The sequence below is a fragment of the Pseudomonas sp. LTR0 genome (genome assembly GCF_036630035.1).
Classification (GTDB): domain Bacteria; phylum Pseudomonadota; class Gammaproteobacteria; order Pseudomonadales; family Pseudomonadaceae; genus Aquipseudomonas; species Aquipseudomonas putida_Y.
This window is the reverse complement of record NZ_CP123734.1, coordinates 4,503,344-4,560,107: the sequence shown is the minus strand read 5'-3', so window position 1 is coordinate 4,560,107 and position 56,764 is coordinate 4,503,344. Positions and strand designations below refer to the sequence as shown.

Here is a 56,764-nt window from a genome sequence, read left to right as displayed (position 1 = left end):
GGTTGTCGATCGCCCGGTTGGCCATGGCCTCACGGGTCTCGGCAGTGGCCGAGCCAATGTGCGGCAAGGTCAGCGCGTTGGGCAGCTTGAACAGCGGCGAATCGCTCAGTGGTTCTTTCTCGTACACGTCCAGGCCTGCGCCGCGAATGGTGCCGTCCTGTAGCGCCTCGATCAGCGCTGCTTCATCCACCACCGGCCCACGGGCAATGTTGATCAGGAACGCACTCGGCTTCATCAGCTTCAGCTCTCGGCTGCTGATCAGTTTGCGGGTGGCTTCGGACAATGGCACCACGATGACCACGAAGTCGGCTTCGGCCAGCAACTGATCCAGGCTGCGGAACTGCGCGCCCAGCTCCTGCTCCAGCGCGGTCTTGCGGCTGTTGCCGCTGTACAGGATCGGCATGTTGAAGCCGAAGCGGCCACGGCGTGCCACTGCTGCACCAATGTTGCCCATGCCGACAATACCCAGGGTCTTGCCATGCACATCACTGCCGAAGTGGGCCGGGCCTACGGTGGCCTGCCAGTTGCCGGCCTTGGTCCAGGCATCCAGCTCGGCGGTGCGGCGGGCGCAGCCCATGATCAGCGAGAAGCCCAGGTCGGCGGTGCTTTCGGTCAGCACGTCAGGCGTGTTGGTCAGTGCGATGCCGCGCTCGTTGAAGTAGTCGAGGTCGTAGTTGTCATAGCCGACCGACACGCTGGACACCACCTCCAGCCTGGCCGCACCCTCAAGCTGGACGCGGCCGAGCTTGCGGCCAACGCCAATCAGGCCATGGGCTTCGGGCAGGGCTTCGTTGAACTGGGCGCTGATGTCGCCGAGCTTGGGGTTGGGCAGGATCACGTTGAAGTCTTGCTGCAGGCGTTCGGCCATGGCCGGGGTGATTCGGCTGAAGGCCAGGACGGTCTTTTTCATCGGGCAACTTCTCTGCAAGGCGGGGTTGGGCTGTGCTGGCCCCTTCGCGGGCAAGCCCGCACCTGCAGGGGGCGCGGTGCCTTGCAGGAGCGGGCTTGCCCGCGAAAGGGGCGGAACAGGCGAAATCAATGGTTAGCAACCTACCATTGTCCGCCCCCGCAATGCAGCAGCTTTTTAGTTGGCGATCAGCACCTGATGGGTTTTCAGGTCTGCCTCATGCGCGGCAAGAATCTCTGGCAGCGAGTTGCGCAGGTACTCTACCCAGGTCTTGATCTTGGCATCCAGATACTGCCGCGATGGATAGATGGCATACAGGTTCAGCTCCTGCAGGCGATATTCGGGCAGCACCCTTACCAGGCTACCGTCCCGCAGGCCCTCGATAGCCGAATAGATCGGCAGCACGCCTACGCCCATGCCACTGCGGATCGCAGTCTTCATGGCATCGGCGGTGTTCACCATGAACGGCGAACTGGTGATGTTGACCATCTCTTGGCCTTCCGGGCCATCGAACAGCCATTTCTCCAGCGGTATGACCGGGCTGACCATGCGCAGGCAGGCGTGCTTGAGTAGGTCGGCAGGCTTGTGCGCCACGCCATGCTGGGCGATGTAGGCGGGCGAGGCACAGACAATGCTGTAGGTGATGCCCAGGCGCTGCGAAACGAACCCTGAGTCGGGCAGTTCGGTGGCCAGCACGATGGAGACGTCGTAACCCTCGTCGAGCAGGTCGGGCACGCGGTTGGCCATGGTCAGGTCGAAGGTCACGTCCGGGTGCGTTTCGCGGTAGCGGGCGATGGCATCGACCACAAAGTGCTGGCCGACCCCGGTCATCGAATGCACCTTCAACTGCCCGGCCGGGCGCGCATGGGCGTCGCTGGCTTCGGCCTCGGCTTCTTCGACGTAGGTAAGAATCTGTTCGCAACGCATCAGGTAGCGCTTGCCGGCTTCGGTCAGCGCAATGCGGCGGGTGGTACGGTTGAGCAGCCTTGTTTGCAGATGGGCTTCCAGGTTGGAGACCGCCCGCGACACGTTCGCGGTGGTCGTATCCAGTTGCGCCGCAGCGGCAGTGAAGCTGCCTAATTGGGCTACGCAACTGAAAGCACGCATGTTTTGCAGGGTGTCCATGGGTCACTCTCGAGGTAGAGGACAAAATTGTGTCACGAAGTAACCTAGAAAAGAGAAAAAGTTGCCTTCGACCAAAGGCGGATTATCGCCGTTTTGGTAACAAAGATTCGCAGGAATCTGCGCTTATCGCCAGTGCTGCCGCCCCCTAGAATTGCTCGGCCTCTTCACTTCTTCCTCGGGAAATCGCAGCTGTGCCGCGTCGCATCATCAGAACGCTCAAGGCGTTCAGTGCCTGTGCCCTTGCCCTCACCTTGAGTGGCTGTATCGGAACCTGGGGCATCGCCCCGCAAAGCAAGACGCTGCAAGCCAATACCTTGACCACCGACGCGGCCATTCGCGAAGCCGCGACCGACGCTCACTGGCCCGACCAGCAGTGGTGGCGCGCTTATGGTGACCCACAGCTGGACCGCTGGATTACCCTGGCCGTTGCCGGTAGCCCAAGCCTGGCCATGGCCGCAGCGCGGGTGCGCGAAGCCAAGGCCATGGCTGGCGTGGTCGAGTCGGCTGAAAAGCTCCAGGCCAACGGCCAAGCTACGCTCAAGCGCCACAACTGGCCGGAAGATCAGTTCTATGGCCCTGGCGCGCTGTCCGGTGCCAACACCTGGGACAACAACGCTGCCATCGGCTTTAGCTACGCCCTCGACTTGTGGGGCCGTGAACGCAATGCCAGCGAACAGGCCGTGGACCAGGCGCACATGAGCGTGGCCGAAGCCCGTCAGGCGCAGCTGGAACTGCAGAACAATGTGGTGCGTGCCTACATCCAGCTGAGCCTGCATTTTGCCCAGCGCGATATCGTCAAGGCTGAACTGGAACAGCAGGAGCAGATCCTGGCCCTGGCCAAGCGTCGCCTGGATGCCGGTATCGGCACGCATTTCGAAGTCAGCCAGGCCGAAGCGCCGCTGCCGGAAACCCACCGTCAGCTCGACAGCCTCGACGAAGAAATTGCCCTGACCCGCAACCAGCTGGCCGCACTGGCCGGCAAGGGCCCGGGGGAAGGCGCGCAGTTGCAGCGCCCGGCCCTGGCCTTGGCCGCGCCGCTGAAACTGCCTTCGAACCTGCCCGCCGAACTGGTTGGCCAGCGGCCTGATGTGGTTGCCAGCCGCTGGCAGGTGGCTGCCCAGGCGCGTGGCATCGACGTCGCTCACGCCGGCTTCTTCCCCAACGTCGACCTGGTCGGCAGCCTGGGCTTCATGGCCACCGGCGGTGGCCCGCTGGAATTCCTGACCGGGCGCAAGTTCAACTACAACGTCGGCCCGGCCATCAGCTTGCCGATCTTTGACGGTGGGCGCCTGCGCTCGCAGTTGGGGGTGGCCTCGGCCGGTTACGACGTAGCCGTGGCGCGCTACAACCAGACGGTGGTCGGCGCACTGAAGAACATCTCCGACCAGTTGATCCGTCGCGAGTCGATGAAAGAGCAGTCGCACTTCGCGGCAGAATCGGTCGCCGCCGCGCAGAAAACCTATGACATTGCCATGGTCGCGTTCCAGCGTGGCCTCACCGACTATCTGAACGTGCTCAACGCCCAGACCTTGCTGTTCCGCCAGCAGCAGGTGCAGCAGCAGGTGCAGGCCGCCCGCCTGATTGCCCATGCCGAGCTGGTCACCGCCCTGGGTGGTGGCCTGCAGGCCGGTCAGGATGCGCCGAAAGAGGAACGCCAGGCAGCGCCGAAGACCCCGGCCACCCTGGCCATTTTCGACAAGAAGCCGGATAACGCTGAATGAGCACTTCCAGTTTGCCCGTGCGCTGGCTGCAAAGCCTGGAATGGCGCCGGGGCTTCTTTGCCTGGGCGCGCACCGACGGCGTGACCTGGGTGTACATCTTCAAGGTGCTGGCCGCCGCGTTCATTACCTTGTGGTTGGCCATGCGCCTGGAGCTGCCGCAACCGCGCACGGCCATGATCACCGTGTTCATCGTCATGCAGCCGCAAAGCGGGCATGTGTTCGCCAAGAGCTTCTACCGGGTGCTGGGCACCCTGGCCGGCTCGGCGATGATGGTGGCGCTGATCGCCATCTTCCCGCAGAACACCGAGCTGTTTCTGCCCAGCCTGGCCCTGTGGGTGGGCCTGTGCTCAGCCGGTGCCATGCGCTACCGCACCTTCCGCGCCTATGGTTTCGTGCTGGCTGGCTACACCGCAGCGATGATCGGCCTGCCGGTGCTGCAACACCCCGACCAGGCGTTCATGGCAGCGGTATGGCGGGCGCTGGAAATCGCCCTGGGTATTCTGGTGTCGACCTTCGTCAGTGCCGCGATCCTGCCGCAGTCGGCCAGTGCCGCAATGCGTAACGCCCTGTACCAGCGCTTTGGCGTGTTTGCCGGGGTGGTGGTGGAGGCCCTGCGTGGTGATAGCCAAAAGGACCGCTTCGAGAGCAGCAACGTGCGCTTCGTGGCAGAAGCAGTAGGCCTTGAGAGCCTGCGCAACGTCACCGCTTTCGAAGACCCGCACATGCGCCGTCGCAGTGGTCGGCTGGTGCGCATGAACAGCGAGTTCATGGCCATCACCACGCGCTTCAATGCCTTGCACCGCTTGCTGGAGCGCCTGCGTGCCCGTGGCCCGCTGCAGATCGTCAGTGCCATCGAACCGGGCCTGAACACCTTGGTGGAGTTGCTGCAGCCCTATGTGGGCCGGGCGTTGACTGACGCCGATGCGCTGCGCCTGACCCTGGAGCTGGCCGCCTACAAGGAAGGCCTGCAGGCCCAGGTGCGGGGGCTGCGGGCTGAGTACCTGGCAACGGACCCCAGCGAGTCCGACCTGCTTGATTTCCATACCGCGTTCGAACTGCTGTACCGCTTCGTAGACGAGATGTTGAGCTACGCCGAAACCCATGCCTCGCTGGCCGCGCACAAGCACGAACGCGAGCAGTGGGATGAGCCCTACGTGGCGCAGACCAGCTGGCTAGTATCGCTGGCGGCCGGTGTGCGGGCCTCGGCAGTGCTGTTGCTGCTGGGCAGTTACTGGCTGCTCAGCGATTGGCCCAGCGGTGCCATGATGACCCTGATCGCCACGGTCACCGTATGCCTTTCGGCAGCGTCACCCAACCCTAAGCGCATGTCGTTCCAGATGGCTTGCGGCACGGCCATCGGCGCTTTTGTCGGCTTCTTCGAAACCTTCTTCGTGTTCCCCTGGATCGACGGTTTTCCGCTGCTGTGCATGGTACTGGCGCCCGTGTTCATGCTGGGCGCGTTTCTTTCGTCGCGCCCTGCCTATGCCGGTTATGGCATCGGCCTACTGGTGTTCTTCGCGATTGGCTCGGTTCCGAACAACCTCACCGTTTATGACCCGTACACCTTCATAAACGACTACATCGGCATGGTGATTGGCATGTTCGTCTGTGCCGCCGCCGGGGCGATCATCCTGCCGCCCAACAGCCGCTGGCTGTGGAGCCGCCTTGAGCAGGCGTTGCGCGAGCAGGTGCTGTTCGCCATCAGCGGCCGCCTGCGCGGCCTGGGCTCGGCCTTCGAAAGCCGCACCCGCGACCTGCTGCACCAGGCCTATGGCCTGGCGGCCGGCAAGCCGCAGGTGCAGAGCCAGCTGATGGGCTGGATGTTCACCGTGCTGGAGATCGGCCACGCCGTCATCGAGCTGCGCAAGGAGCAAGCACGCGCCCCGGTGCACCCGGCCTATGCCGAGTCGCAGCCGTGGCGCCAGGCAATCCGTGTCATGGGCCGTGCACTGACCCGGCTGTTCCTGCAGCCCAGCGCCAGCAACCACGAACGCGCACTGGTGGCAGTGGACCACGCCATCTCCCGCGTGCAGGCCACCGACGAGCCATTCGCCCGGCACTTCGACACCTCGGTGCTGCGCCGCGTGCAAAGCTACCTGCACTTCATCCGTACTTCCCTGCTGGACCCACAGTCGCCACTGGCACCGGCGAAAGGACTGCACCATGCCCCGTGAAATCGCCTTCCATGGCGTGTACATGCCCACCATGACCTTGATGTTCCTGTTTGCCCTGGGCCTGGCCTGGGGCCTGGACCGGTTCATTGCCAGCCATGATGGCTACCGCTTCTTCTGGCACCCGGCGCTGCTGCGCCTGAGCCTGTTCGTCTGCTTGTTCGGCGCCATGGCGCTGTCTGTCTACTGGTGAGAATCCTTCGATGAAAAAGTTCTTCAGCCTGATCGCCACCCTGCTGGTGCTGGTCGCTGCCGTGGCCATCGGTCGCCAGTTGTGGCTGCACTACATGACCACGCCATGGACCCGTGATGGCCGTGTGCGTGCCGACATCATCAACGTCGCTGCCGACGTGCCCGGCTACGTGGTGGATGTACCGGTCAAGGACAACCAGCGGGTGAAGAAGGGCGACCTGCTGATCCAGATCGACCCTGAGCACTATCAGTTGGCGGTCGACCAGGCCAAGGCGCTGGTCGCTTCGCGCAAGGCCACCTGGGAAATGCGCAAGGTCAATGCCAAGCGCCGTGCCGACATGGACAACCTGGTGATCTCCAAGGAGAACCGCGACGACGCCAGCAACATCGCCAACTCCGCCCAGGCTGACTACCAGCAGGCCCTGGCCGAACTGGCTGCTGCCGAACTGAACCTCAAGCGCACCCACATCGTGGCCACGGTGGACGGCTACGTGACCAACCTGAATATCCACAAGGGCGACTATGCGCGTACCGGCGAAGCAGTGATGGCGGTGGTCGACGAGAATTCGTTCTGGGTTTACGGGTTCTTCGAGGAGACCAAGCTGCCGCATGTGAAGGTGGGGGACCAGGCCGAATTGCAGATGATGAGCGGCGAGCGCCTCAATGGGCATGTGGAGAGCATTGCCCGCGGCATCTACGACCGTGACAACCCACAGAGCCGCGAGCTGATCGCCGACGTGAACCCGACCTTCAACTGGGTGCGGCTGGCACAGCGGGTGCCGGTGCGCATTCACATCGATGACGTGCCGGAAGGGTTTTTGCTGGCGGCGGGGACGACCTGTACTGTGGTGGTGAAGCCGAGTTCGCCTTGAGATGCAGGTCGCCAGGCTGATCGAGCGCCGCCCGCGCGGTGCTCAATCCTACCGGCGACACATCCCTCAGTTCATGCACTCGCCGGTCCCACCAACACCGGCACTTTGACCCGATCAATCACCTTCGCGCTGATCGAGGGGTCGAGCAACCGCCCCAGCCGCGACAGGTGTCGGTGGCCCATGATGATCAGCTCGCAGCGCAGTTCCTGCGCTTTGGCGATAATCGCTTCAACCGGCAGCCCGGCCACCATGCAGCCCTGGCTGGCGAAGCCGGCTTGCTGCAGTTCGCGCACGGCCTCGGCTACGGCGTGGTCGGCATGTTGCTGTTCCACGCAGGCGGCGGGGTATTCTTCCAGTTCCTCGGCGGTGTAGGGCGCGGGTTGCTCGTGCACCGCGAAGGTGGAATCGATGGCCAGCAGCACGTGCAGTTCGTGCTCGCCCGGGCGGCAGTAGCGGCGGGCGAGGGTAAGCAGGGCGGCGGATGCGGGGGAGGCGTCGATGGCGATCAGGACGGGGCTGGGCATGCGGGATCCTTGATGTATTTGGGGACTTGGGCGGCCTCTTCGCGGGTAAACCCGCTCCTACAGGCCAACGCAACACCTGAACCAAGGAGCCGGTTTACCTGCGAAAGGACCGAACCTGCCATGCAGCATTTTTGACCTAATCCTTCCCTGAATAAATGGCGCACCACGCACAAGCGCATTGCGTCCGGTGCAATCCATCAACCTGATACCATCGCATTCCCCACAGCTGTAACGGAAAACGGCCATGCAACTTCCGGACATGAACCTGCTTGTCGCCCTCGATGCCTTGCTCGACGAGGGCAGCGTGGTTGGCGCGGCGCAACGCATGAACCTGAGCCCGGCAGCCATGAGCCGGACCTTGGGGCGTATCCGTGAAGCACTGGGTGACCCGATCCTGGTGCGGGCCGGCCGTGGCCTGGTGCCGACGCCGCGTGCACTGGCCCTGCGCGAGCAGGTGCATGGCCTGGTGGAGCAGGCCGGGCAGGTATTTCGCAGTCGCGACGATGTCGACCTGGTGAACCTGGACCGTGCCTTCAACATCCGCACCAATGACCTGTTCATCGCCCTTTATGGGGCTCAGTTGTTGCGCATGATGCTGGCCCAGGCACCGCATACGGTGCTGCGTTTTGTGCCGGAGGGCAGCGGCGACGATGATGCGGTGCTGCGCAATGGGCAAATCGACTTGATCATCAGCTCAGCCATTGAACTGGGCCCCGAAATCAAGGTTCAGAGCCTGTTCAACACCTACTTCGTGGGCTTGGCGCGGGAAGGGCACCCGGTTTTCGATGACGAGATAACCCCTGAGCGCTTCGCCGCCTACCCGCACATCAGCGTGTCACGCCGTGGCCGCGCCAATGGGCCTATCGACGTGGCGCTGGCCAATTACAAGGTGGAGCGCCGGGTGGCCCTGATCACGACGAGTTTTCACTCCGCGATGTTTTCGCTGCCGGACTCAGACCTGATCTTGCCGATACCCGCCAATATCCTGAACAGTGTGAACCGGCTGAAACTGCCATTGCGGTCCTTCGAGATCCCCGTGCCACTGGAAAAGGTCAACGTCATGCAGGCGTGGCACCCGCGGTTCGATAATGACCCGGCCCATCGCTGGCTGCGGCAGACGTTGAAAGCGTGCGGCAGGATGGACCCTTAAGGCGTGTGGCACGTGCGCATCCGCTACCCGATTGCGTTTGACGCAATATAAAACTGCCGACAAGTCAGTTTTCGTAAGCATTCGACCTTCTTAGACTTGCTCCAGTCGCAAATTTGTTGCCGGAGATGTCTGTCCATGAGTTCCCTGTCCGTCCCGTCTGCCGCCACTGCCGCCGCCCTCGCGCCGGCTGCCCCCGCGCAGGCTGCGTTCGGCCTGCAGGTCGTGGTCGGGTTGTTCGGTGTGTTGCTGGCTGTGCTTTGCGCCGGCCTCAACGAGTCGGTAACCAAGATTTCCCTGGCCGATATCCGCGGCGCCATGGGCATCGGAGCCGACGAAGGGGCCTGGCTGCTGGCGGCATACAGCGCCGCTTCGGTATCGGCCATGGCTTTCGCGCCGTGGCTGGCCACGACCTTCTCGCTGCGGCGCTTCACCATGAGCGCTGTCGGCCTGTTCGCCGTGCTTGGCTTGCTGCAACCTTTCGCCCCCAACCTGCACAGCTTGATGTTGCTGCGCATACTGCAGGGCTTTGCCGCTGGCGCGTTACCGCCGATGCTGATGAGCGTGGCCCTGCGCTTTTTGCCGCCAGGCATCAAGGTCTATGGCTTGGCCTGCTACGCCCTGACCGCCACCTTTGGCCCCAACCTCGGCACGCCACTGGCGGGGCTATGGACCGAATACGTCGGTTGGCAATGGGCGTTCTGGCAGATCATCCTGCCCTCGCTGCTGGCCATTTTCTGCGTAGGCTGGGGGCTGCCGCAGGACCCGCTGCGCCTGGAGCGTTTCAAACAGTTCGACTGGCGGGGCGTACTGCTGGGCCTGCCCGCCATCAGTTGCACTGTGCTGGGCCTGTCGCTGGGCGACCGCTGGGGTTGGTTCGATTCGCCGCTGATCTGCTGGCTGCTGGGCGGTGGCCTGCTGTTGCTGGTGTTGTTCATGTACAACGAGTGGTCCGAGCCGTTGCCATTCTTCCAGTTGCGCTTGTTGCAGCGGCGCAACTTGAGTTTCGCCCTGGTGACCCTGGCCGGTGTACTGGTCGTGCTCTCGGGTGTGGGCAGCATCCCGTCGGCCTACCTTGCGCAGATCCAGGGCTACCGCCCGGCGCAGACCAGCCCGTTGATGATGCTGGTGGCCATGCCGCAACTGATCGCCCTGCCGCTGACAGCGGCACTGTGCAACATCCGCGCAGTGGACTGCCGCTGGGTGCTGGGCATTGGCCTGGCGATGCTGGCGGCGTCCTGTGTTGGCAGCAGCCTGCTGACCAGCGAGTGGATCCGTGGCGACTTCTACCCGTTCTACCTGCTGCAGGTGTTCGGCCAGCCGATGGCAGTGCTGCCGTTGCTGATGCTGTCCACCAATGGCATGACCCCGCAGGAAGGCCCGTTCGCCTCCAGCTGGTTCAACACCGTCAAGGGCCTGGCCGCCGTGATCGCCGGTGGCCTGCTGGAGGTTCTTGGCACCCTGCGCCGGCATTTTCATTCCAATCACCTGGTAGACAGCTTGGGCAACGCCCCGTTGATCGACGGTAACGCTGCTGGCTTGGCCAAGCGTATTCACGACCAGGCGCAGGTATTGACCTCGGCCGACCTCTATCTGGTGCTGGCCTGTATCGCCGTGGCCCTGATCTGCCTGATTCCTTTCGTGCCTACCCGGGTCTATCCGCCGCGTGCGGTGGCTTGAACCCTGGATGATGTCGAGAACTATTGAAATGACCAACAACCGCAAAACCCTTTTTATCGGCTCGGTGCTGGCCGTTGCCGTCCTGGCCGGCATCGTCGGCCCCTGGATCTTTGGCAGCGACCACCGCCAGAGCACCAATGACGCCTATGTGACCGCTGACTACACCGTGGTCGCGCCCAAAGTCACCGGTTTCATCAAGCAAGTGCTGGTGGAAGACAATCAGCAGGTCACGGCTGGCCAGTTGCTGGCGACCATCGACGCCCGTGACTACCAGGCCGCGCTGGATGCTGCGCAGGCGCAGTTGCTGGTAGCCCAGGCACAAAGCGCCGATGCCCGCGCCACGCTTGAACGCCAGGATGCGCTGATTGCCCAGGCCGAAGCGGCAGTGAAGGCGGCCCAGGCTGAGGTGGCGTTCGCCGACCATGAAGTCAAGCGCTACAGCCGCCTTGCCGAGCAGGGCGCGGGTACCGTGCAGAACGCCCAGCAGGCGCGCAGCGCTGTCGATCAAGCCCGAGCTCGCCTGGCCAACGCTCAAGCTGCGCGGGTCGCGGCGCGCAAGCAGGTAGACATCCTCACGGCTCAAGTGGCCAGCGCCGATGGCCAGCTCAAGCGTGCCGAAGCAGGCCTGGAAAAGGCCCAGCTCGATCTGTCCTACACCCGCATCACAGCGCCGGTGGACGGTATGGTCGGCGAACGCGCCCTGCGCGTGGGGGCCTACGTCAACCCGGGTGCCCGCCTGCTGTCGGTGGTGCCGTTGCAGCAGGCCTATGTGGTCGGCAACTTCCAGGAAACCCAGCTGACCCACGTTCAGCCGGGTCAGCCGGTGAGCATCAGCGTCGACACCTTCTCCGGCGAAACGCTGCAAGGCCATGTGCAGAGCATTGCCCCGGCTACCGGCGTAACCTTCGCCGCAGTCAAGCCAGACAACGCCACCGGCAACTTCACCAAGGTGGTGCAACGCATTCCGGTCAAGATCGTTCTCGATGATGGCCAGCCACTGCTCACCCGCTTGCGTGTGGGCATGTCGGTAGAAGCAACCATCGACACCCGTGGCGACAAGCTGGACGGCAAAGAGGTGAGCGCGCGATGAAGCCGGGATTACGCTTGAGCCCGTTGCTGCTGGCCGTGCTGCTGGCCGGCTGCACCATGGGCCCGGACTTCCTGCGCCCAGATAGCCAGGCCCCGCAGCAGTGGGCGCCATTGCAAGGCGAGGCGGCAGCCAGCCAGCCGCAGGCCGAACCGCTGGAGCTGCGCTGGTGGGAAACCTTCCACGATGCAAAGCTTAGTGCCTTGATCCAGCGCGTTGCCGAGCGCAACCTCGACTTGCAGATGGCCAGCGCGCGCCTGCTGCAAAGCCGTGCGCTGCGCAGTACCTTGGCTGCCGACGAAGTACCGTCGGTGGACGTGAACGCCGGTTACAGCCGCGCTCGTAACAGCGCCGATGGCTTGAGCGATCCGTCCGGCAAGGCCGGGAAAGAAGCCTTCAACCTCTGGCAGGGTGACCTGGTGGCCGGTTGGGAGCTGGACCTGTGGGGCCGTGTGCGGCGTCAGGTCGAGGCTGCCGATGCCACGGTCGAAGTGGCCGAGAATGACCGCCGCGGTGTGCTGGTGGCACTGCTTTCGGAAACCGCCGGCAATTACATCCAGTTGCGTGCCGTGCAGCACACCCTGGATGTGACGCAGGACAACCTCAGGGTCGCCCGGCACAGCCTGAAGCTGTCCCAGGACCGCCAGGCCGAAGGTGTTGCCACGCGCCTGGATGTGGCCCAGGCCAGTGCCCAGGTCGCGTCTATCGAGTCGCGCCTGCCAAGCCTGGAAGCGCGGCGTGATGACCTGATCAATGCCCTCAGCCTGCTTGCTGCCGAGCCGCCGCGCAGCCTCCAGGCCGAATTGCTGCAAGGCGGCGAGCTGCCCGCGCCGCAGCAGAAGTTTGCCATCGGCTTGCCGTCCGAACTGGCCGAGCGCCGCCCGGACATCCGCCAGGCCGAGGCCCGCCTGCATGCCGCCACCGCCAGCATTGGCGTGGCCAAGGCGGATTTCTACCCGAGCATCCGCCTGTCGGGCAGTGTCGGCTTCCAGGCCATGCAGCTGTCGGATTTCGGTGGCTGGGATTCGCGCCGGTTTGCCTTCGGTCCGCAGTTGTCGCTGCCAGTCTTCGAAGGCGGCCGGCTCAAGGGCACCCTGCAACTGCGCGAGGCGCAACAGCAGGAAGCCGCGCTGAACTATCGAAAGGTAGTGCTGGGGGCCTGGCATGAAATTGACGATGTGCTGCGCCTGTACAACGCCAGTCAGTTGCGCCGTGATCACCTTGCCGAGGCCGTGCGGCAAAACCGTATCGCCCTGGAAACCGCCCAGCGCCAGTATGTGGAAGGGGCGGTGGACTTTCTCAATGTGCTGACGGTACAAGGCGCGCTGCTGGCCAGCGAGGAGCAATGGATCGACAGCTCGGCAGCGGTGTCGCAGGCGCTGGTGGGGCTGTACAAGGCGCTGGGTGGAGGCTGGCAGGCGTTTGATGGGCCGCCGCAGAATGCTCACGGTTAGAGAGGAGGCATGGATTCTGCGGGGGACAGGCAGCCGAACACTCAGAGCGGGCGCAGCAGGCCAAAGCGCTTGCGCAGTGCCCAGTCCAGCAACCGCCGCGGCAGCAACCGGGCCATCAGCGGCAAGGCGGTACTGCCATTCCCCAGCCGCACCCGTGCTGGCGCCGGCGACTTGCCGACGGCTGCCAGCACGCCTTGGGCAAATACCGCCGCTGAAGTTGGCTTGTCCTGCGATGCCCGCGCCCGCGCCTGCACATGCTCACGCAAAGGCCACCACGGCGAGTCCATCGCCAGCACTAGCTCGGCCTGGCGCTGGGCATTGCTGGCGAACTGCGAGGCTATTGCGCCCGGCTGTACTTCCATCACCTGCACACCGAACGGTGCCAGTTCCAGGCGCAAGGCATCGCTCAGGGCATGCACAGCCGCTTTCGAGGCGCAGTAAGCGCCGGCGAATGGCGTGACCAGCACGCCCGATACACTGCCGATATTCACCACCAGGCCGCGTGAGCGGCGTAGCAGCGGGAACAGTGCCCGGGTAACGCCGACCACGGCGAAAACGTTGGTTTCGAACTGCTGGCGCAGGGCGTCGACGCCACCATCGAGCAGTGGCCCCATGGCGCCGTAGCCGGCGTTGTTGATCAGGATATCGAGGGTTTCCAGTTCCTCTGCCAGGCGGGCCAGCGCCTCGCCGTCGTTTACATCCAGCTGCCGGGCCGTGTAGCCGGCGGCACTCAGTTGCTCGACATCCTCAGGCTTGCGGGCGGTGGCCCAGACATGGTGGCCGGCATCGCGGAAAGCGTCGGCCAGGGCGCGGCCGATGCCGCTGGAACAACCGGTGATCAGGACGGTGGGCATGGTTGGGGCCTGTTGTCATGGAGGAAACACATCAATTGGCAAACGTACCTTGCAGGTGCTCTGCCCGGAACTCCAGGGTCTGCGGCCGATAGCCGGAACGCAGCGGCGGCAATGGCAGGCAGTCTTGCCACTCGGCCCCCGGCTGCAATTCACCTGGCCCTCGGTATCGCGGTGCATTGTAGGTGTTCTCGGCCAGGTTCACGGTATCGCCCGGTGCGTACGCTGCCACGCGCCAGCGCAGTTCGGTCAGCGGCACGTCGTTGCCGTTCTTCATGCGTACCAGCAGGGCACGGTCGGCGGGGCAGTGTTCGGGGGCGTAGGTCAGGCGCAGGGCCAGGTGTGCCAGTCGGCTGCTTTCGCGGCTGTCTTGCCAGACGACGAACGAAGCCACCAGGCCCAGGCCACACACGGCCGCCAGGGAGATGGGGAGAGCCTTGGCTGGGTAACGCAACAACAACACCAGCCAGGTGAGGACCAGCAGGGCACCGATCAGCATCGCGTAATCGCCTCATTCGCGCGCAGGGAGGGCTACAGCCTATCTAAAACCCAGCGGTCAGGTAACCGGTGAGCACCTATGCCAGAAGCCAGACCTGGCATTGCTGCGAGTAGTGGAAAGGGTACATCCATTCTAGATTCCGCCATGCCTATTCAGAAGGAGCAAGGCCATGAGTCAGACAGCGATTGAGCAAAAGCCTGTGCAAGAAATGAAAAAAGCGCCTGCCAAGGGCAAAGTGACGGCAGTCATCAGCCTGGCGGGTCAAAGGGAGGATTTCGTTTCAGAGGGCGTGGACTACGGGAACGCTGAACAATCAGCGTGGTTGTATGCGTACAAGGGGCAGGCCGACGATGCGGACGTCTACATCGACTTCGACCTGGCATTGCAAGGGGGCGTGCGGGATGTCGTTATCGATGATGAGGCGAACCGGGCACTTGTCCACAAGCGCGGCACAACCTATGGCGGCTATGCGAAATCCGGGCATATCCGGAAACTTGAGAAGACCGCCACAAGCATCAGGGCAGAATCCTTCGAATTTGAAGGGGAGGATGATTTGCAGCGACCTTTCAGGGTGGTGGGTGGCCCGTTCGACATCTACGTCATAGCTCCGACCCTTGAATGAGCAGGCTCGCCCCTGGTCAACCCAGGGGCGAGTCAGCATTTACTGCGCGATGGTCTTCACCGAAACGCCGCGCTCGATGGGGGTGGAGGTGCGCCCGTACACATCCTCGAAGCGTTCGATGTCATCTTCGCCCAGGTAGCTGCCGGACTGCACTTCGATGATCTCCAGCGGGATCTTGCCCGGGTTACGCAAACGGTGCACCGAAGCGATCGGGATATAGGTCGACTGGTTTTCGGTCAGCAGGAACACATTCTCGTCGCAGGTCACCTCGGCGGTACCGGACACCACGATCCAGTGCTCGGCGCGGTGATGGTGCATCTGCAGCGACAGGCTGGCGCCCGGCTTGACGGTGATGTGCTTGACCTGGAAGCGGCCGCCCATGTCCACCGAGTCGTACGAGCCCCACGGGCGATACACTTCCAGGTGGTTCTGGGTTTCCGTGCGGCCCTGTTCGTCGAGGGTCTTGACCATCTGCTTGACGCCTTGGACCTTGTCCTTGTGGGCAATCATCATGGCATCCTTGGTCTCGACCACCACGATGTTCTCCAGGCCGATCACCGACACCAGTTTGCCGTTGCCGTGGATCATGCAGTTGTGGCTGTCTTGCACCACCACGTCGCCTTTGGTGACGTTGCCGTTGTCGTCTTTCTCGTGCACTTCCCACAGCGACGACCAGCAGCCGACGTCGCTCCAGCCGGCCGACATCGGCACCACGCAGGCACGCTGGGTCTTTTCCATTACCGCGTAGTCGATGGAGTTGTCCGGGCAGCAGGCGAAGGTGGCTTCGTCGATGCTCAGCACATCGCCGTCTTCCTCGCTACGCTCCAGGGCCAGCACGCAAGTGTCGTAGATGTCGACATCGTGCTTTTTCAGTTCCTCAAGGAAGCGGCTGGCGCGGAACAGGAACATGCCGCTGTTCCAGAAATAGCCACCGGCCTGGACGAACTCGGCGGCGCGTTTTTCATCGGGCTTCTCGACGAACTGCGCAACCCGCGCCACGCCCTCGGGCAGCAGCGCGTCCTGGCTGGAGCGGATGTAGCCATAGCCGGTTTCCGGCTTGGTCGCCGGCACGCCGAACAGCACCATCTCGCCACGCTCGGCGGCCACGGTGGCCAAGGCCAGTGCACGTTGCAGGGCCTTCTGGTCATCGATCACATGATCGGCAGGCAGCACTAGCATCAGCTCGTCGCGGCCTTCGTTGACCAGCTTCATGGCAGCCATGGCCACGGCCGGCGCGGTGTTGCGGCCGAACGGTTCCATGAGGATGCCCTGGGTTTCCAGCTTCAGTGCGGCCAGCTGCTCCTGGACGATGAACTTGTGGTCCTTGTTACAGACCACGATCGGGGTGTCCATGCCCTCGAATACAAGGCGCTCGATGGTTTGCTGGAACAGCGTGTGTTCACCGGTCAGGGCCAGGAACTGTTTGGGGAACTGTTTGCGCGACAGAGGCCACAGACGGGAACCGCTACCACCAGAAAGAATTACCGGGATCATCATGTTTCTCCAATAGTCGTTGAGAGGCAGGGGAATCAGTTGCTAGCCACGGGGCGAGTTACCCACACCGGCGACAAGGCGTTGCCGGAACCCGTTACGTACAGCACTGCGGCTTCGCCGCGCTCCAGGGCGACGGGTTTTACGTCACCCACTTTCTTGTCTCCTTGGTACAGCGCCAGGTTGACTTTGACCGGGTTGATTTCACGTTCGCCACGGCCGTTGGCGGCCACTGGTTTGACCACTTCGGTCTTGCCGTCTGCGGTTTTCAGGGTCAGTTGCTGGTCGCTCAGGTTCTGTACGCGCACCAGAGCTTTCTGCTTGTTCTTGAACGGTGGTTCTTCGATCAGTTTCGGGTTGCCGTTGTTGCTGTTGACCAGCGTGTAGTACTTGTCCGAGGCCAGCTTGACCGGCACGCTCTTGCCGCCGACCTGGGCGGTGTAGTCGCCACCTGGCAGGAAGCTGAAGTCGCTGCTGGCCTGGGCACCAACCTGTTTGATCTGGGTGTTGCCGACCGATGCTGCGGCCGGTGCACTGGTGGCGTTGTACAGGCGTACGAAGGTCGAGCCTTTCGGCGCGCTAGGGCCATAAAGCGCGGCGTCGGCACCGGCAAAGGCCTGCATCGAGGCAAGGGAAAGGCCGGCCGCGAGGGTGAGGGCTTTGGCAATGGAAGTCTTGGTAGTCATGTGCGTTTCCTCTCTATCAGTCAGTGGTCTGTCCGGGTGGACGACAAGGCCAGGTTTTGTTCGGATTTACGGGAGTTTTTCAGCTGCGCGATCCACTGCGGATCGAAGCTGCTGAGGTCGTTTTTCATTGGCAGATAACGTTCGGGGAATTCCCACACCACCACTTGTGGTGCGGCGTTTTTGAAGGCATCGCTTTGCAGGTACTTGAGCATCGGCAGCAGTGGGCCATGGCCGTCTTCGGCGTAGTTGGCGACGTCACTGCGCAGGGCCTGCTGCAGCGCGCCGAGGAAGTTCCAGTGCGGGTTGGCGCTGTAGCTGGTGCCTACCAGTGCAACCGGGATCTGCTTGTCGGCGAACAACGCGTCGCCGGCGTCACCCTCGGTGTCGACTGGGCGAGTGGTGCGTTGCTGCAGGTTGTCCGGGGTCGGCAGCAGGTTGCTGAACAACGGGTCCAGTGGCAGGAAGTTGGTCAGGTCGCCTTTGTAGGGGGCGGTGTTGCCGGCTTCGGTGATGAAGGCTTGTGGGGCGCCGTTGAGCAGGCTCTGGCGGCTGACCGCTTCGGCCAGTGTTTGCGCCGCCACTTCGGCACCCATAGGCGTCCAGTGGGTATCGGTACGCAGGAACACCTGGCCACGGGCCTTGGCCTGCTCCATCGGTGCCATCAGGTCCGGTGCGAACACGTTGGCCTGGCGTGCCTGGGCATGGAACTGGTTATACAGGTCGTCATGCAGGCTGGCAGGCTGCTCTTTGCCCAGGTACTCGGCGTAGACCCGCGCCTTGGCCGGCACGATCGCCAGCACCAGCTGGCTACCGTGTTGCTGCAGGGTGTCGCGTACGCCACGGATCAGGGCCAGGTTTTCCTGCATCAATTGCTCGGCACCGGCGGTGGGCTTGAACTCTTCGTCGCTGAACAACCACTGGTCGCGGCCCAGTACCACCCCCGGGCGGCCTTCGTTGAACAGCTTGAAGTCCATTGCCGCCCACAGGTTGGTGCCCAGGCGCTTGATCGGGAATTCGGCGTCGTAGTGGGTCTCGGCGGCTTTGGCCAGCTTGCCGTTGAGCAGGGTCATCTGCTCGGTGCGCTGGAAATTCTGCAGGCCACCGGTGGACCAGGCGCCCATGCCGACCAGCAGGCCGAGGAACGACAGGGAGTAGGTGATGCGTAATGTCCGGGTCATGGTCATCAACCTCAGAACTGGAAGTAAAGGAACGGCGAGTAGCTTTGTGCCGAAAGCTTGAGGATCGAGGCGACGAACAGCAGCAGGATCAGTGCGCGGGTCATCACCCGGGTCCAGTCCAGGCCTATCGAGCCGTCAGCGTTGACCTGCACCGGGGGCGCCGTGGGCGTCGGTCTGGCATTGCGGTAGAAGTCACGCAGGCCGAAGAACGCCAGGGTGAGGTAGGCGATGACCAGGGTGGCCACCTGCAGACCGGTGAGCTGGGCACGGTTGAGCTCCGACAGCTGCCAGTCGCCGAAGCTGAACATGGCGCCGTACATGCGGGCGGCCACATGCAGGTTTTCGGCGCGGAAGATCACCCAGCCGACCACCACCAACAGGAAGGTGAAGGCCCACTTCACTGGGTTGAAGCGCTGCGGGTTGGTGTCGATGCCCAGCGCGCGCTCGATGGCCAGCCACATGCCGTGCCACGCGCCCCAGATGATGTAGGTGAAGTTCGCACCGTGCCACAGGCCGCCCAGCAGCATGGTCAGGAACAGGTTGCGGTAGGTATTGAAGGTGCCTTTGCGGTTGCCGCCCAAGGTGATGTACAGGTAGTCGCGCAGCCAGGTCGACAGGCTGATATGCCAGCGCCGCCAGAACTCGGTGATCGACTGGCTGATATAGGGCTGCTTGAAGTTTTCCATGAAACGGAAGCCCATCATCAGGCCCAGGCCGATAGCCATGTCGCTGTAGCCGCTGAAGTCGAAGTACAGCTGCGCGGTGTAGGCCAGGGCGCCCAGCCAGGCATCGCCGGTGGTGGGGTTTTGCAGGGCGAAGCAGTGATCGGCGACCACGGCCAGGGTGTCGGCGATGAACACTTTCTTGATGAAGCCCTGCATGAAACGGGTGCAGCCTTCGGAAAACTTGTCCAGGGTGTGGGTACGGTTGTTGAACTGGTCGACCAGGTCCTTGAAACGCAGCACGGGGCCTGCGATCAGGTGCGGGAAGATCGCCACGAAGGCTGCGAAGTCGATCAGGTTGCGGGTAGCTGGGGTGTCGCCGCGGTATACGTCGATGATGTAGCTGATCGACTCGAAGATGTAGAACGAGATACCGATCGGCAGCAGCACGTGGGTCAGAATGAATGGCTCCAGGCCAAACGAGGTCATGATCGCGTTCAGGCTGTCGACGCCGAAGTTGGCGTACTTGAAGTAGCCGAGGATCGCCAGGTCGACACCCACGCCGAGCAGCAGCCAGCGCTGTGCCGGCTTGGTGCGCACACCGGCGGCACCGACTTTCAGGCCGATCCAGTAGTTCCACAGGGTGACCCCGGCGAACAGTGCCAAAAAATCCACCCGCCACCAGGCATAGAAGATGTAGCTGGCGATCAGCAGCAGCAGGTTGCGATAACGTTGCCCGCTCAAGTAGTACAGGCCGAGGAAGATCGGCAAGAACAGGAACAGGAACACGTTGGACGAGAAGACCATCCCGGTTCTCCTAATTTGTTCACAGCATCCAGGGCAAAGCGCCCCCCAAACCCCCCACAAAAAGGTGGGAGATACCTAGTCCCCTGTAGGAGCGGGTTCACCCGCGAAAGGGCCGGGCCTGCCATCTGCGGTGCCCTGTGCCGGCCTCTTCGCGGGTAAACCCGCTCCTACAGGGATGGTGTTACTTTTTACGCTCTGCACTCGGGTCGTAGACCCGGGTCAGGTCGCCGCCCAGCCGGAAGCTGTTGAACGGCTGCATGTCGTGCTTGCGCTCAAGTGTGTCGCCAACGCAGTGGTACAGCGCACACCAGGGCTCGAGCCAGGAATACTTGCTGTCGACCTTGAGGTCGGTCATGTCCTGTTTCTTGCCCGCGCGCGCCTTGAAGTGGCTGGGATCGCGGGCGCCGGCCAGCACGCCTTCACCCAGGCGCTGCAAGGCGAAGTTGTTCTCGGCGCGCAGGTCGACGCCATTGGCCTGGGCGAAGCTGGCAATCATCGCCAGCGGCGGCAAGGCGTAGTTGTGATAGGCCAGCGCGCGCTGCTTGCGCTTGATTTCGTTGGGCAGGAAGCCCTGGTCATCCACCTGGTTGGCGCCCACCTTGTATTCCTTCACGGCCCAGTCGAACAGGTCGCGCCGGTCGGTGGCGACGGCGGTAGCCATGACCGACCAGGCCGCCCAGTAGCTGTGGTTGTTGATCTTCTCCAGCGGCAGGTTGCTCCAGTCACGCACAGTCTGCTCGGCCAGGCGGGTAAGCCATTTTTCGATCAGGTCGGCCTCGGCCTGGTGTGCGGCCAGCGGCTGCGAGTTGGAGAATTTCAGGCGCAGCCACGAACCGCTCATGCTGCCCAGCGCCCATTTGCGCATCGACTTGCCGGTATGGTTGTAGTCGGTGGACAGCAATGCACCGGCGCGTGCCCAGGTGCCCAGCCACGTCAGGGTGCAGTCGAGTTGCGCCGGGCGGCCGTCGCGCATGTACTGGCCGACCATCTTGCTCACGCCTTTCTCAAGCGTGGTGATGTCTTCGGTCGACTTGCGGAAGGCTTTTTCCGAGGCCACGTTGAGCGTTGCCCGTGCCTTGTCCGAGCCTTCGTACTTGCTGCGAAACTGCAGCGCACCGGTGTATGGCTTGGGCGCCGCTTCGCAGCGGAAATTGCCATCGCCGGTCTTGAGTTTTTCGATCCCCTCGTAGTAACCCTGCGGCGGTACCAGCGCGGCGTGCGCGGCACCGCCAAACAAGGCCAACGCGAGCAGGGCGGGGCTGGAAATACGCTTGATGATGGTCATGGGTCGCCTCACTGGCCGGCCTGCGCGGTTTGCGCAGGCACGGCGAAGTTGTTGCGTTTGCAGAGCTTGGCCTCGACCTTCTGGGTGCCGCTTTCCGGCCCCTGTACCTCGAACGCCAGCAGGCGCTGACTGGCCCAGTCCTCGTCTTCGCGCATCTGGAAGACGAAGCGGCCGTCGGTGTCGGAGGTTTCAGGCTTTTCCAGCTTGATGTCCTCGTGACGGCCGTTGAGGTACCACAGGGTGGCCTGCAACACCTTCACCGAGGGGTCTTCGAACTTGACGTCCATCTGCAGGTCGCGGTTGATCAGGTCTTTGATCACGCCGCCCTTGCCGTTGACCATCAGCTCGTTCTTGCCCGGCTTGAGGGTGGTGCTGGCGCTCATCAGGGCTGGGCGGTCGTCGCAGCCGTCGTCGAGCAGGCCAAGGATTTGCCGCCAGATGGTTTCCTGGTTCAGGCGGTACAGCGGGGAGAATTCCCAGATGAGGATCTTCGGCGGGTTCTTCTGGAATTCCTCGCTGCCCAGGTACTCGATCATCGAGCCTTCCAGGCCACCGCCTGGGAAGGCGACGTTGAGCACGTCGGCGCCAATGTATTGCTCGAGGAAACCCGAGAAGTTGTAGTTCTTGCCACTGTGGCTGGTACCGACCAGGGTGATCTGCGCGTTGCCGCTGTCACCGAACAGGTCGTCGCCGCCGCTCGAGCCTTTCGGCTCGGTGGCGAACTGGTCCATGTACTGGACGGCGTAGCTGGTACCGCACAGTTGGCCGGCAACGTTGTGCAGGGTGCCGGTCTTGCCCATGCGCCCGGACTTCTTCGTCTCGAATTCCTTGCGCGGGATGCCTTCGAAGGCTGGCATCTTGTGCACGGTGTCGGCCACGATCTTCGCCGCGCGCTCGGCACCGTACGGCGTCCAGTGCTGGTCGCCACGGAAGTAGAAATCCTTGCCCTGGTCGGCGGCGGCCAGTTGCTCGTTGGTCAGTGGTGACAGGTCGGGCACGTTGTAGCCCATGCTGGCGAAGCGCTTGAGCATGGCCTGGTAGTTACCCAGGGCCTTCTGATAGTCGAAGGCAGCTTTTTCGGCCGGGTTGAGCATGTTGCGGTTCACCAGGCCACGGGTCGGCTGGTACACCACCACCAGTTCCACACCACGCTTCTTGAACGCGTCGTGCACTTGTTGCAGGCGTTTGTAGCCGGCCGGGGTGGTATTGAACTCGGTGCGCAGGTCTTCGCGAGTCCGGAACAGCCAGTCGCCCTGTGCCTGCACCAGCGTGGTGAAATTTTGCTGATAGCGGGTGGTGTAGCGGCTGGCATCGTGCGCTTCAGGGCACAACTGGCAGCAGGGCTCGGCTTTGAAGGTCGGGGCCTTGACGTCTTCGGCGCGTACGCCTTGGCTGATTGCCAGAAGGGCGGCGGACAGGCCCAGCAGTTTCATCAGGTGTGGAGTCATGGTCTGGGCTTCCTTAATCGATCATTTCGGTCTGGCGTTCGACCGGGTCGATCAGCACAGCCTTCTGCTGGCGTACCAGCAAGTCGAGGATTTCGTCCTGGCGCTCGCCCAGCACACCATTGAGGCTGATGCCGCTGGCCTTGCGCGGGGCGAGCATGGACACCTTGTACAGCTCGACCGACAGCGGCGAGTCGATCGACAGCGGGCCGGAGCCGTTGGCCGACAGCTCGCCACCCACCACGATCAGCGACACCTTGGTGTCGAACGGGTCGAGGGCGATGTCGCGGTCGGTGTCGGACAGGTCCTTGATGTGGCCGTATACGCCAACCAGGCCGTTGGCCATGGCGATGTTTTCGTACAGGCGGATGTTCACGCTGTTACGCACGCGGATGCCGTGGCGGCGGTTGTTGACCAGCTTGTTGCCCCAGATCAGATTGTCGCCGCTTTCGTACAGGGTGATGCCGTCGGTGTGGTTGCGGTAGATCTCGTTGTAGGCCACCAGGTTGTTGACGCTGTTACGGTCGATCACCACGCCCGAGAGCTTGTTGTCGTAGCTCTTGTTGTTGATGATCCAGCTGTCGTTGACCTCACGCGAGACGATGATGCCGTGCTTCTTCTTGGTGCCGTACACGGTGTTGCCGGCGATGATCAGGCGGTGCGAACGGTCGTGTGGGTCGATGCCATAGACGATGTTGTCGCGGTAGGTGCTGTCCTTGACCACGAAGTCCTGCGTTTCGTAGCAGTAGAAGCCGTACCACATGTCGCTGAACTCAGAACCGATGATCCAGCCGGTGGGTTCCGGGCGGCCCATGCGCTTGGCCATGTTCGGCGTGTACTGCGAGATGCTAACGCCATACGACTTGGACTTGGCGTAGCCGAAGCTGGCCATCTTCGTGTTGACGATGTAGGTCTCGGTACCGCCCCACGACAGCAGGAACGGGCGGAACTCCTTGGGCGAGCGGAAGGTCGCCGGGCCATTGTCCTTTTCCCGCCAGCCGGTCACCTGGGTGTCGGTTACGAACAGCTTGCCGTCATTGACCAGAAATGCGCCGCCCTCCTGGGACAGGCGCAGCTGTTTGACCTTGCCGTCGATCTCGAGGATGCCCTTTTGCCCGACCACGATCGGCAGGCGAGCCAGGTAAACCCCAGGCTCGACTTCGCTGAAGTACTGTTTGGGCACCTTCTTGCTCAACTCGGTCAGGTCGACATGGCCGTCATCGATGAAGATGGCCTGCGGGATGCCGTGCTGGCGCTGCACCCACTCGGCGGCCTTGTTGTCGCCGCCGACGAACTCCTTGAGGGTGTCCTCCTGGAACATACGGCGCAGGCTGACCCTGCCCTTGTGGCGGCGGTCGATTTTCTTCTGCACCGCCTCGGCCGTGAAACCGGTAAGGTCGGGCAGCTTTGGCGGGTCCATCTGCAGTGGCTCGATCGGTGCGCTGGCCACCGTGTAGGTCTTGGCCTGCTGCAGCTCCTTGGCGATCACCTGGGGCTCTGCGGCAGTGGCCAGGCCGCTTGCCAGCAGCAAGGCACTGGCCAACAGGCTGTGACGTAAGTGCGGGTGAAGGTTCATCACGGTCAGTCCCCTACCGGCCTCAGAAGCGCCAGATGACGTCGACGAAGGCGCGGTGCATGTAAGAGTCCGCTTCCTTGCCGTAGGCGTCGCCCGGCTTGAATACACCGGCACGCAGGCGCACCAGGGCTGACGGCTCGTCGATTGCCTGGCTCATCGAAGCCGGTAGCAGGCCTTGCTTGAAGTACTTGGTCACGACCACGTCCATTTCCTGGCCAAGGTCCTTCTCGCCGTCGACCAGCTGACGGTTCACGCCGTTGTCGTCGACCACCGCGTTGATGCCGCTGGAGCCGATGTTCTGGTTACCGTCGACCCGCCAGAACTTGTGGTAGATCAGGCTCGCGTCGTAGTCGTCGCGCAGCTGCCACGAAGCGAACAGGGTGGCTGCCTGCAGGTTGCCCAGTTCGCCGCGGAACGCTTCGCCGAAGCGGTGCACGCGCGAGCGGGTGCCGGTGAAATTGGAGCGGTTGCTCTCCAGGCCGGTCTGCTCGAAGTTGTTCGAGCCGTCATCGCCACCACCACCGCTACCACGGGCATAGGCCGCGCCGACCTGCCATTGCGGGTCCAGGCGCAGGCGGATACCGAGGTCGGTTGCCCAGGCGTTGATGTCACCGCTCTGCTTGCCGGTGGCGACCTGGTCGTCACCCACCTGCTGGGTGCTCAGCTTGTCGCGGTCACCGGTCAGCCAGGTGACGCTGCCCCAGTAATTCACGGTGTGGTCGTTGCGCCAGTTGTAGGCGTCGCTGTTTGCCTCAAGGCCCAGCCAGGTGAGGTCGCCGGTACGGGTCTTGTCCAGGGCGTCGACGGTTTCGCCGGGGTTCTTCAGGCTGCCGTTGTCGTGCGTATGGTGTGCCCGCACGCCGACCCAGTGGCCAGGCGTCCACTGAGTGGCGACGTTGCCGTAGAGGTGGGTGCGGTCCTTGTCTTCCGGGGCCAGCTCGGTGAGGTCGGTGCGGTATTCGCTGAAGCGCTGGGCCACGCCCAGGTCGGCCTTGAGCAGGGTGGTGTCGAAGGTCCAGTTCAGCGCTTCGATGTTGGTATCGCGCCACATGCCATCGTCGCTGCGCAGGCGCTGGCGACCGAAGCGCAGTTGCTCGCCGGGGTAGGCGGTGAGACCGCTGTAGCCGATCCAGAACTCGCGCATGGCCAGGTAGCTTTTGCCTGGTTGACGGCTGTCGTCGCCGGTTTCAGTGCTGGTGCCGTCGCCGTTCTGGCGCAAGGTGTCGGTTTCGATGGTGTCGGTCGCAGCGACCGCCTGGCCCATGGCGTAGGCGCTCCAGTTTCCGCGCTCGCCGTACACCCATGGGCGCAGATCCAGGCCCAGGCCGTTGACATCACCGCCAGAGCGGGTGCCCAGGTCTCGATCGTCTTCCGATTGCCCGGTGATTTTCACGTCCAGGCCGAAGTTTTTCTCGGCGGTCATTTCCGCCAGGGTCGGGCAGGACCACAGCAGGGCGAAGCTCAGACCGATACCGGCTTTCACGAAGGGGTTGAGCGTCATAGCGAGTCCTCACCGTCTACTTCTTTTTCGTCGTCTTGCAGGGCTTCGAGGGCCAGGGTGCTATTCGCGCCCTGCGCCATGCTGCCGCGTGCACGCTTTTCCTGGTCCAGCAGTTGCTGGGCCTGGTTGCGCTCGTCAGGTGTCAGTTGCTGGTCAAGCTTCTGCAGCAGTTCCGCTGATTGCGGCGTCGGGTTGGCCTGCGACAGCTGGGCAAACACCCAGGCGTTGCCCGGTTGCGGGCGGATGCCATGGCCCTCGCTGAATAGCTGGGCCAGGGCATAATCGGCGCTGTTCTGCCCGCCACGGGCGGAGGCCAGCAGGTGGTCGACGGCCTTCTGCGGCTCGACGTTGCCCAAGTAGCCGCGGCGGTAAAGCTGGCCCAGGTAGTAATGGGCGCTGATCTCACCGGCTTCGGCAGCGGCTTGCAGGTGCTGCTCGGCTTTGTGAGCGTCGGCAGGCAGGGTTTTGCCTTCGTAGTACAGACGGCCCAGCAGCAGTTCGGCGCGTGGCTGTTCAGCTGCGCGGCCTTTGTCGATGTAGGCCATCAACTGGTCGGTGTCGCCCAGTTCGGGGAAGTCGTATACCAGCTGTGCCAGGCTGACCCAGGACGCCGGGTTGGCCGGGGCTACTTGCTCGAGCAGGTCCTTGGCGGTTTTTTCGTCGGTCTGGCCGAGGCTGCGATCAGCCAACACCCGGGCCACGCTGTCGACCCGGGTGGCCGGTACGGCGCCACGGGCATAGGCGGATTTCAGCTGGCCGAGCAGGGCGGCTTGCTGGTCGGCCTGGCCACGCATCTGGTACACAGTGGCCAGTTCGACGTAGCAGATGTCGGTGGTGTTCAGCGCGGCCTTGCAGATTTTCTCCACCTCGCCCAGGTGCTGGTCGTAGGTGCCCTGGGTACGGTACAGCAACACCTGGGCCAGGCCTGCTTCCGGGTTGCCGGCGGCGCGCCACTGGTCGATCTGCTGCTGCGCGTTGACCTTGGGGAAACTCTGCGGGTAGCTGAGGTAGAGCATTGCCAGCGGAATCAGGGTATTGCTTTGGCCCTGTTTCGCGGCCTGCTTGAGCAGGGTTTCAGCTTCCTCACGTTCGGCCTGGGTGCTGTCAGGCTTGGCCACCAGCAAGCGGCCAAGGCGCGCCTGGGCGCGTGGCGACGTGGCGGCCGCAGCGCGATAGGTGGCCTCGGCTTCCTTGATTTGCGATGGGTCGCGGGTGGCCACCTTGATGTCCGCAAGGCCGACTTGCGCTTCGCTGTAGCCCAGGTCGGCCAGCGCCTTGTAGTTGCGCTCTGCCAATGCCGTGTCACCGCGCTTCAGGGCCTCGTTGGCCAGGCGCTGGTCGGGCAGGCCGGCACAGCCGGCCAAAGTGATGGCGGCGGCCAGTGCACACAATCCCAGGTTCACGCGGACCCTGTGGGAGCGGGCAAGCCCGCGAATTGGCATGGCCGACGATGCTGTCCCTGCTGGCCTCTTCGCGGGTATGCCCGCTCCCACAGGATAGGTGTTGGTATCAGAGATCATCGTCCGTCCCTCACAGGCCACGGGCCACGGCTTTGTCGATCAGCCAGTTCAGCGACGGGCCACGGTCGCTGTTGACCGACGCCGGGCGGCCTGCCAGTTCGGCGGGCAGGCTGCTGTCCGGCTTGATCTGCACGCGGATGTCGGAGGACAGGTCTTCGCTGTTGAGGCTGGTGCTGCTGACGATCTGACCGGTGCGCACTTCGTCTTCGCCGGCCACCTGGAAGTTGACCCGGGTGCCCGGCTTGACCTCGTCGAACTGGCGGTAGCTGAAGCGCGCCTCGATCATCGGGTTGGTGGTGCGTGGGATCAGCTGGAAGATCGGCTGGCCCTTGGCTGCGTACTGGCCGTCGTCTACCAACTGGCGCGCGACCACGCAGTCGCAGGGGCTGGTGAGGGTGCCGGACAGCTGCTTGCCGAACAGCTCCTCGATCTTTGCCGGCTCCAGCTGTGCGTCTTCAAGGTTGCCCTTGAGCATGTCCAGCATGCTGGTGGTGAAGCTGGCCAGTGGCGCGCCCTTGACGATCTGCCCACCGCTTTCGACCAGGCTGCTCACGGTACCGTCGCGCGGCATGGTGACGTTGGTGGTCGGCACTGCGACCACACCGGCTTCGGCGTGGCTGACGAAGTACATGCCGTACAACGATTTGGCGACGAAGCCGAAGGCCGCAACGCCGACCACGAACACGCCCAGTGTGACGGTGACTGCCTTGAGGCGGCCGAAGGCGCTCAGGCCTGACCCACCATCCTTCTGCTTGCGCGCCTTGGTGAAGTTGTCGCGCTGCAGGGTGCTGAGTACGTCGCCGATGCTGATCAGCTCACCCGACAGGTGGCTGGTGATGATGTGCCGCAACGTGGCGATGTCACGTGGCTCAAGGTTCTGGAACTGCGCACCGATACGGCCATTGTCCGGGTTGTACGAGCGCACCTGGAACTCGATGTCGATGGACAGGCCCAGGTTGTCGACCACGAACTGCAGGCGCCCGCGCAGCACATCGCCCACCGACTGCGGTTGCTTGGCGTGGAAGCTCAGGCCGCCGGCAGATAGGTCTTCGACCTTGACTTCGTGGACCTGGCGCTGGGCGTCCAGGAACCGCAGCTTGGCGGGAATGCGTACCCGGGCGTGTTGGCGCTGGGCTTCGGACTCATGCACGACATTGACGTTCACGGCGGTATTCATGGTGGTTTGTTCCTGTTAGATCCGATCCGGGTTGGGCTCACACGACCATGAACAGCACAGCAACGAAGATGCTGGCAGCCGAGAAGGTCATGGTCCGCGAGGACCAGGTGTTGAACCATTGTTGAAAGCTGGCGAGGTCACGCTTGAGGGCAGTGGGCTGACGCGTCCACGACTGCTTGTCGAGGCGGAAGAACACATAGATCTTCATCAGCGCGCCGATGATCTGGTTGTAATAGAGAATCAGCGGGTAGGCCGGGCCTACGCTGTGGCCGGAGCACAGCAGCATGATGGTGAGGATCAGGCGGGTAATGCCGATCCACAGCAGGTACACCAGCAGGAAGGCCATACCGAACTTGAGGCTGGCGATCACCGCCACGGTCAGGCCCAGCAGGCTGGTCCACATCGACACGCGCTGGTCGAACAGCACGATGCTGGTGAACAGGCCCAGGCGACGCAGGCCAAGGCCCAGTGCCCGTGAGTTCTGCCGCAGGTTGTTGCCGTACCAGCGGTACATCAGCTTGCGGCTGGCCTTGAGGAAACTTTTTTCCGGCGGGTGCTCGACCGTGTTGATGGCGGCGTCCGGCACGTAGAAGGTGTCGTAGCCCAGGCGCATCAGGCTGAACCAGCTGGATTTGTCGTCCCCGGTAAGGAACTTGAAGCGGCCCAGGCGCCAGTGCATCAGCGAATCGCTTTCGACGTCGGCGATGAACTCGGGGTTGGTCACCACGCTGGCGCGGAACATCGACATGCGCCCGGTCATGGTCAGTACGCGCTTGGACAGGGCCATCGAGCACATGTTGATGTGGCGCTGGGCGAAGCGCAGCTTGTGCCACTCGCTCATGATGTAGCCGCCGCGCACTTCGCAGAATTCATTGGTGGTCAGGCCGCCCACATTGGGGAACAACTTGAACCAGGGTACGGTCTTGCGCACCACACCGTCGGCCAGCACGGTGTCACCGTCGATCACCGCCACTACGGCGTTCTCGTCCGGCAGCATGCGCGAGATGGCGCGGAAACCGTAGGCCAGGCCGTCCCGCTTGCCGGTGCCGGCGATTCGCACGATGTCCAGCTTCACATGGGCCGGCGGGTTGTACTTGGCCCACAGGCTCTTCACCAGCAGTTCATCGGACATTTCCACCAGCGAGCAGACCACGGTGGTGGGGAAGCCACAGTTGATCGCCTCGCGAATCACCGAGCTGTACACCTGGGCGGTGGTCAGCGCTTCGATACGGAAGCTGGTGACCATCAGGTAGACATGCGACGGGTCGGTGGCATTGCCCATTTTCTGCACCTTGCGGCGCAGGTACGGGTACACGCCGTAGAGGAAGATCATGCCGCGGATGAAATGGGTGGCGCCCATGGAGTAGCGCCAGATGCCGACTGCGCCGACCAGGAAGATGAAGTGCTTCGACTGCGAGTCGAAGATATCAGCTGGCAGGGCCAGGGCGATCAGCATGAGCAGGCTCATGTAGAGCAGCCACCCGGCGCACTGCAACAGCACTGTCTGGAGCCTTTGCATGTTCAGCATCCGTCGAGAATTCGGGAAAGGGGGCAGCGAGGGGGCGGCTCTTGTCGAGTGCCTCATCGCTGCCCGGCCGGGCACTTACCAGCAGATGCCTTCGGTACGGTTGGTGGTGCAGGTCGGTTTGTTCATGAACCCGACCAGGTCGATCACCTGCTTGCCGGCTGGCGCTTGCAGGGCCAGCGCACGGAACTGCTCGTCACGGTTGCCGAGGACGATGATGTCGGCGTTGTCGATCACCTGCTGCAAGTTGGCGTTGAGCAGCGACGACACATGGGGGATCTTCGACTCGATGTAGTCCTTGTTGGCGCCGTGGACGCGGGCGTACTGGACGTTCTCGTCGTAGATGTCCAGCTGGTAGCCCTTGCCGATCAAGCGTTCGGCCAGTTCCACCAGCGGGCTTTCGCGCAGGTCGTCGGTGCCGGCCTTGAAGCTCAGGCCCAGCAGGGCGACCTTGCGCTTGTCGTGGGCTTCGATCAGCTCGAAGGCGTTCTGCACCTGCGATTCGTTGCTGCGCATCAGCGAGTCGAGCAGCGGTGCTCGGACATCGAGGCTGGCGGCGCGATAGGTGAGGGCGCGTACGTCCTTGGGCAGGCACGAGCCACCGAAGGCGAAGCCTGGGCGCATGTAGTACTGGGACAGGTTGAGGACCTTGTCCTGGCAGACCACGTCCATCACTTCACGGCCATCGACGCCCACGGCCTTGGCGATGTTGCCGATTTCGTTGGCGAAGGTGACCTTGGTGGCGTGCCATACGTTGCAGGTGTACTTGATCATCTCGGCCACCTCGATCGGCTTGCGGATCACCGGGGCATCGAGTTCTTCGTACAGGGCCTGGAGGATGTCACCGCTGGCGCTGTCCAGTTCGCCGATGACCGTCATCGGTGGCTGGTCGTAGTCCTTGATCGCGGTGCTTTCACGCAGGAATTCCGGGTTGACCGCCACACCGAAGTCGACGCCAGCCTTCTTGCCCGAGCAATCTTCGAGGATCGGGATGACCACGTTCTTGACGGTGCCAGGCAGCACGGTGCTGCGCACCACGATGGTGTGACGGCGGGTGGTGTCACGCAGCACGTAGCCGATTTCGCGGCACACCGACTCGATGTACTCCAGGCCCAGGTCGCCGTTTTTCTTGCTGGGGGTACCCACGCAGATCATCGACACGTCGCTGGCGCGGATGGCTTCGGCGAAGTCGGTAGTGCCGCGCAGGCGGCCATTGGCGATGCCCTGTTGCAGCAGTGCTTCCAGGCCAGGTTCGACGATGGGCGACTTGCCCTGGTTGATCAGGTCGATCTTGGTGCTGGACACGTCCACACCGATCACTTCATGGCCACGCGCCGTCAGGCAGCCTGCACAGACTGCACCCACATAACCCAAACCAAAGATGCTGATACGCATCGCTATCACCTCATGTGTTTATCACGCCGACACCTCCGAAGAGAGCCGGGCTGGGTTGATTAACAACAGTTTTCGGGCGCACGGATCCATGGCGAATGCACACTTCGCCGAGCGCAGGCAAAATAAATCCGGAGCGCAAAAAGTTATGCACTCAAAGTTGGCACTCGATAGCCATTAATTAAAAAACGTGCCCTGAAATGCAGCCGTCTTTATTGCAATGCGCTACTTGGCGCGTTGCTGTGCTTGTTTTTTCAAGTGGATAAATCCTTTGAAATCAACCACTAGGACGATTTTTAAGGGGCGCGTCTCTCCTGCATGGACAAGGTCTTCGGGGGTTTCCGTAATACCTGTCGAATTTCTCATGGCGGGCAGTGGATACCCGCCGCTGTCATCTGTAAGTCATCTCTCACAGCCCGTAGGCAGGAAAATCGTTACGGCACTATGAGCGATTGGCTTCGGCAGAAGTTCCTGAGCCAGTTTCACTCGAATGAAAGATTTCTAAATATTTATTCAGTTGCGGACAATTTCAAATTGATAGCACGCGGGTGTTTCACCCCCGTGTATCAAGGACGTAACTGTTGCGAGATATTTTTATGCCAGCATCTGAAATTTTTTTTCAGAATTCGTCAAAAAAGGTATGAACGGTCTTATGGCGTTTGGCGATAAAGGGATGCGCGTCGAATTTTTGGCGTCGAATTCGTGGCGTGATGGCGGTTTGCAGCGTGCCCTGTTGCAGGGCAGAGGGGATCACGGCAACTGACCTCTTCGCAGCTTTAGCCGCGAAGAGGGCGTGGCAGCCTCACTCCGCGGGGTGATCGCGCAGGAACACCAAATGGTCCGGCTTGGACTGCTCGGCACTGTAGTAGTAACCCTGAGCATCGAACTGCTTGAGCTGTTCCGGGGTGCTGATGCGCTGCTGGATGACGAAGCGGCTCATCATGCCGCGGGCTTTCTTGGCGTAGAAGCTGATGATCTTGTACTGGCCGTTTTTCTGGTCCTTGAAGTCGACGTTGATCACCCGGGCCTTCAGGGCGCTGCGTTTCACTGCACTGAAATACTCGTTACTGGCCAGGTTCAACAGCACGTCATCGCGTTGGTCGGCCAGGGCCTGGTTCAGCCATTCGCTGATGCGCGTGCCCCAGAAGGCGTACAGGTCCTTGCCGCGGGCGTTGGCCAGCTTGGTGCCCATCTCCAGGCGGTAGGGCTGCATCAGGTCGAGCGGGCGCAGCAGGCCATAAAGGCCCGAGAGCATGCGCAGGTGGCCCTGAGCGTAGCTGAAATCGTCTTCAGTCAGGCTCTCGGCATCGAGGCCGGTGTACACGTCACCCTTGAACGCCAGCAGCGCCTGCTTGGCATTGGCCGGGGTGAAGTCTGGGGTCCAGCTGCCAAAGCGCGCAGCATTCAAGCCGGCGAGCTTGTCGGACAGGTGCATCAGCTCGCTGATCTGCGCCGGCGACAGTTCGCGCAACTGCTGGATCAGGGCCTGGGATTCATCCAGGTACTGGGGCAGGGTGAAACGCTCGGTCACTGGCGGGGTGTCGTAGTCGAGGGTCTTGGCGGGGGAAATCACCGTCAGCATCGGGTCGGCTCCTGGCATCGTTGGCCGAGGATTCTACGGGGTGGGCGGTGCAAGTCCAAACTATGGCGACGATAGTCACAGACCATGGTCGGTGCAGGCGCTATAGTTCGCGTTTTGCCGTTGCGGAGCCTTCCACTGTGCGCATTGCTTCTGCTTTGCTGGCCTGCCTGCTGAGCCTGGCCGTGCAAGCCGCCCCTTCACCCCAGGTCAGCCTGGACCGCAGCCTGTGGCCCGAACAGCTGGACAGCCCGGCGCTGTTCGATGTGGCCTCTCGGGCGGAAATCCTTTCGTTCGCCCAAGTACTGCACGAAAGTGAGTTGCTGGATGACGCGACCCTGGCGGCCCGGCTGGGGCTGCGGCAGATCAACCTGCAGAAGGTGCGCCAGGTTCGGGCGCGCATGTGGCTGCGGTTGTGGGAGGGTTATCAACAGGCGCAGCGCAGTTGTGAGCAGGATGCCTCATTCTGCTACCCGGTTACGTCCATGGCGGAGTTACGCACACAAGCGGCAACGTTCGCCACCGATGTCGGTGCGTTCTATACCGGTTGGGTCGAGCCTAGCCACCAGTTCCATGTACGTTACCTGGACGAGCAACTGCGCAAGGCGGCGTTGCTGCCGCAGACCAGCAGTGAAATTGAGCGGTTGTCTTCGCGCGAGCGCAAGGGTGACGAACTGAACGACCGCATGTTTCTGCTGACCTTTGTCGGCGGGCCCGGCCCCGAGGGGGGCAGTACGGATCTACTCACCGATTACCTGCGCCGGCAAAAGCTCGAAGGCACGTTCTTTACACTCGGTAACCGTTTGCAGCAACGTCGTGATGGTGCCTCGGTACACGCCTTGCGCCAGCTCTATGGCGGGCAGTGCGTGGGCATCCAGGGGTGGGAATACCGCTCCCATGCGCAGTGGATCGACTGGCAGGATTCGCTGCGGCGCAGCAAGGCGCGGGTGCAGGCTGATCTGCCCGAGCAGTATGTACCGCTGTTCAGCCCACCTTATGGCCAGCGCCGGGCTGACGGCGAGGCGTTCATGGCCCGCCAACAGTTGCGGGTATCGTTGTGGGACATCGATGCCCAGGATGACGGTGCATTGAGCGCAGAGGCGTCCGCGCAGCGCGTATTGACCCTGATGCTGTTGTGGCGCAAGGGCGTGATCCAGTTTCATGACAGCCTTCCCAAGGCGCAGCCGGCGGTGGAATGGCTGCTGCGCAATACCGCGCAAAGTGGTATCGGCTGGGAGGATTGCCGCGAATACGGATACCGCGAATAGAGGGTATGACTTTTGAGCGTAGTCCCCTCTGACGCTGGCGCCAAGGCCTCTTCGTCAATCGGAAAAATAAACTTCAAAAATACGTAAAAGTGCTTTTTTCGGTCATGGTTTTTGCGGTATGAAGAAACCAGACAGCCGATTCCTGCAGCACAGGTGGCGTCATCCGGGCTCACCTGGCCAGGTTCGCTTCCCGCCCGTAACAACGCGGATACGGGGACAGCGGCAGTCACTCTGCGGCGTAACAGACCACGCCGTGTGGCTTCGACATAAGGTGACCGAGTATGGATGACCAAGGACGCAACCCTTCCTCCAGCAAGCCAATCCTGTATGTGCTCGATACCAACGTCCTGATTCACGACCCTAACGCGTTACTGAACTTCGAGGAGCACCATGTCGCCATCCCGATGACGGTGCTGGAGGAACTCGACAAGCTCAAGACCGGCAAACAGAGTATCGCCGCCGAATGCCGCCAGGCCATCCGCCTGATAGACCAGACCCTCGGTGACGCTTCGCCCAGCGATGTCGAGCAGGGCGTGCCGATCCAGCGCAACAAGAGTGGCCCCAAGGGGTTCCTGTCCATCCTGATGACCCCGCGCAACGAGCCGAACAAGCTGCTGCCGGAAAACCTCAACGACAACATCATCATCAACCAGTTGCTCGAAGTTCGGGCCCGGCGCACCGACCTGGATGTCGTGCTGGTCACCAAAGACATCAACATGCGCCTGAAGGCGCGCGCTTGCGGTATAGCGGCTGAGGACTACAGCACCGACCAACTGGTCGATGACGTGTCCCTTTTGTCCAAGGGCTACCATTCGGTCACCGGCTCGTTCTGGGACCGCGTGAGCAAGGTCGATACCCGTCAGGAGCGTGGCCGCACCTGGCATCGGGTGCAGATGATCGACAACCTGCCAGCCGTGCACGTCAACGAGTTCATCATCGATGAGCAGGGCTTCGTCGGATGGATCAAGGGCATCCGTGACGACGAACTGCTACTGCTCGACCTGCACCAGGAACCGTTGCTGCATCAGGAAGCCTGGGGCCTGAAACCACGCGACATTCACCAAAGCCTGGCACTGTTCGCCCTGCTGGACCCGGATATCCACCTGGTGAACCTGACCGGCGCCGCCGGCTCCGGTAAAACCATCCTGGCGCTGGCTGCGGCCATCGAGCAAACCATGGTCAGCAAGCGCTACCGGCGCATCATCGCCACCCGCAGCGTGCAGGGGCTGGACCAGGAGATTGGCTTCCTGCCGGGCACCGAAGCAGAGAAGATGGAGCCGTGGCTGGGCGCCATCACCGACAACCTCGAAGCTTTGCACATGGATGACGAAAGCACCCATGGCAGCGTCGAATACATCCTCGAGCGCGTGCCGCTGCAGTTCAAATCGCTGAACTACATCCGTGGCCGTAGCTTCCAGCAGAGCCTGATCCTGATTGACGAGTGCCAGAACCTGACGCCGCACCAGATGAAAACCATCATCACCCGTGCCGGCTCCGGGTCCAAGGTGGTCTGCCTGGGCAACCTCGCGCAGATCGACACCCCCTACCTGTCCGCGACCAGCTCGGGGCTGACCTACCTGACCGAGCGCTTCAAGGACTTCCCAAATGGCGTGCACATCACCCTGCAGGGCGTGCCTCGCTCGGTGCTGGCCGAGTACGCCGAGTCGCATTTGTAAACCATGTAGCCGGGCAGATTACTGCCCGGCCTCTTCACGGGAACGCCCGCTCACAGGATGTCCACTTGAATCGAGATCGTGGAGCGCCTGTAGGAGCGGGCGTGCCCGTGAAGAGGCCAAACCTGGCGACACATATCTCTGCTCAAACCTGACCCACAGGTTTACACTGCGAACTCCCTTCACAGGAGCAGAGCAGTGCTGACACATCTTGATTCCCAGGGGCGGGCCAACATGGTCGACGTCACTGAAAAGGCCGTGACCGAGCGCGAGGCTACCGCCGAGGCGCGGGTGCGCATGTTGCCGCAGACCTTGCAGATGATCGTCGACGGTGAACACCCCAAGGGTGACGTGTTCGCCGTGGCGCGCATTGCCGGGATACAGGCGGCGAAAAAAACCAGCGACCTGATTCCGCTGTGCCACCCGCTGATGCTCACCAGCGTCAAGGTCGAGCTCAGCGCTGAGGGGCAGGATGCCGTGCGCATCGTCGCCCGCTGCAAGCTGGCCGGGCAGACCGGCGTGGAGATGGAGGCGCTGACCGCCGCCAGTGTGGCCGCGCTGACGATCTATGACATGTGCAAGGCTGTGGATAAAGGTATGGTCATCGAGCAGGTGCGCCTGCTGGAAAAACTCGGTGGCAAGAGTGGCCATTACAAGGTGGAGGCGTGATGAAGGTCAAGGTGATGTACTTCGCCCGTTACCGCGAACTGTTGGGCGTGGATGCCGAGCGGGTGGAGGGGGCGTTCAAGGTGCTTGATGATGTGCGCCAGGCCTTGGTAGCCAAGGGCGGGCAGTACGAAGTGCTGGCCGAGCAGAACCTGATGTGCGCGCGCAACGAAGAGCTGTGCAAGCTCGATGAACCGCTGGAAGAGGGCGATGAAGTGGCGTTCTTCCCGCCGGTGACCGGAGGCTGAACATGGCTGTGCGAGTACAGGAAGGCGCGTTCGACCCCGGGGCCGAGACCAATGCCATGCATGCGGCCAATGTGGGCGTGGGCGCGGTGGTCGGTTTTGTCGGCTATGTGCGGGATTTCAACGATGGCCGCGAAGTGGCGGGGATGTTCCTCGAGCACTATCCGGGCATGACCGAAAAGGCCCTGGCCAAGATCGTCGTCGAGGCCGAGCAGCGTTGGCCGCTGTTGAAGGTGGAGGTGCTGCACCGCATCGGTGCGCTGGAGCCGGGTGAACCGATTGTGTTCGTGGGGGTAGCCAGTGCCCATCGACAGGCGGCGTTCGATGCCTGCAACTTCATCATGGACTACCTGAAAACCCGGGCGCCGTTCTGGAAGAAGGAGAATACCCAGGAAGGGCCAAGGTGGGTGGAGGGGCGGCAGAGTGACCAGGATGCGGCGGGGCGCTGGTAATCAAGGCGCCGCCGGTCGCCTGTAGGAGCGGGTTTACCCGCGAAAGGGCCGGGCCTGCTGGCCAATCTCCACCCGCCGTTCACCGTTGCCGCCACTACCGTATTCGCGGGTAAACCCGCTCCTACAGGGGGCCTTGTGTCGCGAAAGGGCCGCGTAGCGGCCCCCGACAATCTCCGCATCAAAGCCCGAACCCCAGGGCCCGCTGCGCGGCCCGCTTGCGACACAAGCTCGCCTCTACAGGGCGCATGTAGCCTGCTGAAGGTCAGTGATGCTTGCGCGGCACCGGCTTGAGCAGCTCATCCGGCGGCATCTCGCACTTGATCTTGCGCCCCAGCAGCTCTTCGATCGCCGGCAACTGATACGAGTCGTCCTCACCGGCAAAGCTGATCGACACACCGCTGGTGCCGGCACGACCGGTACGGCCAATGCGGTGCACGTAATCGTCAGGGTCTTCCGGCAGGGTGAAGTTGATCACGTGGCTGATGCCATCGATATGGATCCCGCGCCCAGCCACGTCGGTGGCCACCAGCACGGTGATGCGCCCTTCGCGGAAGCTCTCCAGCGTGCGGATGCGCTTGTGCTGCGGCACGTCGCCCGACAGCTGGGCGGCATTGATGCCGTCGCGTACCAGCTTCTCCTCGATGCGCCGCACTTCGTCCTTGCGGTTGGCGAACACCATCACCCGTTCCCACTTGTTCTGGGTCACCAGGTTGTACAGCAGTTTGTACTTGTCGCTGCCGGCCACCGCATACACGTGTTGCTCGACCGTTTCGCTGGCCACGTTCTCCGGCTCGATCTCGACGATGGCCGGGTTGGTGGTCCACTGCTTGGCCAGGTTCATCACATCGTCGGTGAAGGTGGCGGAGAACAGCAGGGTCTGGCGCTCGCTTTTCGGCGGTGTCTGACGAATGATTTGGCGGACCTGGGGGATGAAACCCATGTCGAGCATGCGGTCGGCTTCGTCAAGCACCATCACCTCGACCATGTCCAGGTGCACTTCGCCGCGCTGGTTGAAGTCCAGCAGGCGGCCCGGGGTAGCCACCAGGATATCGCAGTGGCGCGCCTCCAGGGCTTTGAGCTGTTTGTCGAAGTCCATGCCACCGACGAAGCTCATCACGTTCAGGCCGGTGTACTTGGTCAGGGCAGCGGCGTCCTTGGCGATCTGTACCACCAGCTCGCGGGTGGGGGCAATGATCAGCGCGCGCGGTTCGCCCATGTAGCGCTCTTTAGGCGGTGGCGTCTGCTGCAACTGGGAAATGATCGAGATCAGGAAGGCGGCTGTCTTGCCGGTACCCGTCTGGGCCCGGCCGATGGCGTCCTGGCCACGCAGGGTGTAACCCAGGACCTGCGCCTGGATCGGCGTGCAGTACGGGAAGCCCAGGTCGTGGATGGCGTGCATCAGCTCGTTGGACAGCTTGAAATCGTGGAAGCGGGTTTTGCCTTCCTGTGGCTCGACCACGAAGTCTTCGGGCTTCCACAGGCTCGCCTGTGGCTTGGGCTTGCGTTCGCGACGGGGTTTGTCCTTGGCCGGCTGGTCGGCAGGTGGTGTAGCGGCGGCAGCTGGCTCAGCCTTGGGAGCGGGGTTGGCATGTGTTGCGGCCGGTATTGTCGCGGGCCGGGCTTCCGGCGTCACGCTGGCAGCAGGAGCGGCGGCTTGCGGCGCGGCCTCTCCCTTGCCGAATATTTTTCTGAGTGCTTTGAGCACGGTCGTCTCATCAACTGATTAAGGAATGTACGCCGGGCAGTGTAATGCAAGATCCGGGCGCGGCGTAGCGGAATACGCCCACAACTACAAGCGAGGCAACCTATTGCAGCTGCTTGCTCAGCCAGTCGTGGATATCGTTCAGCTCTTCGACCACCACTTCGTGTTCCATCGGGTATTCGTACCAGCGGGCAGCGACGCCCCAGATGTTCAGGTACTCGAATGCGGTGCGGCCCATGGACGGGATTACCACTGGGTCATGCACGCCATGCAGGCACAGGGCCGGGGTGCGTTGCTGGCAGGCACTCAACTGGTGCTGGTCATTGAAAGTGGGGGCATAGGTGGACAGGGCGATCACTCCGCCCAGTGCTTCCTGCCACTTTATATAGGCAGTGTGCAGCACCACCGCGCCGCCCTGGGAGAAGCCGGCCAGGAAGATCCGCGACAGGTTGATGCCTTTGGCCTGCTCGGCCTTGATCAGTGCGACCACCTGCTCGGCAGACTCTTCCAACTGCGCTTCGTCGATGGCGCGGGCCGGGGTCATGGCCTTGATGTCATACCAGCTGGGCATGGCATAGCCGCCGTTGATGGTCACGGGGCGGGTCGGTGCCTGGGGCATGATGAAGCGTGTGCTGAGCAAGCGCTCCTGCATGAATTCGGCCACAGGTAGGAAGTCGTAACGGTCGGCCCCCAGACCGTGCAACCAGATCACACAGGCGTCAGCGGTTTTCTGTGGTTCGAGAATCAGCGGGTTGGTCATGACTGCTCCGAAAGTGTGCGGGTCTTGTTATGGCGTGCGTGAAAAGTAGGCACCGGGAATGATTGTCGGAAAAAGAATGTCGCAACGATACAACTTTTACTACTTGACGAGCGCTTAAACGCTACAGCGCGACAATCTGGTACGCGCTTTGCAGTTCAACCTGTGATGCAAAGGGCAGGCCGTGACGGTAACACCCTCTGCACGCGAAGGCTGTCACAGAACAGTCCATTGCGCCAATTGACCCAATAACAAGCCAATACGGGTCGGATACGCCTCAAAAGGGTGCGGTGCAATTCCGGCTCGATACAACAAGAGCGATTTGGAGGTTGTGAATGAAGATGTTGAAAACCACCCTGGCAGTCCTGACCGCTGCCGCCGCGCTGGGCGCCGTGAGCAATGCCCAGGCCGGCGCCACCTATGATGCGGTCAAGAAGAAGGGCTTCGTCCAGTGTGGCGTGAGCGACGGTCTTCCAGGCTTCTCGGTACCTGATGCGAAGGGCAAGATCGTCGGCATCGACGCCGATGTCTGCCGCGCCGTGGCCGCCGCCGTATTCGGCGATGCCACCAAGGTCAAGTTCAGCCAGCTCAACGCCAAGGAACGCTTCACTGCCCTGCAATCGGGCGAGGTCGATGTGCTGTCGCGTAACACCACCTGGACCAGCTCGCGCGATGCCGGCATGGGTCTGGTATTCACGGGTGTCACCTACTATGACGGCGTTGGCTTCCTGGTCAACAAGAAGCTCGGCGTTTCCAGCGCCAAAGAGCTCGATGGCGCGACCATCTGCATCCAGGCCGGTACCACCACCGAGCTGAACGTCTCGGACTTCTTCCGCGCCAATGGCCTGAAGTACACCCCGATTACCTTCGACACCTCTGACGAGAGCGCCAAATCGCTGGAGTCTGGCCGTTGCGACGTGCTGACTTCGGACAAATCGCAGCTGTTCGCCCAGCGCTCCAAACTGGCCGCGCCGACCGAATACGTGGTGTTGCCGGAAACCATCTCCAAGGAACCGCTGGGCCCGGTAGTGCGTAAAGGCGACGAGGATTGGTTCAGCATCGTCAAGTGGACCTTGTTCGCCATGCTCAACGCCGAAGAGGCGGGCATCACCTCCAAGAACGTCGAGGCCGAAGCCAAGTCCACCAAGAACCCGGATGTCGCCCGACTGCTGGGTGCGGATGGCGAGTACGGCAAGGACCTCAAGCTGCCCAAAGACTGGGTAGTGCAGATCGTCAAGCAAGTGGGTAACTATGGCGAAGTGTTCGAGAAGAACCTGGGCCAGAGCACTAACCTGAAGATCGACCGTGGCATGAACGCCCTGTGGAACAACGGCGGCATCCAGTACGCGCCTCCAGTGCGCTGATGGCTGCACCCTGCGGCGGCATTCGGCCGCCGCAGGTTGTTCGGAACCCTACTTTCCGGGGCATTTCATGCAAAATCGAATCGGCGCACAAAAGGGGCTATCCCTGAATGATCCGCGTGTGCGCGCGTGGCTGTTCCAGATTCTCACGATCGTCTTCGTGGTCGGTCTGGGCTGGTACCTGTTCCACAACACGCAGACCAACCTTCAACACCGGGGCATCACCTCGGGCTTCGAGTTCCTCGACCGCAGTGCCGGCTTCGGTATCGCCCAGCACCTGATCCCCTATGTGGAATCCGACAGTTATGCGCGGGTGTTCGTCATCGGCCTGCTCAATACGCTGTTGGTGACCTTCATCGGCATCATTCTGGCGACGATACTGGGCTTCATCATCGGTGTGGCTCGCCTGTCACCGAACTGGATGATCAACAAACTGGCGACCGTGTATGTGGAAACCTTCCGCAACATTCCGCCGTTGTTGCAGATCCTGTTCTGGTACTTCGCCGTGTTCCTGACTCTGCCGGGACCGCGGGGCAGCATCAACTTCGATGACAAGTTCTTCATCAGCAACCGTGGCTTGAACATGCCTGGCGCGACCATGGCTGATGGCTTCTGGCCATTTGTGGTGGCCTTGGCAATAGCCATTGCCGCTATAGCCGTGATGGTGCGCTACGCCAACAAGCGCTTCAACGAAACAGGCGTGCCGTTTCACAAGTTCTGGGTGGGGCTGCTGCTGTTCATCGCTATCCCGAGCCTGAGCGTGCTGGTGTTCGGCAGCCCGGTAACCTGGGATATGCCGCAGCTCAAGGGCTTCAACTTCGTCGGGGGCTGGGTGCTGATCCCAGAGCTGCTGGCGCTGACCTTGGCGCTGACTATCTATACGGCAGCCTTCATCGCCGAAATCGTGCGTTCCGGCATCCGTTCGGTCAGCCATGGCCAGACCGAAGCGGCTCGCTCGTTGGGCCTGCGCGAGGGCCCGACCCTGCGCAAGGTGATCATCCCCCAGGCACTGCGGGTGATCATTCCGCCGCTGACCAGCCAGTACCTGAACCTGGCGAAGAACTCGTCGCTGGCGGCCGGTATCGGCTATCCGGAGATGGTCTCGCTGTTCGCCGGTACCGTGCTCAACCAGACCGGACAAGCCATCGAGGTGATCGCCATCACCATGAGCGTCTATCTCGCCATCAGCATCAGCATTTCGCTGCTGATGAACTGGTACAACAAGCGCATTGCGCTGATCGAGCGATGAGGATACGCCCGTGAATGCCCATGTTTTCAAACCTGACATGCCGCCACCGGTGAAAACCGTCGGCGTGCTCGCATGGATGCGCACCAATCTGTTCTCCAACTGGCTCAACACGCTGCTGACCTTGTTCGCGATCTACCTGATATGGCTGATTGTGCCGCCATTGCTACAGTGGGCGTTGCTCGACGCCAACTGGGTCGGCACCACCCGTGCCGATTGCACCAAGGAGGGCGCCTGCTGGGTGTTCGTGCAGCAGCGCTTCGGCCAGTTCATGTACGGCTACTACCCCACCGAGCTGCGCTGGCGCGTGGACCTGACCGTGTGGCTTGCAGTCATCGGCGCCGCGCCATTGTTCATCAAGCGTTTCCCGCGCAAGGCCATCTACGGCCTGGCCTTCCTGGTGCTGTACCCGGTGTTGGCCTACACCCTGCTGCATGGGGGGTATCTGGGCCTGCAAAACGTACCCACCAGCCAGTGGGGCGGGCTGATGCTGACCCTGGTGATCGCTACCGTGGGCATTGTCGGCGCCTTGCCTTTGGGCATCCTGCTGGCCCTGGGCCGGCGTTCGAGGATGCCGGCCGTGAAGGTGGTGTGCGTGACCTTCATCGAGTTCTGGCGCGGCGTACCGCTGATCACCGTGTTGTTCATGTCGTCGGTGATGTTGCCGCTGTTCCTGCCCGAAGGCATGAGCTTCGACAAGCTGCTGCGGGCGATGATCGGTGTAATCCTGTTCCAGTCGGCGTACATCGCCGAGGTGGTGCGTGGCGGCCTGCAGGCCATCCCCAAGGGTCAGTACGAAGCCGCCGCGGCCATGGGCCTTGGCTACTGGCGCTCGATGGGGCTGGTGATCCTGCCGCAGGCGCTGAAGCTTGTGATTCCCGGCATCGTCAACACCTTCATTGCCCTGTTCAAGGACACCAGCCTGGTGATCATCATCGGCCTGTTCGACCTGCTGAACAGCGTCAAGCAAGCAGCCGCAGACCCGGCCTGGCTGGGCATGGCCACCGAGGGCTACGTGTTCGCCGCCCTGGTGTTCTGGATTTTCTGTTTCGGTATGTCCCGCTACTCCATGCATCTGGAGCGCAAGCTGGACACTGGCCACAAGCGTTAGGAGTTTCGAAATGAGTGAAGCGATCAAGCAGCCTGCTGGCCCCGAAGGCATCATCCAGATGCAGGGTGTGAACAAGTGGTATGGCCAGTTCCATGTGCTCAAGGACATCAACCTGAACGTGCGCCAGGGCGAACGCATCGTGCTGTGCGGGCCATCCGGCTCGGGCAAGTCCACCACCATCCGCTGCCTTAACCGTCTGGAAGAGCACCAGCAAGGGCGTATCGTGGTCGATGGCGTGGAGCTGACCAACGACCTCAAGCAGATCGAGGCCATCCGCCGCGAGGTGGGCATGGTGTTCCAGCACTTCAACCTGTTCCCGCACCTGAGCATTCTGGAGAACTGCACCCTGGCGCCAATGTGGGTGCGCAAGATGCCACGACGCAAGGCCGAGGAAATTGCCATGCACTACCTGGAGCGTGTGCGGATTCCGGAGCAGGCACACAAGTACCCTGGCCAGTTGTCTGGCGGCCAGCAGCAGCGTGTGGCCATTGCCCGCGCGTTGTGCATGAAGCCCAAGATCATGCTGTTCGACGAGCCGACGTCGGCACTGGACCCGGAAATGGTCAAGGAAGTACTCGATACCATGGTGGGCCTGGCCGAGGATGGCATGACCATGCTCTGTGTGACCCACGAAATGGGCTTTGCCCGTACCGTGGCGAACCGGGTTATCTTCATGGACAAGGGCGAGATTGTGGAGCAGGCCGCGCCGGATGATTTCTTCGACCGGCCGCGCAGTGACCGGACCAAGTTGTTCCTCAGCCAGATCCTCCACTGATGCTGTTTGGGCTGCGCGGCAGCCCTTCGCGGGCGTGCCCGCTCCCACATGTTTAGCGTTGGCTTTGGAGCCTACTTAAATCCTGTGGGAGCGGGCGTGCCCGCGAAGGGCAGCAACGCAGCCCCGGCTTTATTTATTTTCCTGGCTGGCAGCCGGCGCCGGCGGCGGCCGCAGCCCCACCTCGGCGATCAGTTTCAACGGCTGCCCGTTGCGCATCACCTCAATGGTGATCTTCTCGTTGGGCTTGATCCGCGCTACCTGGTTCATCGACTTGCGCCCGTCTCCGGCCGGCTCGCCATTGATGCTCAGGATCACGTCACCCAGTTGCAGCCCGGCCTTGGCGGCTGGCCCTTCGCGGAAGATGCCCGCCACCACGATGCCTGGGCGGTCCTTCATGCCGAACGACTCTGCCAGCTCCTGGCTCAGTGGCTGTACTTCGATGCCCAGCCAGCCACGTATCACCTGGCCATGTTCGACGATCGACTTCATCACCTCCAGTGCCAGCTTTACCGGGATGGCGAAGCCGATGCCCTGCGAGCCGCCGGACTTGGAGAAGATCGCGGTATTGATGCCGATCAGGTTGCCATTGGCATCCACCAGCGCACCACCGGAGTTGCCTGGGTTGATCGCCGCGTCGGTCTGGATGAAGTCTTCGTAGTTGTTAAGCCCCAGCTGATTGCGGCCAGTGGCGCTGATGATGCCCATGGTCACAGTCTGGCCGACGCCGAACGGGTTGCCGATGGCCAGCGACACGTCGCCGATGCGGATGTTGTCGGAACGGCCGATGGTGATTGCCGGCAGGTTCTTCAAGTCGATCTTCAGCACCGCAAGGTCGGTTTCCGGGTCGCTGCCGATCACGCGGGCCAAAGTCTCGCGGCCATCCTTCAGGGCGACGACGATCTGGTCGGCGCCGCTGGTGACATGGTTGTTGGTCAGCAGGTAGCCCTCAGGGCTCATGATTACCGCCGAGCCCAGGCTTGATTCCCAGCGGCGCTGTTTGGGCAGGTTGTCACCGAAGAAGCGGCGGAACTGCGGGTCCTCGAACAGCGGGTGGGCGCTTTTGTTCACCACCTTGGTGGTGTACAGGTTGGCCACCGCCGGGGCGGCCAGGGTCACGGCGTCGGCGTACGACACCGGACCTTGCATGATCCGCGTGGTCTGTGGCGCTTGCTGCAGGTTGACGTCCTGGCTGGGCAGCCCGACCCATTGCGGAAAACGCTGGATGATCAGCATGGCGATCAGTATGCCGGTAAGCAGGGGCCAGCCGAAGTAACGCAAAGCCTTGAACATGAACGAATCCTGGAAAGAGCAGGGGCCAGCGGCCTGGCAGTGGGGCATGAGCGCGCGCGATCATACACCGGTTCCCCCAGTGACGGCGACGGCCCATAATGGCCGGCATTATACGGGCGTTCGTCAGGCGTTGCGCCCGAGAAAAGCGCAGTTTTCGAGGAGATTTTCATGGCCGTTGCTCTAAGTACCCTGGTCGAGGAAGCCGAGCGTTATCTGGGCAGTGCGAAGATCCAGGATTATTGCCCAAATGGCCTGCAGGTCGAAGGCCGGCCGCAGGTTAGCCGTATTGTCAGTGGTGTTACCGCCAGCCAGGCATTGCTGGATGCCGCGGTCGAGGCCGAGGCCGATCTGGTGCTGGTGCACCATGGTTATTTCTGGAAGGGCGAGAACCCGTGCATCACCGGCATTCGCCAGCGTCGCCTGAAGACCTTGCTGAATAACGATATCAGTCTGCTGGCGTTTCACCTGCCCTTGGACGTGCACCCGGAAGTCGGCAACAACGTGCAACTGGCGCGGCAACTGGAGATCACTGTCGAAGGGCCACTTGACCCGGAAAACCCCAAAGTGGTCGGGCTGATCGGTTCGCTGGCCGAATCCATGACCGCGCGCGATTTTGCCCGTCGGGTTCAAGGCGTGCTGGGGCGTGAGCCGTTGCTGGTCGAAGGCAACGACATGATCCGCCGGGTGGGCTGGTGCACCGGCGGCGGGCAGGGCTATATCGACACGGCGATTGCCGCCGGGGTGGACCTGTACCTGACCGGTGAGGCGTCCGAGCAGACCTACCACAGTGCGCGCGAGAATGGCGTCAGCTTCATTGCTGCCGGGCACCATGCCACCGAGCGCTATGGGGTGCAGGCGCTGGGCGATTACCTGGCACGACGGTTCGCGGTGGAGCACCTGTTCATCGATTGCCCTAATCCCATCTGATAGCGGTGTCGCCCTCTTCGCGGGTGAACCCGCTCCTACACGGGCCTGTAGGAGCGGGTTCACCCGCGTAGAGGCCGGCCCTGCCAGCCCAAACCCCCAGTCATATCGTTAGATTTTTTCGATCTAGCCAGCCTCCTAAATAGAAGCAGCCGCTGTGATAAAGTGGCTCGCTCGAACACGGCCCGCAGGCCGTCCATAAGATCGTTTTTCGTGAGTAGCCATGGTCGACAAACTGACGCACTTGAAACAGCTGGAGGCGGAGAGCATCCACATCATCCGCGAGGTGGCCGCCGAGTTCGACAACCCGGTGATGCTGTACTCGATCGGCAAGGACTCCGCCGTGATGCTGCACCTGGCGCGCAAGGCCTTCTTCCCGGGCAAGCTGCCGTTCCCGGTGATGCACGTCGACACCCAGTGGAAATTCCAGGAGATGTACAGCTTCCGCGACAAGATGGTCGAGGAAATGGGCCTGGAGCTGATCACCCACGTCAACCCCGAGGGTGTGGCGCAGGGTATCAACCCGTTCACCCATGGCAGCTCCAAGCATACCGACATCATGAAGACCCAGGGCCTGAAGCAGGCGTTGGACAAGCATGGTTTCGACGCTGCCTTCGGTGGCGCGCGCCGCGACGAAGAGAAGTCGCGGGCCAAGGAGCGTGTGTATTCGTTCCGTGACAGCAAGCACCGCTGGGACCCGAAGAACCAGCGCCCCGAGCTGTGGAACGTGTACAACGGCAAGGTCAACAAGGGTGAGTCGATCCGCGTCTTCCCGTTGTCGAACTGGACCGAACTGGACATCTGGCAGTACATCTACCTTGAAGGCATCCCGATCGTGCCGCTGTACTTCGCTGCCGAGCGTGAAGTCATCGAGAAGAACGGCACCCTGATCATGATCGACGACGAGCGCATCCTCGAGCACCTCTCCGAGGAAGAAAAAGCCCGCATCGTCAAGAAGAAGGTGCGTTTCCGTACCCTCGGCTGCTACCCGCTGACGGGCGCTGTCGAATCGGAAGCCGAGACCCTGACGGACATCATTCAGGAAATGCTCCTGACCCGTACGTCCGAACGCCAGGGCCGTGTCATCGATCACGATGGCGCCGGTTCCATGGAAGACAAGAAACGCCAAGGCTACTTCTAATTTCAGGGTTACTCCATGTCGCACCAATCTGATCTGATCAGCGAGGACATCCTCGCCTACCTGGCCCAGCATGAGCGCAAGGAACTGCTGCGCTTCCTGACTTGCGGCAACGTTGACGACGGCAAGAGCACCCTGATCGGGCGCCTGCTGCACGATTCGAAGATGATCTACGAGGACCACCTCGAGGCCATCACCCGTGATTCGAAGAAAGTCGGCACCACCGGCGAAGAAGTCGACCTGGCGCTGCTGGTAGATGGCCTGCAGGCCGAGCGCGAGCAGGGCATCACCATCGATGTCGCCTACCGCTACTTCTCCACCGCCAAGCGCAAGTTCATCATCGCCGACACCCCGGGCCACGAGCAGTACACCCGCAACATGGCTACCGGTGCGTCCACCTGCGACCTGGCGATCATCTTGGTCGATGCCCGCTACGGTGTGCAGACCCAGACCCGTCGCCACAGCTACATCGCGTCGTTGCTGGGCATCAAGCACATCGTGGTCGCGGTCAACAAGATGGACCTGAAGAGCTTCGATGAAGGCGTCTTCGAGTCGATCAAGGCCGACTACCTGAAGTTTGCCGAAGCCATCAACCTGACCCCGAGCAGCCTGCACTTCGTGCCGATGTCGGCGCTCAAGGGTGACAACGTGGTCAACCACAGCGAGCAATCGCCGTGGTACGCCGGCCCGACGCTGATGGAAATCCTCGAAACCGTCGAGGTTTCGGCCGACCGCAACTTCACCGACCTGCGTTTCCCGGTGCAGTACGTCAACCGTCCCAACCTGAACTTCCGCGGCTTCGCTGGCACCATTGCCAGCGGCGTGGTGCACAAAGGTGACGAGATTGTCGTGCTGCCGTCGGGCAAGAGCAGCCGGGTCAAGTCCATCGTCACCTACGAAGGTGAACTGGAAAACGCCGGCCCAGGCCAGGCCGTGACCCTGACCATGGAAGACGAGATCGACATCTCCCGTGGCGACCTGCTGGTACATGCCGACAATGTCCCGCCGGTAACTGACCACTTCGACGCCATGCTGGTGTGGATGGCCGAGGAGCCGATGCTCCCGGGCAAGAAATACGACATCAAGCGTGCCACCAGCTACGTACCAGGCTCGATTGCCAGCATCACCCACAAGGTCGATGTGAACACCCTGGAGCAGGGCGCTGCCAGCGCGCTGCAGCTGAACGAGATCGGCCGCGTCAAGGTTGCCCTGGACACCTCGATTGCCCTGGACGGTTACGACAGCAACCGCACCACCGGTGCGTTCATCGTCATCGACCGCCTGACCAATGGCACCGTTGGCGCCGGCATGATCATCGCCCCGCCCGTGTTGCCACACGGCAGCACCGGCCATCATGGCAAGCAGGCCCACGTGTCCACCGAAGAGCGCGCCCTGCGCTTCGGCCAGCAGCCAGCCACCGTGCTGTTCAGCGGCCTGTCGGGTGCTGGCAAGAGCACCTTGGCTTATGCCGTGGAGCGCAAGCTGTTCGACATGGGCCGCGCGGTGTACGTGCTCGACGGCCAGAACCTGCGTCACGACCTGAACAAGGGCCTGCCACAGGACCGCGCCGGCCGCACCGAGAACTGGCGCCGCGCCGCCCACGTGGCGCGCCAGTTCAACGAAGCCGGCATGCTGACCCTGGCTGCGTTCGTGGCCCCGGATGCCGAAGGCCGCGAACAGGCCAAGGCGCTGATCGGCAAGGAGCGCCTGGTGACCGTTTACGTCCAGGCCTCGCCGCTGGTCTGCCGCGAGCGTGACCCGCAAGGCCTGTACGCTGCCGGTGGCGACAACATCCCGGGCGAGAGCTTCCCGTTCGATGTGCCGCTGGATGCTGATCTTGTGATCGACACCCAGGCCACCAGCGTGGACGAAGGCGTGAAACAGGTGCTGGACGTGCTGCGTCAGCGTGGCGCGATCTAAGCGCTAGCCTGCAAGGAGAACCCCGCTTCGGCGGGGTTTTTTGTCTCGCGTTCAGGATCCTTCCCACTGTTCGGAAAGATCTGTCCTAGATATGTTTCTCCGACACCGGTATCACCCGCCTTTCCTTGACTGCTTTGTACGAAAAACTCGAATAGATCTCCTTCACCCCCGGCAACCGCTGCAGCACCTCCCGGGTAAATTCCCCAAACGACTCCAGGTCCCGTGCCAGGATCTCCAGCAGAAAGTCATAGCGCCCGGAGATGTTGTGGCAGGCGACGATTTCGGGAATTTCCATCAGCCGCTGTTCGAACGCCAGCGCCATGTCCTTGGTGTGCGAGTCCATCATGATGCTGACGAATGCGGTCACGCCAAACCCCAGCGACTTGGGCGAGAGGATGGCCTGGTAGCCGGTGATGTAGCCGTTTTCCTCCAGTAACTTGACCCGTCGCCAGCAGGGCGAGGTGGTCAGTGCCACCTGGTCGGCGAGTTCGGCAACGGTGAGGCGGGCGTTGTCCTGCAAGGCGGCGAGCAGGGCACGGTCGGTGCGGTCGAGGCTTGAAGGCATATTTTGCCCTCCTGGTCCGGTGATTGTTGTTTTTGTTCCAGAAAGCACGCCTATGTGTAGGCTATTTTGGAAAAAATTGGGCAGCTCGGTGGCATAAGCTTACAACAAACCACAAGAGGCCGTTGCCATGCGCGACTCCCACGACAACACCGGTTTTTCCACGCGGGCCATTCACCATGGCTACGACCCGCTGTCCCACGGTGGCGCCTTGGTGCCGCCGGTGTACCAGACGGCCACCTATGCCTTCCCCACTGTTGAGTACGGCGCTGCCTGCTTCGCCGGAGAGGAGGCGGGGCACTTCTACAGCCGCATTTCCAACCCCACGCTGGCCTTGCTGGAGCAGCGCATGGCTTCGCTTGAGGGCGGTGAGGCGGGCTTGGCGTTGGCATCAGGGATGGGTGCGATTACCTCAACCATCTGGACCCTGCTACGGCCTGGCGATGAGCTGATTGTGGGGCGCACCTTGTATGGCTGCACCTTCGCTTTTCTGCACCACGGTATTGGTGAGTTCGGCGTCAAAGTACGCCATGTCGATCTCAACGATGCCAAGGCTCTGAAGGCGGCGATAAACAGCAAAACGCGGATGATCTACTTCGAAACACCGGCCAACCCCAATATGCAGCTTGTGGACATTGAGGCGGTTGTCGAGGCGGTGCGGGGGCATGATGTGCATGTTGTGGTCGATAACACCTACTGTACACCGTACCTGCAGCGGCCACTGGAGCTGGGGGCGGACCTGGTGGTGCACTCGGCAACCAAGTACCTCAGTGGCCACGGTGATATCACTGCGGGTTTGGTGGTGGGGCGCAAGGCGTTGGTCGATCGCATTCGCCTGGAAGGGCTGAAGGATATGACCGGGGCGGTGCTGTCACCGCATGACGCGGCGTTGCTGATGCGCGGTATCAAGACCCTGGCCCTGCGAATGGACCGGCATTGCGCCAATGCTCAGAAGGTGGCCGAATTTCTGGCTCGGCAGCCGCAGGTGGAATTGATTCATTACCCGGGGCTACCGTCTTTTGCCCAGTACGCGTTGGCCCAGCGACAGATGCGTTTGCCTGGGGGGATGATTGCGTTTGAGCTCAAGGGTGGCATTGAGGCGGGGCGGCGCTTCATGAATGCGCTGCAGCTCTTTGCCCGGGCGGTGAGCCTGGGAGATGCCGAGTCGCTGGCGCAGCATCCGGCGAGTATGACGCATTCTAGCTACACGCCGCAGGAGCGGGCGCATCATGGGATATCGGAGGGGTTGGTGCGTCTGTCGGTGGGGCTGGAGGATGTGGAGGACCTGCTGGCAGATGTCGAACAGGCATTGCAGGCCTGCTGTTAGGTTGCCTGCACTGGCCCCTTCGCGGGCACGCCCGCTCCCACAGGTATTCCACAAGTTTCACATGCTGTGGTGTACCTGTGGGAGCGGGCGTGCCCGCGAAGGGGCCAGTGAATCCAGCCCACAAAAAAGGCCTCTTGCGAGGCCTTTTGCATGTTCAGCAGATCAACGCTTGAGCCCGTAGCTCTCATCCAGCATGCCCGGCGAGTTGGGCGCTTTCGGCGCATAGTCGCGCGGCACTTCGGCGGTGTCTTTAGGCGGGGTCAGGCGGTCACGTGGGCCTTGCGGCGCATCGGAGTGCAGTGCAGCCAGCAGGCGTTGGCGAGTGACGTCATCGAGGGCCAGGCTGTTGGCGCCTTCAGCCAGGTGATCCTGTACGTCCTGGTAGCTCTGGGTCAGTTTCTTGACCAGCATGGCGGTGCTGTTGAAGTGGGTGACCACTTCGTTCTGGTAGCTGTCGAAGCGCTTCTGGATGTCATCCAGTTGACGCTGGGTGTTGCTCGGCGCCGCGTTGGGCAGCAGGCGGGCAACAATGAAACCGACTGCCACACCGATGACCAAGGCCAGGGTTGGCAACAACCAAACAAGGAGCGAGAGTTCCACGAGTCCTTCCTCTATAAACGGCTTTGCTTTACGTTAACGGCTCAGACCTGCGCTGTATACCGCGAGCGATCGCAAATCAGAACAGAATTTCACACCTAGACGAATCGACCCTTCCCGAGGTCACGGAGTAGTGCCTTGCTTGTCCGCGAAACCCCCTTGTTCATCGATGGCCCTTGCGGCCAGCTTGAAGCTTTGTACCTCGACGTGGCGCAAGCCCGTGGCGCGGTGCTGATCTGCCATCCTAACCCGGTCCAGGGCGGCACCATGCTCAACAAGGTTGTCTCGACCCTGCAGCGCACCGCACGTGATGCCGGTTATGTGACCCTGCGTTTCAACTACCGTGGCGTCGGCCAGAGTGCTGGCAGCCATGACATGGGCGCTGGCGAAGTGGCCGATGCCGAGGCCGCTGCAGCATGGCTGCGTGCCAGGCACCCCGGGCTACCGCTGGTGCTGATGGGCTTTTCGTTCGGTGGTTTCGTTGCCACCAGCCTGGCCGGGCGCCTTGAAACAGCAGGTGTCGAGTTGCAGCACCTGTTCATGATCGCCCCGGCGGTCATGCGCCTGACCGCCGAATTCCCGCTGCCGCAGCGCTGCCCGATCACCGTGGTGCAGCCGGACGCCGACGAAGTCGTCGCGCCGCAGCTGGTTTACGAATGGTCCGACAGCCTGTCGCGTCCCCATGGGCTGCTGAAAGTGGCAGAATGCGGACACTTCTTCCATGGCAAGCTGACCGATCTGAAGGATCTGCTGCTGCCGCGCCTTTCGAACTGAGCCAAGCCTGAATAAGCGAACACCCATGACCACGCGCATTCTTACCGGTATCACCACCACCGGCACTCCGCACCTGGGCAACTACGCCGGCGCCATCCGCCCGGCGATCCGTGCCAGCCAGCAGCCCGGTGTCGACTCGTTCTACTTCCTGGCCGACTACCATGCCCTGATCAAGTGCGACGACCCGCTGCGCATCCAGCGTTCGCGCCTGGAAATCGCCGCCACCTGGCTGGCCGGTGGCCTGGACCCGGACAAGGTGACCTTCTATCGCCAGTCCGATATCCCGGAAATTCCCGAACTGACCTGGCTGCTGACCTGCGTTGCTGCCAAAGGCCTGCTGAACCGTGCGCATGCCTACAAGGCCTCGGTGGACAAGAACGTCGAGAACGGCGAAGACCCGGACGCCGGCGTGACCATGGGCCTGTTCAGCTACCCGGTGCTGATGGCCGCCGATATCCTGATGTTCAACGCCAACAAGGTGCCGGTCGGTCGTGACCAGATCCAGCACGTGGAAATGGCCCGCGACATCGGCCAGCGCTTCAACCACCTGTTCGGCCAGGGCAAGGACTTCTTCGCCTTGCCGGAGGCGGTGATCGAGGAAAGCGTGGCGACCCTGCCGGGCCTGGATGGGCGCAAAATGTCCAAAAGCTATGACAACACCATCCCGTTGTTCACCAGCGCCAAGGACATGAAAGACGCCATCTCGCGCATCGTCACCGATTCGCGTGCGCCAGGTGAGGCGAAAGACCCGGACAACGCGCACCTGTTCACCCTGTACCAGGCCTTCTCGACGCCTGAGCAATGCGCCGGGTTCCGCGAAGAGCTGCTGCAGGGCCTGGGCTGGGGCGATGCCAAGCAGCGCCTGTTCCAGCTGCTGGACGGCCAGCTGGCCGAGAAGCGCGAGTACTATCACCAGCTGATCGCCCGGCCGGCGGACCTGGAAGACATCCTGCTGGCCGGCGCCGCCAAGGCCCGCAAGATCGCCACGCCGTTCCTCGAGCAGCTGCGCGAGGCCGTTGGCTTGCGTTCGTTCCGCAGCAGCGTGCAGGCCAGCACCGAGGTGAAGAAGAAGGCTGCCAAGAGCGCACGCTTCGTCAGCTTCCGTGACGAAGACGGCAGCTTCCGTTTCCGCCTGCTGGCCGCCGACGGTGAGCAACTGCTGCTGTCGCGCAGCTTCGCCGACGGCAAAAGTGCTGGCGCCGTGAGCAAGCAGTTGCAGCAGGGTGGCGAGGCCGATGTCCGCGTCGAAGGCCTGAGCTTCGGCCTGTGGCTCGATGGCGAGCAGGTCGCCGAAGGGCCGCAGTTCGAAAGCGCCGAAGCTCGTGATGCCGCCATTCAGAGCCTGAACGAAGCTTTGGCGCCACAGCAGGACTGAGGCTGGCAAACGGTGGGAGCGGGCGTGCCCGCGAAACAGGTGCCGCGGTGCATGGCACCGGCTTTGCCGGTGTTCGCGGGCACGCCCGCTCCCACAGACTGATTGCCATTAAGCGGGCCTGTCGCTACAGTGACGGCCCGTTTTTTGTTGCCTCGCTAACGAATCATGACTCCCTTAGAACGCTATCAAGCAGATCTGAAACGTCCCGACTTCTTCCATGACGCGGCGCAGGAAACTGCGGTGCGTCACCTCCAGCGCCTGTACGACGACCTGGTGCACGCGCAGAACAACAAGCCGGGCGTGTTCGGCAAGCTGTTCGGCAAGAAGGGGCAGACCCCGGTCAAGGGCCTGTACTTCTGGGGTGGGGTAGGGCGAGGCAAGACCTACCTGGTTGATACCTTCTACGAAGCGCTGCCGTTCAAGCAGAAGATGCGTACGCACTTCCACCGCTTCATGAAGCGTGTGCACGAGGAAATGAAAACCCTCAAGGGCGAGAAGAACCCGCTGACCATCATCGCCAAGCGCTTCAGCGAAGAAGCCAAGGTGATCTGCTTCGACGAATTCTTCGTGTCGGACATTACCGACGCCATGATCCTCGGCACCTTGATGGAAGAGCTGTTCAAGAATGGCGTGTCGCTGGTGGCCACCTCCAACATCGTGCCGGACGGCCTGTACAAGGATGGCCTGCAGCGTGCGCGCTTCCTGCCGGCCATCGCCATGATCAAGCAGTACACCGACGTGGTGAACGTCGATAGCGGGGTCGACTACCGTCTGCGTCACCTGGAGCAGGCTGAACTGTTCCACTTCCCGCTCGATGACGCGGCGCACCAGAGCATGCGCGCCAGCTTCAAGGCGCTCACCCCTGAGTGCACCCAGGCGATCGAAAACGACGTGCTGATGATCGAGAACCGCCCGATCAATGCCCTGCGTACTTGCGACGACGTCGCCTGGTTTGACTTCCGCGCCCTGTGCGACGGGCCGCGTAGCCAGAACGACTACATTGAGCTGGGCAAGATCTTCCACGCCGTATTGCTGAGCAACGTAGAGCAGATGGGTGTCACCACCGACGACATCGCCCGTCGTTTCATCAACATGGTGGACGAGTTCTACGATCGCAACGTCAAGCTGATCATCTCGGCCGAGGTGGAGTTGAAGGACCTGTATACCGGTGGGCGTCTGAGCTTCGAGTTCCAGCGTACCCTGAGCCGGTTGCTGGAGATGCAGTCGCACGAATTCCTGGCGCGCGCGCACAAGCCTTAACGGCAGCGGCAAGCTTCAGGCGGCAAGGAACATTCAGGGCAAAGCGCCATCCACCCTGGTTTTCCTTGTCGCTTCAAGCGCGAAACCTGCCGCTCTGGAGGCCTCTCAGGCTTCCTGCATGAACTGCTGCCGATACTGGTTCGGCGACAACTCGGTGTGCTGGCGGAACAGTCGCGCAAAGAAACTGGCATCGTCATACCCCACCTCGTAACTGATGGTCTTGATGCTTTTGCGCGTACTCGACAACAACCCCTTGGCTGTTTCGATGCGTAGCCGTTGCAGGTAGTGCAGGGGCTTGTCACCTGTTGCGCCCTGGAAGCGGCGCATGAAGTTGCGGATGCTCATGCCGTGGTTGCGGGCCACATCCTCGAAGCGGAACTTGTCGGCGAAGTGTTCCTCCAGCCAGTGCTGGATCTGCAGGATGATCAGGTCCTGGTGCAGCTTCTGCCCGCCAAAGCCCATGCGCCCCGGGGTGTAGTTGCGTTGTACTTCGTAGAGGATATCGCGGGACACCGCACGGGCCACGTTGGCGCCGCAGAAGCGTTCGATCAGGTAGATGTACAGGTCGCAAGCTGAAGTTGCACCGCCGGCGCAATAGATATTGTCGGCATCGGTCAGGTGCTTGTCCTGGTTCAGGCGGATCTGCGGGAAGCGTTCGGCAAAGCTGTTGAAGAAGCGCCAGTAGGTGGTCGCCTCCTTGCCATCGAGCAGGCCGGATTCGGCCAGCCAGAACACACCACTGGCCTCGGCGCACAGCACCGCGCCACGCGCATGCTGTTCACGCAGCCACGGCAGCACCTGGGGATAACGTTGCAGCAGGTTGTCGAAGTCATCCCAGTAGGCCGGGAGGATGATCACATCGGCGTCGTCCAGGCCGCCGTCAACCGGTAACTGCACATTGCTGAAGCTGTCCACGGGCTGGCTGTCGGGGCTCACCAGGCGGATTTCGAACATGGGCTGCAAGCCCAGGCCCAGCTGCTTGCTGTAGCGCAGACTGGCGAGGTGGAAGAAGTCCTTGGCCTGCATCAAGGTCGAAGCGAACACCTTGTCAATGGCCAGGATGCTGACGCGCCGCAGCGACGCTGAGGGTTGGGTAAACATCATTGTCATTGTTCTTATAGGGTAGAGTGGTCAATCACCGGCTGGATCGTCTTATTTTTTGGCGATTGTGTCTACCCCATGGAACAGCGGCGCGCAGTGTTTGGCTCAAGGCGCCGGGTTGGGTTGTTCCTGATGAATGGCTTCGATCGCTGTCAGCAGATCGGCGCTCAGGTTCAGTTCAAGGCTGGCCAGGTTGCTGTCCAACTGCTCCAGGCTGGTGGCGCCAATGATGTTGCTGGTCACGAACGGCTGTCGGGTGACGAACGCCAGGGCCATTTGCGCCGGGTCCAGGCCGTGCTCGCGGGCCAGCTGCACGTAGCGGCTGCAGGCCGCCACGGTCTGTGGGTTGGAGTAACGGGCAAAGCGGCTGAACAGGGTCAGGCGTGCATTGTCCGGCCGTGCGCCGTTCTCGTACTTGCCAGAAAGCATGCCGAATGCCAGCGGCGAATAGGCCAGCAAGCCACATTGCTCGCGTATGGCCACTTCTGCCAGGCCCACCTCGAAGCTGCGGTTGAGCAGGTTGTACGGGTTCTGGATCGATACCGCCCGCGGCCAGCCATGGCT

The 56,764-nt window shown here is 62.3% G+C and carries 50 protein-coding genes (2 of these 50 cut by a window edge); 25 read left to right on the top strand and 25 right to left on the bottom strand.

The window, feature by feature from the left end:
- Both QCL51_RS20900 and QCL51_RS20895 read right to left on the bottom strand, forming a co-directional pair.
- Positions 1-910: the 5' portion of a D-glycerate dehydrogenase gene (locus QCL51_RS20900; protein ID WP_021784096.1), read on the bottom strand. Its footprint begins 65 nt before the window's first position; 910 of the gene's 975 nt are visible here — the first part of the coding sequence; it begins with the start codon at positions 908-910; its stop codon lies off the left edge, out of view.
- 174 nt (positions 911-1,084) lie between these two features.
- Positions 1,085-2,032: a LysR family transcriptional regulator gene (locus QCL51_RS20895; RefSeq protein ID WP_003251712.1), complete on the bottom strand. Its 948-nt coding sequence runs from the start codon at positions 2,030-2,032 to the stop codon at positions 1,085-1,087.
- 191 nt (positions 2,033-2,223) lie between these two features.
- Between QCL51_RS20895 and QCL51_RS20890 the strand changes: the two genes are divergently transcribed.
- Genes QCL51_RS20890 through QCL51_RS20875 form a run of 4 tightly spaced genes read left to right on the top strand, consistent with a single transcriptional unit; the run spans position 2,224 to position 6,988 of the window.
- Positions 2,224-3,753: an efflux transporter outer membrane subunit gene (locus tag QCL51_RS20890; protein WP_021784097.1), complete on the top strand. Its 1,530-nt coding sequence runs from the start codon at positions 2,224-2,226 to the stop codon at positions 3,751-3,753.
- On the top strand, positions 3,750-5,927 hold the full coding sequence (locus QCL51_RS20885) for an FUSC family protein (RefSeq protein WP_021784098.1): 2,178 nt from the start codon (positions 3,750-3,752) through the stop codon (positions 5,925-5,927). The genes QCL51_RS20890 and QCL51_RS20885 overlap by 4 nt, the downstream gene beginning before the upstream one ends.
- Positions 5,917-6,117: a DUF1656 domain-containing protein gene (locus QCL51_RS20880; protein WP_003251718.1), complete on the top strand. Its 201-nt coding sequence runs from the start codon at positions 5,917-5,919 to the stop codon at positions 6,115-6,117. Before QCL51_RS20885 ends, QCL51_RS20880 begins: the two co-directional genes overlap by 11 nt.
- 10 nt (positions 6,118-6,127) lie before the next feature.
- On the top strand, positions 6,128-6,988 hold the full coding sequence (locus QCL51_RS20875; RefSeq protein WP_021784099.1) for an HlyD family secretion protein: 861 nt from the start codon (positions 6,128-6,130) through the stop codon (positions 6,986-6,988).
- Positions 6,989-7,059: 71 nt separating this feature from the next.
- Here the strand turns inward: QCL51_RS20875 and QCL51_RS20870 are convergent, their stop codons facing one another.
- Positions 7,060-7,512: a universal stress protein gene (locus QCL51_RS20870; RefSeq protein ID WP_101196239.1), complete on the bottom strand. Its 453-nt coding sequence runs from the start codon at positions 7,510-7,512 to the stop codon at positions 7,060-7,062.
- Positions 7,513-7,756: 244 nt separating this feature from the next.
- Between QCL51_RS20870 and QCL51_RS20865 the strand changes: the two genes are divergently transcribed.
- From QCL51_RS20865 to QCL51_RS20850, 4 genes are all read left to right on the top strand, one after another.
- Positions 7,757-8,662, top strand: a complete 906-nt coding sequence (locus tag QCL51_RS20865; protein ID WP_003251728.1) for a LysR family transcriptional regulator — start codon at positions 7,757-7,759, stop codon at positions 8,660-8,662.
- Positions 8,663-8,797: 135 nt separating this feature from the next.
- Positions 8,798-10,339: an MFS transporter gene (locus QCL51_RS20860; protein ID WP_021784101.1), complete on the top strand. Its 1,542-nt coding sequence runs from the start codon at positions 8,798-8,800 to the stop codon at positions 10,337-10,339.
- 28 nt (positions 10,340-10,367) lie between these two features.
- Positions 10,368-11,429, top strand: coding sequence for an HlyD family secretion protein (locus tag QCL51_RS20855; RefSeq protein ID WP_274101154.1), 1,062 nt, complete (start codon positions 10,368-10,370; stop codon positions 11,427-11,429).
- The gene (locus QCL51_RS20850; RefSeq protein WP_021784103.1) at positions 11,426-12,880 is read left to right on the top strand and encodes an efflux transporter outer membrane subunit; all 1,455 of its coding nucleotides are present in this window, start codon (positions 11,426-11,428) and stop codon (positions 12,878-12,880) included. The genes QCL51_RS20855 and QCL51_RS20850 overlap by 4 nt, the downstream gene beginning before the upstream one ends.
- 41 nt (positions 12,881-12,921) lie before the next feature.
- On the opposite strand, the gene QCL51_RS20845 is transcribed toward QCL51_RS20850, so the two are convergent.
- Both QCL51_RS20845 and QCL51_RS20840 read right to left on the bottom strand, forming a co-directional pair.
- Entirely contained in the window at positions 12,922-13,734 is an 813-nt protein-coding gene (locus QCL51_RS20845; protein ID WP_084852073.1) for an SDR family oxidoreductase, read from the bottom strand.
- Between the two features lie 31 nt (positions 13,735-13,765).
- Entirely contained in the window at positions 13,766-14,230 is a 465-nt protein-coding gene (locus tag QCL51_RS20840) for a hypothetical protein (protein ID WP_021784105.1), read from the bottom strand.
- Between the two features lie 169 nt (positions 14,231-14,399).
- On the opposite strand from QCL51_RS20840, the gene QCL51_RS20835 reads away from it, so the two are divergent.
- The gene (locus QCL51_RS20835; RefSeq protein WP_021784106.1) at positions 14,400-14,852 is read left to right on the top strand and encodes a hypothetical protein; all 453 of its coding nucleotides are present in this window, start codon (positions 14,400-14,402) and stop codon (positions 14,850-14,852) included.
- 39 nt (positions 14,853-14,891) lie between these two features.
- Here the strand turns inward: QCL51_RS20835 and QCL51_RS20830 are convergent, their stop codons facing one another.
- The 13 genes from QCL51_RS20830 to yaaA form a co-directional block, all read right to left on the bottom strand.
- A complete protein-coding gene (locus tag QCL51_RS20830; RefSeq protein ID WP_028697479.1) occupies positions 14,892-16,346 on the bottom strand; it encodes a mannose-1-phosphate guanylyltransferase/mannose-6-phosphate isomerase in 1,455 nt (484 codons plus the stop codon).
- Between the two features lie 35 nt (positions 16,347-16,381).
- Positions 16,382-17,029, bottom strand: coding sequence for an alginate O-acetyltransferase AlgF (locus tag QCL51_RS20825; protein ID WP_021784108.1), 648 nt, complete (start codon positions 17,027-17,029; stop codon positions 16,382-16,384).
- Between the two features lie 20 nt (positions 17,030-17,049).
- Complete coding sequence (locus tag QCL51_RS20820) at positions 17,050-18,207, bottom strand: alginate O-acetyltransferase (protein WP_021784109.1); 1,158 nt, start codon at positions 18,205-18,207, stop codon at positions 17,050-17,052.
- Between the two features lie 11 nt (positions 18,208-18,218).
- Positions 18,219-19,676, bottom strand: coding sequence for an MBOAT family protein (locus QCL51_RS20815; protein ID WP_021784110.1), 1,458 nt, complete (start codon positions 19,674-19,676; stop codon positions 18,219-18,221).
- Positions 19,677-19,857: 181 nt separating this feature from the next.
- Positions 19,858-20,961 carry a mannuronate-specific alginate lyase gene (locus tag QCL51_RS20810; RefSeq protein WP_021784111.1) on the bottom strand — a complete coding sequence of 368 codons (1,104 nt, stop codon included), beginning with the start codon at positions 20,959-20,961 and terminating at the stop codon, positions 19,858-19,860.
- An 8-nt stretch (positions 20,962-20,969) separates the two neighbouring features.
- Positions 20,970-22,409, bottom strand: a complete 1,440-nt coding sequence (locus QCL51_RS20805; RefSeq protein ID WP_021784112.1) for an alginate O-acetyltransferase — start codon at positions 22,407-22,409, stop codon at positions 20,970-20,972.
- A 13-nt stretch (positions 22,410-22,422) separates the two neighbouring features.
- Positions 22,423-23,982 carry a mannuronan 5-epimerase AlgG gene (algG, locus tag QCL51_RS20800; RefSeq protein WP_021784113.1) on the bottom strand — a complete coding sequence of 520 codons (1,560 nt, stop codon included), beginning with the start codon at positions 23,980-23,982 and terminating at the stop codon, positions 22,423-22,425.
- Between the two features lie 22 nt (positions 23,983-24,004).
- Positions 24,005-25,483, bottom strand: coding sequence for an alginate export family protein (locus tag QCL51_RS20795; RefSeq protein WP_101196237.1), 1,479 nt, complete (start codon positions 25,481-25,483; stop codon positions 24,005-24,007).
- Positions 25,480-26,925: an alginate biosynthesis TPR repeat lipoprotein AlgK gene (gene algK / locus QCL51_RS20790; protein WP_031322504.1), complete on the bottom strand. Its 1,446-nt coding sequence runs from the start codon at positions 26,923-26,925 to the stop codon at positions 25,480-25,482. Before algK ends, QCL51_RS20795 begins: the two co-directional genes overlap by 4 nt.
- An 88-nt stretch (positions 26,926-27,013) precedes the next feature.
- Complete coding sequence (locus tag QCL51_RS20785) at positions 27,014-28,180, bottom strand: alginate biosynthesis protein Alg44 (RefSeq protein WP_021784116.1); 1,167 nt, start codon at positions 28,178-28,180, stop codon at positions 27,014-27,016.
- A gap of 37 nt (positions 28,181-28,217) precedes the next feature.
- Complete coding sequence (locus tag QCL51_RS20780; protein ID WP_033730431.1) at positions 28,218-29,699, bottom strand: glycosyltransferase family 2 protein; 1,482 nt, start codon at positions 29,697-29,699, stop codon at positions 28,218-28,220.
- A gap of 84 nt (positions 29,700-29,783) precedes the next feature.
- The gene (locus QCL51_RS20775) at positions 29,784-31,100 is read right to left on the bottom strand and encodes a UDP-glucose/GDP-mannose dehydrogenase family protein (protein ID WP_021784118.1); all 1,317 of its coding nucleotides are present in this window, start codon (positions 31,098-31,100) and stop codon (positions 29,784-29,786) included.
- Between the two features lie 799 nt (positions 31,101-31,899).
- The gene (gene yaaA, locus QCL51_RS20770; RefSeq protein ID WP_021784119.1) at positions 31,900-32,679 is read right to left on the bottom strand and encodes a peroxide stress protein YaaA; all 780 of its coding nucleotides are present in this window, start codon (positions 32,677-32,679) and stop codon (positions 31,900-31,902) included.
- Positions 32,680-32,816: 137 nt separating this feature from the next.
- Here yaaA and QCL51_RS20765 point away from each other — a divergent pair, with 137 nt between their 5' ends.
- The 5 genes from QCL51_RS20765 (at position 32,817) to moaE (ending at position 36,980) form a co-directional block, all read left to right on the top strand.
- A complete protein-coding gene (locus tag QCL51_RS20765; protein WP_084852060.1) occupies positions 32,817-33,944 on the top strand; it encodes a polysaccharide deacetylase family protein in 1,128 nt (375 codons plus the stop codon).
- Positions 33,945-34,225: 281 nt separating this feature from the next.
- Complete coding sequence (locus QCL51_RS20760) at positions 34,226-35,620, top strand: PhoH family protein (protein ID WP_021784121.1); 1,395 nt, start codon at positions 34,226-34,228, stop codon at positions 35,618-35,620.
- Between the two features lie 195 nt (positions 35,621-35,815).
- Complete coding sequence (gene moaC / locus QCL51_RS20755; protein WP_003251775.1) at positions 35,816-36,286, top strand: cyclic pyranopterin monophosphate synthase MoaC; 471 nt, start codon at positions 35,816-35,818, stop codon at positions 36,284-36,286.
- Positions 36,286-36,531: a molybdopterin converting factor subunit 1 gene (gene moaD / locus QCL51_RS20750; RefSeq protein WP_003251777.1), complete on the top strand. Its 246-nt coding sequence runs from the start codon at positions 36,286-36,288 to the stop codon at positions 36,529-36,531. Before moaC ends, moaD begins: the two co-directional genes overlap by 1 nt.
- Before the next feature lie 2 nt (positions 36,532-36,533).
- Positions 36,534-36,980: a molybdopterin synthase catalytic subunit MoaE gene (moaE, locus tag QCL51_RS20745; RefSeq protein ID WP_010952421.1), complete on the top strand. Its 447-nt coding sequence runs from the start codon at positions 36,534-36,536 to the stop codon at positions 36,978-36,980.
- A 262-nt stretch (positions 36,981-37,242) separates the two neighbouring features.
- Here moaE and rhlB read toward each other — a convergent pair whose 3' ends face one another.
- Positions 37,243-38,685: an ATP-dependent RNA helicase RhlB gene (gene rhlB / locus QCL51_RS20740; protein ID WP_084852054.1), complete on the bottom strand. Its 1,443-nt coding sequence runs from the start codon at positions 38,683-38,685 to the stop codon at positions 37,243-37,245.
- 100 nt (positions 38,686-38,785) lie between these two features.
- The gene (locus QCL51_RS20735; protein ID WP_021784125.1) at positions 38,786-39,442 is read right to left on the bottom strand and encodes an alpha/beta fold hydrolase; all 657 of its coding nucleotides are present in this window, start codon (positions 39,440-39,442) and stop codon (positions 38,786-38,788) included.
- Between the two features lie 332 nt (positions 39,443-39,774).
- On the opposite strand from QCL51_RS20735, the gene QCL51_RS20730 reads away from it, so the two are divergent.
- The 4 genes from QCL51_RS20730 to QCL51_RS20715 all read left to right on the top strand — a co-directional run bounded on the left by QCL51_RS20730 (position 39,775) and on the right by QCL51_RS20715 (position 43,932).
- Positions 39,775-40,803, top strand: a complete 1,029-nt coding sequence (locus QCL51_RS20730) for an amino acid ABC transporter substrate-binding protein (protein ID WP_021784126.1) — start codon at positions 39,775-39,777, stop codon at positions 40,801-40,803.
- 67 nt (positions 40,804-40,870) lie between these two features.
- Positions 40,871-42,049 carry an amino acid ABC transporter permease gene (locus QCL51_RS20725; RefSeq protein WP_021784127.1) on the top strand — a complete coding sequence of 393 codons (1,179 nt, stop codon included), beginning with the start codon at positions 40,871-40,873 and terminating at the stop codon, positions 42,047-42,049.
- A 10-nt stretch (positions 42,050-42,059) separates the two neighbouring features.
- On the top strand, positions 42,060-43,157 hold the full coding sequence (locus QCL51_RS20720) for an amino acid ABC transporter permease (protein WP_021784128.1): 1,098 nt from the start codon (positions 42,060-42,062) through the stop codon (positions 43,155-43,157).
- A gap of 10 nt (positions 43,158-43,167) precedes the next feature.
- Positions 43,168-43,932, top strand: a complete 765-nt coding sequence (locus QCL51_RS20715; RefSeq protein ID WP_003251792.1) for an amino acid ABC transporter ATP-binding protein — start codon at positions 43,168-43,170, stop codon at positions 43,930-43,932.
- 129 nt (positions 43,933-44,061) lie between these two features.
- On the opposite strand, the gene algW is transcribed toward QCL51_RS20715, so the two are convergent.
- A complete protein-coding gene (algW, locus tag QCL51_RS20710; RefSeq protein WP_021784129.1) occupies positions 44,062-45,222 on the bottom strand; it encodes a Do family serine endopeptidase AlgW in 1,161 nt (386 codons plus the stop codon).
- 168 nt (positions 45,223-45,390) lie between these two features.
- Between algW and QCL51_RS20705 the strand changes: the two genes are divergently transcribed.
- From QCL51_RS20705 to cysN, 3 genes are all read left to right on the top strand, one after another.
- Positions 45,391-46,149 carry a Nif3-like dinuclear metal center hexameric protein gene (locus tag QCL51_RS20705; protein WP_021784130.1) on the top strand — a complete coding sequence of 253 codons (759 nt, stop codon included), beginning with the start codon at positions 45,391-45,393 and terminating at the stop codon, positions 46,147-46,149.
- A gap of 220 nt (positions 46,150-46,369) precedes the next feature.
- The gene (gene cysD, locus QCL51_RS20700) at positions 46,370-47,287 is read left to right on the top strand and encodes a sulfate adenylyltransferase subunit CysD (RefSeq protein ID WP_003251799.1); all 918 of its coding nucleotides are present in this window, start codon (positions 46,370-46,372) and stop codon (positions 47,285-47,287) included.
- Positions 47,288-47,302: 15 nt separating this feature from the next.
- Positions 47,303-49,204 (top strand): sulfate adenylyltransferase subunit CysN, encoded by a 1,902-nt coding sequence (gene cysN, locus QCL51_RS20695; protein ID WP_021784131.1) that lies wholly within the window; start codon positions 47,303-47,305, stop codon positions 49,202-49,204.
- A gap of 85 nt (positions 49,205-49,289) precedes the next feature.
- Here cysN and QCL51_RS20690 read toward each other — a convergent pair whose 3' ends face one another.
- Positions 49,290-49,769, bottom strand: a complete 480-nt coding sequence (locus QCL51_RS20690; protein ID WP_003251803.1) for an Lrp/AsnC family transcriptional regulator — start codon at positions 49,767-49,769, stop codon at positions 49,290-49,292.
- 127 nt (positions 49,770-49,896) lie between these two features.
- Here QCL51_RS20690 and QCL51_RS20685 point away from each other — a divergent pair, with 127 nt between their 5' ends.
- Entirely contained in the window at positions 49,897-51,093 is a 1,197-nt protein-coding gene (locus QCL51_RS20685) for a methionine gamma-lyase (RefSeq protein ID WP_021784133.1), read from the top strand.
- A 162-nt stretch (positions 51,094-51,255) separates the two neighbouring features.
- On the opposite strand, the gene QCL51_RS20680 is transcribed toward QCL51_RS20685, so the two are convergent.
- Positions 51,256-51,693: a DUF1043 family protein gene (locus tag QCL51_RS20680; protein ID WP_010952432.1), complete on the bottom strand. Its 438-nt coding sequence runs from the start codon at positions 51,691-51,693 to the stop codon at positions 51,256-51,258.
- 135 nt (positions 51,694-51,828) lie between these two features.
- On the opposite strand from QCL51_RS20680, the gene QCL51_RS20675 reads away from it, so the two are divergent.
- The 3 genes from QCL51_RS20675 (at position 51,829) to zapE (ending at position 55,099) form a co-directional block, all read left to right on the top strand.
- Complete coding sequence (locus QCL51_RS20675) at positions 51,829-52,464, top strand: alpha/beta fold hydrolase (protein ID WP_021784135.1); 636 nt, start codon at positions 51,829-51,831, stop codon at positions 52,462-52,464.
- 25 nt (positions 52,465-52,489) lie between these two features.
- Complete coding sequence (locus QCL51_RS20670) at positions 52,490-53,839, top strand: tryptophan--tRNA ligase (RefSeq protein ID WP_021784136.1); 1,350 nt, start codon at positions 52,490-52,492, stop codon at positions 53,837-53,839.
- A 165-nt stretch (positions 53,840-54,004) separates the two neighbouring features.
- Positions 54,005-55,099, top strand: coding sequence for a cell division protein ZapE (zapE, locus tag QCL51_RS20665; protein WP_021784137.1), 1,095 nt, complete (start codon positions 54,005-54,007; stop codon positions 55,097-55,099).
- 105 nt (positions 55,100-55,204) lie between these two features.
- On the opposite strand, the gene QCL51_RS20660 is transcribed toward zapE, so the two are convergent.
- Together QCL51_RS20660 and QCL51_RS20655 are read right to left on the bottom strand one after the other, a co-directional pair.
- Positions 55,205-56,125 carry a GlxA family transcriptional regulator gene (locus tag QCL51_RS20660; RefSeq protein WP_172402841.1) on the bottom strand — a complete coding sequence of 307 codons (921 nt, stop codon included), beginning with the start codon at positions 56,123-56,125 and terminating at the stop codon, positions 55,205-55,207.
- 180 nt (positions 56,126-56,305) lie between these two features.
- Positions 56,306-56,764, bottom strand: the end of a protein-coding gene (locus QCL51_RS20655; RefSeq protein ID WP_021784138.1) for an NADP(H)-dependent aldo-keto reductase. Its footprint extends 582 nt past the window's final position; only the last 459 of its 1,041 coding nucleotides appear in the window; the start codon falls outside the window, past its right edge; the stop codon is at positions 56,306-56,308.

Excerpts from the sequence above, each read along its gene's own strand:
- QCL51_RS20895 (WP_003251712.1), bottom strand. The coding sequence starts at position 2,032 with ATGGACACCCTGCAAAACATGCGTGCTTTCAGTTGCGTAGCCCAATTA.
- QCL51_RS20885 (WP_021784098.1), top strand. The coding sequence starts at position 3,750 with ATGAGCACTTCCAGTTTGCCCGTGCGCTGGCTGCAAAGCCTGGAATGG.
- QCL51_RS20880 (WP_003251718.1), top strand. The coding sequence starts at position 5,917 with ATGCCCCGTGAAATCGCCTTCCATGGCGTGTACATGCCCACCATGACC.
- QCL51_RS20875 (WP_021784099.1), top strand. The coding sequence starts at position 6,128 with ATGAAAAAGTTCTTCAGCCTGATCGCCACCCTGCTGGTGCTGGTCGCT.
- QCL51_RS20870 (WP_101196239.1), bottom strand. The coding sequence starts at position 7,512 with ATGCCCAGCCCCGTCCTGATCGCCATCGACGCCTCCCCCGCATCCGCC.
- QCL51_RS20865 (WP_003251728.1), top strand. The coding sequence starts at position 7,757 with ATGCAACTTCCGGACATGAACCTGCTTGTCGCCCTCGATGCCTTGCTC.
- QCL51_RS20860 (WP_021784101.1), top strand. The coding sequence starts at position 8,798 with ATGAGTTCCCTGTCCGTCCCGTCTGCCGCCACTGCCGCCGCCCTCGCG.
- QCL51_RS20855 (WP_274101154.1), top strand. The coding sequence starts at position 10,368 with ATGACCAACAACCGCAAAACCCTTTTTATCGGCTCGGTGCTGGCCGTT.
- QCL51_RS20850 (WP_021784103.1), top strand. The coding sequence starts at position 11,426 with ATGAAGCCGGGATTACGCTTGAGCCCGTTGCTGCTGGCCGTGCTGCTG.
- QCL51_RS20845 (WP_084852073.1), bottom strand. The coding sequence starts at position 13,734 with ATGCCCACCGTCCTGATCACCGGTTGTTCCAGCGGCATCGGCCGCGCC.
- QCL51_RS20840 (WP_021784105.1), bottom strand. The coding sequence starts at position 14,230 with ATGCTGATCGGTGCCCTGCTGGTCCTCACCTGGCTGGTGTTGTTGTTG.
- QCL51_RS20835 (WP_021784106.1), top strand. The coding sequence starts at position 14,400 with ATGAGTCAGACAGCGATTGAGCAAAAGCCTGTGCAAGAAATGAAAAAA.
- QCL51_RS20830 (WP_028697479.1), bottom strand. The coding sequence starts at position 16,346 with ATGATCCCGGTAATTCTTTCTGGTGGTAGCGGTTCCCGTCTGTGGCCT.
- QCL51_RS20825 (WP_021784108.1), bottom strand. The coding sequence starts at position 17,029 with ATGACTACCAAGACTTCCATTGCCAAAGCCCTCACCCTCGCGGCCGGC.
- QCL51_RS20820 (WP_021784109.1), bottom strand. The coding sequence starts at position 18,207 with ATGACCCGGACATTACGCATCACCTACTCCCTGTCGTTCCTCGGCCTG.
- QCL51_RS20815 (WP_021784110.1), bottom strand. The coding sequence starts at position 19,676 with ATGGTCTTCTCGTCCAACGTGTTCCTGTTCCTGTTCTTGCCGATCTTC.
- QCL51_RS20810 (WP_021784111.1), bottom strand. The coding sequence starts at position 20,961 with ATGACCATCATCAAGCGTATTTCCAGCCCCGCCCTGCTCGCGTTGGCC.
- QCL51_RS20805 (WP_021784112.1), bottom strand. The coding sequence starts at position 22,409 with ATGACTCCACACCTGATGAAACTGCTGGGCCTGTCCGCCGCCCTTCTG.
- algG (WP_021784113.1), bottom strand. The coding sequence starts at position 23,982 with ATGAACCTTCACCCGCACTTACGTCACAGCCTGTTGGCCAGTGCCTTG.
- QCL51_RS20795 (WP_101196237.1), bottom strand. The coding sequence starts at position 25,483 with ATGACGCTCAACCCCTTCGTGAAAGCCGGTATCGGTCTGAGCTTCGCC.
- algK (WP_031322504.1), bottom strand. The coding sequence starts at position 26,925 with ATGCCAATTCGCGGGCTTGCCCGCTCCCACAGGGTCCGCGTGAACCTG.
- QCL51_RS20785 (WP_021784116.1), bottom strand. The coding sequence starts at position 28,180 with ATGAATACCGCCGTGAACGTCAATGTCGTGCATGAGTCCGAAGCCCAG.
- QCL51_RS20780 (WP_033730431.1), bottom strand. The coding sequence starts at position 29,699 with ATGCAAAGGCTCCAGACAGTGCTGTTGCAGTGCGCCGGGTGGCTGCTC.
- QCL51_RS20775 (WP_021784118.1), bottom strand. The coding sequence starts at position 31,100 with ATGCGTATCAGCATCTTTGGTTTGGGTTATGTGGGTGCAGTCTGTGCA.
- yaaA (WP_021784119.1), bottom strand. The coding sequence starts at position 32,679 with ATGCTGACGGTGATTTCCCCCGCCAAGACCCTCGACTACGACACCCCG.
- QCL51_RS20760 (WP_021784121.1), top strand. The coding sequence starts at position 34,226 with ATGGATGACCAAGGACGCAACCCTTCCTCCAGCAAGCCAATCCTGTAT.
- moaD (WP_003251777.1), top strand. The coding sequence starts at position 36,286 with ATGAAGGTCAAGGTGATGTACTTCGCCCGTTACCGCGAACTGTTGGGC.
- moaE (WP_010952421.1), top strand. The coding sequence starts at position 36,534 with ATGGCTGTGCGAGTACAGGAAGGCGCGTTCGACCCCGGGGCCGAGACC.
- QCL51_RS20735 (WP_021784125.1), bottom strand. The coding sequence starts at position 39,442 with ATGACCAACCCGCTGATTCTCGAACCACAGAAAACCGCTGACGCCTGT.
- QCL51_RS20730 (WP_021784126.1), top strand. The coding sequence starts at position 39,775 with ATGAAGATGTTGAAAACCACCCTGGCAGTCCTGACCGCTGCCGCCGCG.
- QCL51_RS20725 (WP_021784127.1), top strand. The coding sequence starts at position 40,871 with ATGCAAAATCGAATCGGCGCACAAAAGGGGCTATCCCTGAATGATCCG.
- QCL51_RS20715 (WP_003251792.1), top strand. The coding sequence starts at position 43,168 with ATGAGTGAAGCGATCAAGCAGCCTGCTGGCCCCGAAGGCATCATCCAG.
- algW (WP_021784129.1), bottom strand. The coding sequence starts at position 45,222 with ATGTTCAAGGCTTTGCGTTACTTCGGCTGGCCCCTGCTTACCGGCATA.
- QCL51_RS20705 (WP_021784130.1), top strand. The coding sequence starts at position 45,391 with ATGGCCGTTGCTCTAAGTACCCTGGTCGAGGAAGCCGAGCGTTATCTG.
- cysD (WP_003251799.1), top strand. The coding sequence starts at position 46,370 with ATGGTCGACAAACTGACGCACTTGAAACAGCTGGAGGCGGAGAGCATC.
- cysN (WP_021784131.1), top strand. The coding sequence starts at position 47,303 with ATGTCGCACCAATCTGATCTGATCAGCGAGGACATCCTCGCCTACCTG.
- QCL51_RS20690 (WP_003251803.1), bottom strand. The coding sequence starts at position 49,769 with ATGCCTTCAAGCCTCGACCGCACCGACCGTGCCCTGCTCGCCGCCTTG.
- QCL51_RS20685 (WP_021784133.1), top strand. The coding sequence starts at position 49,897 with ATGCGCGACTCCCACGACAACACCGGTTTTTCCACGCGGGCCATTCAC.
- QCL51_RS20670 (WP_021784136.1), top strand. The coding sequence starts at position 52,490 with ATGACCACGCGCATTCTTACCGGTATCACCACCACCGGCACTCCGCAC.
- zapE (WP_021784137.1), top strand. The coding sequence starts at position 54,005 with ATGACTCCCTTAGAACGCTATCAAGCAGATCTGAAACGTCCCGACTTC.
- QCL51_RS20660 (WP_172402841.1), bottom strand. The coding sequence starts at position 56,125 with ATGCAGGCCAAGGACTTCTTCCACCTCGCCAGTCTGCGCTACAGCAAG.